The sequence below is a fragment of the Finegoldia sp. P1-F-LS genome (assembly GCF_052932205.1).
In genome coordinates, this window is the sequence record NZ_JBRFJH010000002.1 from 173,015 (window position 1) to 230,685 (window position 57,671).

A 57,671-nucleotide genomic window follows, 5' to 3' on the forward strand; every position below is an offset into this window, starting at 1 on the left:
AAAATCATATATCGACAAGGCAAAAATCAAAAACGTAACAATCGTTGGTGGAGAAAATTCAGTTTCCAAAACTCAATACCAAAAATTAACTGGCGAATACAAACCAGAAACAAAACCTGCTGATCAAGCTAAACCAGAAAAGAAGCCAGAAAAGCAAGAAAAGAAACCTACAGAACAATCAAAAAGAGTAAAAGATACCGACCTTTCTAACTTCGACATTAATACACCTCTTTCAGTAAGAGAAGAAGAATTAGCAAAATTGGTAAACGAATACCGTCAATCAAAAGGTTTGAAACCACTAAAAATTTCTAAATCATTGACATTCGTTGCAAGAACTCACAACAACGACCAAAACAAATACTACGACGATAGTTGGAAGGATGACAGAGGAATCGAAGCTAATCTTCATAGCTGGTCAAAAAATGGAAAATGGTCACCTGTAATGTATACAGAAGATCACAAACACCAAGAAGGTATGTGGAACAAACCAAAAGAATTGACAAACTTCAAGGTAGATGGATATGAAATTTCTGCATGGAGTGATTTCACAAGAGAAGATGGAGCTTCAAGAGCTCTTAATATTTGGAAGAGATCTTCAGGCCACAATGCTGTTATTACAGGACTAAAACATTGGAACACAATTAGCGTAATGGGAGTTTCAATCAACGGCAATTATGCTGATATTTGGTTTGCAGATGAAACAACAGATCCAGCAGGATTTTTCACTTTAAATTAATTTAAAAAAATTGTAATTCAAAATTAAAATTTTCAAAATGAGAGGCGGTTGCCTCTCTTTTTTTGCGGGAAAATTTTCCTGATTTTCTTTATACAGTGAATTTGATGTGATATAATTGTTACGGAAATTACTTAGGGGGTTTTTATGGGAGAATATAATATATTTGATATTTTGGGACCTGTAATGATTGGACCTTCTAGCTCTCACACTGCAGGCGCATGTAGAATTGCAAAGACTGCTCTTATGATTGCTGGAAATAAGTTCAAAAAAGTTGAGTTTGATCTTCACGGATCATTTGCAAAAACTTACAAGGGTCACGGTACTGATAGAGCTTTGTTGGCTGGTGTGTTGGGAATTGAACCAGATGATATTAGACTTAGAGATTCGTTTGCAATCGCTAAACAACGTGGCATTGACTATGTTTTCAGAGAAGCTGACTTGGGGGATGTGCATCCAAACACTGCGAAGATTACATTTACATACGAAGACGGAACAACAATGTACATCATAGGATCGTCAATCGGTGGAGGAAACATCGAGATTATTGACATCAATGGAATCGCTGTTCAATTTACAGGAAGCTATCCTACAATTTTATTGAAATACGTGGATGTAAGAGGAATTATTGCGGATATTTCATCTAATTTAGCTAGACATGGTTACAACATCGAAGGAATGAAGACATTGAAACACGACGGAATCGTAACTTTGATTGTTGAATTGGATAAAAATATCGGCGAAGATTTGACAGAAAATTTGTTAAAAGACAAGAGATTTCTTTTTACAAAATATATTCAACGAAATTAAGGAGAGTTTATGTTTGATACATCACTAGAAATAATAAATACCGTTAAAAAGGACAACAGACCTTTTTACGAATACGTTATAGAAATAGAAAATGAGAGAACTGGCAAATCAGAAGAATTCATCAGAAATGAATTGTCACACATGCTAGATGTTATGGAAAAATCTGCGACAGATTTCTTGGAAACACCTTCAGTGACTAACCAACATATGATCGACGGATTCGCAAATAAAATGCACGTTTACGCAAATGAAAATGAACCAATAGTTGGAAAATTTAATGCAGAAGCAATGGCGATGGCTTTTTCAACATTGGAAATCAGTGCGGCAATGGGCAAAATCGTAGCATCACCTACAGCAGGTTCAGCAGGAATATTGCCAGCAGCTCTTATGAGTTTTAAACAAAGGTACAACTGCACACACGAACAACTTATCGATGCAATGTTAGTCGCAATCGGTGTTGGACAATTATTGGGAAAATACGCAACATTTTCCGGAGCTGACGGTGGTTGCCAAGCAGAAACAGGTTCTGCAGCAGCAATGGCAGCAGGAGCGATGATATTTTTGAGAGGAGGCTCCATTGAACAAGTATTCCACGGAGCATCATTTGCAATCCTACACGTATTGGGACTTGTATGCGACCCAATCGCAGGACTTGTAGAATATCCTTGCACATTTAGAAATGCAATGGGTGTTACAAATGCAATGATCAGTGCAGACATGGCATTAGCAGGAATTACAAGTATCGTTCCTTTCGAAGAAGTGTGCCAAGCAATGAGAAAAGTTGGAAAAACTCTTCCACCATCATTGAGAGAAACAGGAATGGGCGGAGTTGCAGGAACAAAAACTGGACAAGACATCAGAAGAAAATTTTTGGGATCATGCAACATCAGTGACGATTACGAAGATTAAAACAAAAAAATTATCCACAAGATTTTATGGATTTATCATAAATTCTTGTGGATTTTTTAATTGAATTATTTGTGTTTGTTTACACTTTTTGCAATCAAAATTGCCAACACAAACGATAAAACAATTTCGAAAGGCATATTCGTAGCGACAAGTCCTCCGAGAAAATATTGTGCCTTAATATGCATAACAGCTTCGATTTGTTTTGCATGACAAATAAACGCCATTCCCAAAACACCAACAGTGTTCATTATACTTCCGCAAATCGCAGGAATTCCGTAGCGAATCACATCGTTTTTGTCTTTTAATTTCTTGTAAACTTGATAAGTCACAACGGCTATCAAAACTCTTGGTAAAACAGAAACCAATGGATTATAAAACATAAATGAAAGAATTGTCGGTGCAATAATATTATTTACCAATGAAAACAAACCGAACAACAATCCCACGAACAAACTAACCCAAGGACCTGCAACCAATGCCGCAACAATAGTTGGAATATGTAGTGTAGTAACCCTAACAGGTCCAATCGGAATCATACCCAAAGGAGTAAGCCCAAGGACAATCGTCAAAGCGCCAAACACACCGATTTTTGTCAAATCTTTTGTAGTTAATTTCATTTTTCCCTCCTAGAAATCATTTATACAATTATACCACTTTTTATATGATAACTATATATTGAAGCAAAAAAATTCTTTTGTAAAAAATTTGCAAAAATCGCTAAAAATTAGTCAACGATAAATGGATATGATATAATATTTTATATATAAATAAGAAAAACGAATGACTGATGGAGGTTATTTTGGAAGTTATACAAGTAAAAAAAAGTTTAAATTTAAAGGGCGAGGTCAAGATTGACGGCGCCAAAAACTCAGCGCTTCCTATTATAGCAGCATCTCTTTTAGGAACTGAGCCTATAATTTTAGAAGATGTTCCAAAGTTAAAGGATGTTTCAATTATATTGAAAGTTTTAGAAGAATTGGGATCAAAAGTAACTTATTTGGACAAAAATAAGGTTGAGATAGATAGTAGCAATGTCAATAATTCTGTGACTCCACACGAATTGATGAACAAGATGAGGGCATCATTTTTGGTGATGGGACCTTTGTTGACTAGACTTGGTCAAACAAAAACATATTTGCCAGGCGGATGTGCGATTGGTTCGAGACCTGTGGATTTGCATTTAAAAGGATTCAAGGCATTGGGTGCTGAGATTGAATCGACAGATGAAAAGATTGAAGCTATCGCAAAAGATGGTTTGATTGGTGGGGAAATTTATTTGGATTTTCCTAGCGTCGGTGCGACTCAAAATATTATGATGGCAGCGACGATGGCAAAAGGCGAAACTGTTATCGAGAATGCTGCGAAGGAACCAGAAATCGTTGATTTGGCAAGTTTCTTGAACAAATTGGGAGCGAAGGTTCGTGGCGCTGGTACTTCTACAATTAGAATTGTCGGCGTTGACAAATTACACGGTGCAAGACACACGATTATTCCAGATAGAATCGAGGCTGCAACTTTCATGGTGGCAAGTGCGATTACTCGTGGTGATGTTACTGTGAAAAATTGTATTTCATCTCATATTATGCCGATTATCGCAAAGCTTCGTGAAGTTGGTTGTGAGGTTATTGAAAACGAGGATGAAGATTCTATCAGAGTTATCGCAACTGGAAGATTAAAAGGAACAAAGATTAAAACTTTGCCATATCCTGGTTTTCCTACAGATGTGCAAGCGCAATTTATGGCGTTGATGACTGTGTGCAAGGGACAAAGCAGTGTAGAAGAAACTGTTTTTGAAAATAGATTTATGCACGTGGAACAACTTCAAAAAATGGGCGCTGCTATTGCGACTGAAGGAAATGAAGCGAGCATTGCAGGAGTCGATTCTCTTCAAGGTGCTACTGTAAAATCCACTGATTTAAGAGCCGGAGCGGCTTTGATTTTGGCAGGCCTTGTAGCAGATGGCACTACAAATGTTACAGATATTTATCACATTGACAGAGGATACGACGATATTGTTTCCAAATTCAAAAAGTTGGGCGCAAATATCGAAAGAATTGAAATCGAAGATTAATAAATTATATAAACAGAGGGATTGTTATTTGAATGAACAACCCTCTTTTTTGTAGGTGAGTGTATGAAATTTACAGCAACTGTCAAAAATATAATATTCGAAAACGAGTCCAATGGTTTTAGGATTTTTTCCGTAGATAAGGACGGGGAAGAGAGAATTATCAAGGGAAATAGTTTCAAAATTATGCCAGGAGATTTCTTGGATATTGAGGCAAACAAAGTTCAAGATCCAAAATACGGCGAGCAATACAACATAATTTCCGTTGAAAGATCCAATAAGCCAAGCATGTACAATATCATCAATTATCTTCAAAGCGGTTTGATTAAAGGAATCGGAGAAACTACTGCGAGAAGAATCGTCGAAGAATTTGGCGAAGATACGATGGAGATTTTAAAAAATTCTCCATCCAAATTATTGCAAGTAAAAGGAATTGGCAAGAAAAATTACAAGAAAATCAAAGAATCTCTCGATGAGAAAAAAGAATACGCAGAGATTTTCTTGTATTTGCAATCATTGGGGCTAAGTCTTCATCAAGCGAATATTATTTCTGATTTTTACAAGGAAGACACCAAGAAAATTATCATGCAAAATCCATACACTTTGATAGACGATATTAGAGGAATTGGATTCAGGACGGCGGACATTATTGCGCAGAGAATTGACATCGAGCCGGATTCTCCATTTAGAATCAAAGCTGCGTTCAAATATTTTATGGAGAAGGAAGCAAATTCCAACGGAAATTGCTACGTATTGGAAGATGATTTGATAGAAGGTGTCGAAAAACTTCTCGACATTGAAATTAAAAACAAACAAGAAACGTTGGAGTCTTTGATTGTCAGTGGAATTATCGCCATTGATGATACAGATGATGAAAACAGAGTCTACCTTCCACAAATAGAAAAATCCGAGATGAGATGTGCGATGAATATTGCGAATATTTTGAAAACAGAAATCGAAGACGAATTTGATGTGGAGTACGAGCTTTCGAAGCTTGAATCAGAACACTTGGATGATTTGCAAATCGAAGCCATCAAAAAATCTATGACCGAAAAAATTCTGATAATTACGGGCGGTCCTGGTACGGGAAAGACTACGATTATCAACAATATTACTAAAATTTTCAAAAATAATGACAAGGAAATAATTCTCGCGGCGCCAACTGGACGTGCGGCAAAAAGATTGTCGGAAAGTTGCAATGAAGAAGCGAAGACTATTCACAGAATTTTGGGATACATTCCAGTTGAGGACGGTACGATTTTCGATCACGACGAGGACAATCCAATTGATTGCGATTTGATAATTATAGATGAAGCGAGTATGATGGATATTTTCATCGCGGACAGTTTGCTGAGAGCATTGGATTCTAATACTAGGGTTGTTTTTGTTGGAGACTGCGACCAGCTTCCTAGTGTGCAAGCGGGAAATGTGCTAAATGATTTGATAGAATGTGGAGAAATCACCACGATAAAATTGACGAAAATTTTCCGACAAGCGCAAAACTCCAACATAATTGTGAATGCGCACAGGATTAACAACGGGGAGTTTCCTATTTTGAACGAAAAGGGCAAGGATTTTTTCTTTATTGAGGAAAATGATCCGGAACGCGCCAAGCAGACGATTCTCGATTTGTGCGCCAAAAGACTTCCCAATTTCTACAAAAAAGATGAGTTTGACGATATAATTGTGCTAACTCCAATGAAAAAATCTAGCTGCGGAACGAAGGAATTGAACACAGCTTTGCAAGAAGTTTTGAATCCAAAAACGCCAATGACTGAAGAAATCGAGCAACGAGACAGGATTTTCAGGCTCAATGACAAAGTTATGCAAATCAAAAATGATTATACGAAAGAATTCATCGACGATGATGCAATGGGCGTTTTCAACGGAGATATCGGAAGAGTTACATACGTCGATCCGATTGATGAGACGGTTGATGTGTTGTTTGACGATAAAACTGCGAGTTTCACGAAAAAAGAATGCGACGGGTTGACGCTATCTTATGCGATTACGATTCATAAATCGCAAGGAAGTGAGTTTCCGATTGTTGTAATTCCAGTCACACAGGCTCCATTTATGTTGTTGACGAGAAATTTGCTCTACACTGCAATCACAAGAGCGAGGGAAATTGTCGTTTTGGTTGGAAGCTTGAAGATTTTACGACAAATGATATCCAACAATAAAATAATGAAGAGAAATTCGGGCTTGGATAGAAGAATCAAACAGTACATGGATTTTGATATCGACGATGACGAACAGGAAATGATGAAAGAGATGTTCGAAGATGAGGGATTTTAGTTTTTTATTTCAAAAACGTTGCATAATTTGTCATGAGAAAAAAAGACACAAATATTTGTTATGCGAAGATTGCTTGGACAAGTTGGTTTTCGTTGATGGTTACAGGGATATCGACGGTACGGATTGCTATTTTCCGTTACTTTATCAAGGACTGACGAAAAAACTCATCTACGATTACAAGCTTGGCCGCAAAGAAGTTGTGAGATATTTCTTGGCAGATGTCGTATCAGATAAAATCAAACAAAAAAATTTACAAGATTACACACTGCTCAAAGTTCCTTCGACAAAATCCAAGATAAACAAACGTGGCTTCGATCACATTCACGAGATTGCAAAGGAAGTGGAAAAGATTCTGGGCATGGAGTATTTGCCGGATGCGATTGTAAAAGTGAAGGAAACTAAAATTCAACACAATTTATCGCAGCTTCAAAGAATTGAAAATTTGAAAGGTGCGTTTGCATTGAACGCTGATTTGTCGGACAAGAAAATTCTCGTCTTGGATGATATCGTGACGACCAAGAACACTTTACGAGAAATGAAAAACACGTTGAATGGAAATTATACTGATTTGAAATTTGTGGCAGTGTCCAGCAAGTCTAATGAAAAATATTAAAATTGGGTATAAATATTAAAATGGGAAATTACTACAATTTGGAGGCAAGAAATGAAATGGCAAGGTAGACAAGGAAGTTCAAATGTAAGCAGAGGATCATCCGGTGGTGGACCGGTTAAAATCGGTGGAGTGGGATTGTTGTTGCTTGTGATTGTGTATTCGTTGTTTGGAGGAAATCCACGAGATATTATAAGCGAACAAACAAGAACCAGACAAGAACAACAAGTCAACAATTCTGAAAAAGCGAGCAGCAGAGAAGTTGAACAAGCAGAAAAGATGCTTAGTGTTGTGTTGAAGGACACAGAAGATGTGTGGCACGAAAAATTTTCTGAAATAAATAGAACATACAATGAACCGAAACTTCATTTCTTTGAAGGAGCGGTGTCAACTGGATGTGGAAATGCAGATAAAAACGTCGGACCGTTTTATTGTTCGCTGGATCAGACAATCTACATGGATGTAACTTTCTACAATATGTTGACTAAAAAACTTGGAGCTGACGGTGGAGACTATGCGATGGCTTACGTATTGGCGCACGAAGTTGGCCACCACGTTCAAAAAGAGCTTGGGATTTTGGATAGAGTTCACAACATTCAACGTAGATTGAACGAAAAAGACGCCAACAAATATTCCGTAGCATTGGAAACACAAGCGGATTATTTTGCAGGAGTGTTCAGCTATTACATCAAAGAAAAAGGCTACTTGGAAGAAGGAGACATCGAAGAAGCTATCAGCGCTGTCCAAAGTGTCGGCGACGATCACATTCAAAAAATGGGTCAAGGATACGTTCAACCAGAAAAATTCACACACGGTTCATCCAGACTTAGAAACGAATGGTTCCAACGTGGATTCAAATACCACGATTTTGACCACGCAGACACATTCTCTGAAATGGGACTTAGAATAAGATAAAACGAAACGCCAGAATTAATTTTCTGGCGTTTTTTGGGCTTCGTTGTATTCTTTTTCGTGCTTGTCAATATCATTCAAAAGCATTTTGAAAATCTGATCGAAAGATTGGTTGTATTTTTGTAAAGTTGATTTTTGCAAAACTTCGCGCGCTTTTTGGAATTGGTGATCTTCCACATAAGCAATCGCCAAGTTGAAATAATACAAGCTTTTTGCATAATCTGTTTTTGGCTTGTCCTTAATCTTTTTGAAGTTTTGGAATAATTTGTCCAAATTTCCATTTTGTTCGTAATCCAGCATGTATTTTCTGATTTCGCCGGCGATTTTCCTGTCCATTATCATATTGTGAAGCACTTGAATCAAGATGAAACTTAAAATAAGTGCGATTGTTGTGATTAATGTAAATGAAATTATAATGAAAATTCTATTAATTCCTGTGAGATTTTGCGTCGCAAATACTGCGATTGTTTCTATCACAAATGTTAGAATTGCTAGAATTATTAGTTTTGCGTTAGATATTTTTATTTTCATAAAACCCTCCATTATTAAAATATATCCTATTTTTTACTTATTTACAAGCAATATTGAAAGATTGTAAGAATTCTATGATAAAAATTATCAAAGAGTGATTATAATCACAGTATTTAAAACTTTTTTAACATATACTTAATGTAGCGTTAAGAATAAGAAAAGGAGATATGTATGAGCAATTTATTCGATAATGAACAATTTAAAAAAGCTTGGGAAGGTTTCAATGATGGAGACTGGGCAGATGAAATCAATGTCAGAGATTTTATTCAACAAAACTACACTCCATACGAAGGGGATGATTCTTTCCTAGTAGGTCCAACACAAAAAACTAAAACTTTATGGAACGAAGTAAACGATATGATCGTCGAAGAAGTAAAATCGAAGAAAATCAAGGTTGACCTTGAAAGATTCAGTGGAATTAATAATTTCGATGCAGGATATATCGACAAGGACAACGAAGTTATTTTTGGATTACAAACAGACGAACCTATGAAAAGGATTATGAATCCATATGGTGGTTTTAGAATGATTGAAAATTCTTTGAAAGCTTATGGTTTGGAAATGGATCCAGTTATCAAAGAAAAATTCAATGAATACAGAAAAACACACAACCAAGGAACATTTGACGCTTACACAAAAGAAATGAGAACTTTTAGATCAGTTGGTTTGTTGACAGGACTTCCTGATGCTTATGGAAGAGGAAGAATTATCGGCGATTACAGAAGAATTGCTTTATATGGTATAGATTATTTGAAAGCTATGAGAATTAGAGACAAGGAAAATTTGACAGGAGATGCTACTGAAGAAATCATTCGTAGACGTGAAGAATTTTCTGAACAAATCAGAGCTTTTGACGAAATAAAAGACATGGCGATGAGTTATGGATTTGATATTTCAAGACCAGCAATGAATGCGACTGAAGCTGTTCAATGGTTGTATTTTGGATATTTGGCAGCAGTAAAAGAAAACAACGGAGCTGCTATGTCAATCGGAAGAAACACAGCGTTCTTAGATATTTATATCAAAAGAGATATGGACAAGGGGATTTTGGATGAAGACCACGCACAAGAATTGGTGGATCAATTAGTTATCAAACTTAGAATGGTTAGACATCTTCGTACTCCTGAATACGATGAATTATTCGCTGGAGATCCTACTTGGGTTACAGAATCAATCGGTGGAATGGGCGTTGATGGAAGAACTTTGGTTACGAAAACTTCATTTAGATTTTTGCACACTTTAATCAACATCGATACATCACCAGAACCAAACATGACAGTTTTGTGGTCAGATAATTTACCACGCGCTTTCAAGGATTTCTGTTCAATGATGAGTATCAAAACAGCTTCCATTCAATACGAAAACGACGATGTAATGCGTGATGTTTACGGTGACGATTACGCAATAGCATGTTGTGTATCTGCAATGCAAGTTGGAAAACAAATGCAATATTTCGGAGCGAGAGCAAATCTTGCAAAAGCACTTTTGTATTCAATCAACGGTGGTGTAGACGAAGTTTACAGAGACAAGAAAACAGGCGAGATTGTAACTGTAATAGATGGAATTGAAAAAGACGATTCAGAAATTTTGGATTACGATAAAGTCGTTGCGAACTACAAAAAAGTAATCGATAAACTTGCGAAAGTTTACGTGAATGCTATGAACACAATTCACTACATGCACGATAAATACGCTTACGAAAAAGGACAAATGGCTCTTCACGACCCAGAAGTACACAGATTCATAGCTTTTGGTATCGCGGGAATTGCCATTGCAGCAGATTCATTGTCAGCAATAAAATATGCAAAAGTAAAACCAATCAGAGATGAAAACGGATTGGCTGTGGATTTTGAAGTTGAAGGAGATTTCCCAAGATACGGAAATGACGATGACAGGGCAGATGATTTGGCTATTGCTATAAGCAAGTATTTCATAGAATCTTTAAGAAAAACAAAAGCTTACAGAAACGCAGAACACACTTTGAGTTTGTTGACAATAACTTCAAATGTAACTTACGGTAAGAAAACTGGTAGCACACCAGATGGACGTAAAAAAGGCGAACCATTTGCACCAGGAGCAAACCCAATGAATGGCGCCGACACATCAGGAGCGCTTGCTTCGTTAAACTCTGTTGCAAAAATGCCTTACAAGAACGTAAATCAAGATGGAATTTCAAATACTTTCTCAATAATTCCAAATGCACTTGGCAAAAACGAAGAAGAAAGAATAACAAACTTGACAAATATCATGAATGGATATTTCAACCAAGACGCATTCCATTTGAATGTTAACGTAATGGATCGTGAATTGTTGGAAGACGCGATGGAAAATCCAGAAAAATATCCTAACCTAACTATAAGAGTTTCAGGATACGCTGTAAGATTTAACCAATTAGACCGCGAACATCAACTAGATGTAATCAACAGAACATTCCATGAGTTTGTATAAATAAATTTTATTAAGGGCATATTTGTATGCCCTTTTTGACGATGGGAGAAAATTATGGACAATGAAATAAAAGGTTATGTGCATTCTATCGAAACTATGGGACTTGTCGATGGACCCGGAAACAGAACTATATTTTTCTTGCAAGGTTGTCCATTGAAATGCGTTTACTGCCACAATCCAGATTCTCAAAACATACATGGTGGAAAAGAATACACTGTAGATGAAATTATAAAAATAGCGAAAAGATACAAGCCATATCACGGACAAGAAGGTGGGGTCACGATTTCTGGAGGAGAACCTCTGTTACAAGGAGAATTCTTAAAAGAATTGGTGAAAAGACTCAAACAAGAAGGATTCAACACTTGCTTGGATACATCTGGTGTTGGCGATAAAAAATACTACTCAGAAATTCTTCCATATATAGATACAATGCTACTTGATTTCAAAGCTTTCGACTCCAAATTGTACAAGCAAATTACATTTGTGGAAGACAAGAATTTCCTAGAATTTGTAAATGATTTAGAATCTAATGGATTTTGCGGAAATATTTGGGCGAGACATGTCATGGTTCCAGGATTTACTGATAACTACGAAGAAATGGATAAGTTTGTAGAATCTTTAGATAAAATAAAAAATATGGTTGAAAGAATTGAAATTTTACCATATCATTTAGGTGGAGTATACAAATACAAAAATTTGGGTAGAAAATACTTCCTTGAAAATGTCGAAGCGATGGATAAAAAAGTTGCAGAAAAATTTGAAAAATACGTTAATGCACAATTTGCGAAGACCTTAAGCGACAGCAGACGCGATGAGGCTTTGAATTTTCAAGCTAGGAAAATAACAGAGGAGCAATTTGATATGGAAGATAATAAAAAATACTTGTTGGAAGCTATAAAAGACGTGGAGCTTTTTAAAGGAATTGACAATGTCGATTACGATGAAGCAATTGAAAAAATGAAGTTTCTTAAATTAAAAGCAGAAGACTACCTCTTTAAGCCTGGAGATTCTGCCGAAAACATGTATGTAATCCACAAAGGAACGATAAAAGTTTTTCACAATACAATTGATGGAAGAGAACAAATTCTGTATTTGTATCACGAAAATGATTTTGTGGGTGGTCATAATATTTTGGAAGATGTAAAATACATCTACATGGGTCAAGCATTGACAGACTGTGAAGTTATAATGATTCCTAGGGATATTTTCAATAAATATTTGATAAATTCACCACTTGCTCTTACTAAAATTTTGAAAAAAAGTTTCGAAAGAATTAGACTTGCAGAAGATTTGGTGCAAAGATTATCCACTAGCAATGCTACTATGAAAACTGCGGCGCTTTTATTACGATTAAAAGATACAATGGGCGTGGAAACTAAGGACGGAATAAGGCTAGACCTTGCGATGAACAGAGAAGAACTTGGAAATTATTCTGGACTTACAAGAGAAACTATTACTAGAAAATTAGGAGAATTCAAAAAGCTTGGATACATCGATTTGATTGGAACCAAGGTTATTGTGATTAAAAATGTCAAAATACTAGAAGAATTGGTGTTGTAGTTTATTGTAAAATATTTTTCGTTGTGGTATATTATTATCAGAAATTTTGAAATATATGGAGGATTTTTATTATGGATTTACCCGGTGAGCCGAGCTCATTAATTATTTTTTCGGTAATTGCAATTGTTGCAGTGGGATACTTTATGTATATGAATGGAATTGGATATTTTAGGAGCATGTCTGCCTTGTGGTTTTATCAAACACAAGGAATTTTGGAAGACAATATCCACGCAAGTTTGAAAAAAACTAGCGGAAAAGCTACGAAAGTATTCAAAGTCAAGAAAAGTGGATTTTACGATTTTAATTTGGACAATGAATTGGAAAGCGGCAATGTTACAGTAAGTCTCATTGATTCATTGGGAAACAAAGTGTTCGAATTGAACAAGATGAATGGATTTTCTTCTGATTATTTGAACGAATCCGAGAAATACCGCTTGGTTTTCAACTACAACAAAGCATGTGGTAAGTTTGAACTTTCATGGAAATAGATTTGGGGAATGAAGTGCTCCCTTGTTAGTAACTAAAACGCAAAAATTTTGCTGATGACTTCTGTTTGTACAGATATCATCAGCTTTTTTATTATATAAAGGAGAAATTTTATGTTAAAAAGCATAGCTTTTATAATTATTTTATCGTTGATTTTGGGAAAAATTTTCAAAAAAATAAAATTGCCACCGATATTGGCATTTTTAATCGTGGGAATAACTCTCGGACCGTTCGCAATGAATTTGATTGACAAGAAAATTCTTGACATTTCATCTGAACTGAGAACTATTGCGCTGGTAATAATCTTGACTCGTGCGGGATTGTCACTTGACATCGACGATTTGAAAAAAATCGGACGACCAGCGGTGTTAATGTGTTTCGTGCCGGCAGTTTTTGAAATGTGCGCTGTGGGAATCTTCGCACCGATATTTTTGAAGGTGGATGTGTTGGATGCGTTTATAATCGGATCGATCATCGCAGCGGTGTCTCCAGCAGTTGTCGTTCCACGAATGATACGACTAATTGAAGAAGGCTACGGAGATGAACACAAAATCCCACAACTTATCTTGGCAGGAAGTAGCTGCGACGATGTTTTCTGCATTGTTGTGTTCACATCGCTGACATCTCTCGCACAAACAGGAGATATCAATATGTTCAAATTCATCGCCATTCCTTTTTCTATTTTGATAGGAAGTGTCGTAGGAGCTGGAATAGGATTTGTGTTGGTGAAATTTTTCAAGAGATTTCACATGCGTGACACAGTAAAAGTCTTGATTATATTGAGCATTTCGTTCTTGCTTTTAGAATTGGAAAAAATAACACCGATTCCATTTTCGGGACTAATTGCAATAATGACATTGTCCATGGTTATGAAGAAGATTTACGAAGATTTGGCGGAAAGATTATCAGAAAAATACAATAAATTGTGGGTAGGCGCAGAAATATTCTTGTTCGTATTAGTAGGAGCGACTGTAAATGTAAAATACGCGATAAATTCTGGAATCATGGTGGTCGTTTTGGTGATTTGTGCCTTGATTATTAGAATGGTGGGCGTGTATGCATCTGTCTTGAAGACAAAATTAACACCAAAAGAAAGATTATTCTGCATGATAGCCTACACTCCAAAAGCAACTGTACAAGCAGCAATCGGTGCAATTCCTCTATCGATGGGATTGAAAGTGGGGGATATGGCATTGACTGTAGCGGTTATTTCTATTTTGATCACTGCACCATTTGGAGCGATAATGGTGGATAATTTGTATAAGAAATTGTTAACAAGATAAAAATTAAAAAACTAGAATAATTGGCGTTTGTAGCCAATTTATTCTAGTTTTTGTTTAACAATTCGATTTGTTTTACTTTCAAAAATTCATTATTGTTCTTTAGTTCTTTTTCATCTACATTTATTTTAATCCTGTCAGATTGTTTTAAATCATCAAATTTTATAATATTTGGTTCGTTTGAAGAATTAAATTTTACTATTTTGCCATCTTTTTCTAAATGTTTGCAGTCAATTTTTGACTCTTGTTGGATAATTTTCCTGCCACTATCAGCGCCTATAATTGTAAGTGTTTTGTCGGATCTATTAACGTCTGTTATCTCACATTCTACTCCCAACTGTACTATATTTTCTTCTTTTTTAGTTGCATGAAATAAATAAAAGAAATATATTAATAGGCAAATTATCAATGCAAATATTATTATTTTTTTCATTAAAACACCTCCGATATATAATTAATTAACCAATTTATTTATTTGATTAAATCATATCAAAATAAAAAATAATGTCAACATAAAAATATTAAGATTTGTCAAATGAGATTTATTTGAAAAAAATTAGTGGTATAATTGAAATGAACAAACGGGGTGAATTATGAAAAAGAAACTTGAGACAGTAGGCATTACTCTGTTGGTTGTCGTTGGGTTGTGTCTCATTTTCAAAATTGCAAACGAGAATAAATTTGACAAGCTTAGCTTTAATGCAGATTGTATTTACGTTTACTCAATCGATGATGAGAAGGAAATTTTCTCCAAAAATCCAGACAAGAAAGTGTATCCTGCTTCTTTGACCAAGATGATGACGGTGTATACAGCTTTAGGAAAAATTGAAGATTTTGATAAAAAAGCTCCCATAGATAAGAAAAGCTACCAAAAACTTGTAAAACAAAACGCTTCAATGGCAGGCTTTTATGGTAATGAGCCCACTACTTTTGAGGATTTATTGTATGGAACAATGCTTGCCTCTGCTGGAGAATGTGCAGACAGCTTGGCTATTAATGTAAGTGGATCAAAGGAAAAATTTGTGGATTTGATGAACGAAAACGCAAAGAACATGGGATTGAATAATACGAATTTCAAAAATTCTGAGGGAATGGATGAGGATGATCATTATTCGAGTGCAAAAGACATGGCGTTTTTGTTGAAAAATTCATTGAAAAATGAAAAATTCTACAAGATTTTCACGACCGATAAGTACACTTCCACTAAAACTTTGGATCATCCAAAAGGAATTGAAATCGAAAGTACGGTTCTTTCTAGATTGAAAGATTACGAGCAAGATGGCTTCAAAATCTTGGGTGGCAAAAGTGGTACTACTGAAAAAGCAGGGCTTTGTTGGGCAACTTTGTCCGAAAAAAATGGCAAAAAATACATCATTGTTGTAATGGGTGTTGATTTTGACGATATTAAAAATCCTGGAGATGGACAAATCCAAGATACAATTAAGATTTTGAAGAATTTATAAGATTTATAAGGAGATTACAATGGCTATTTTAGAATTAACATTAGTTCCAGTTGGAACACAAACTACGAGTTTATCACAATACGTTGCGAAGGCTTACGATAATGTGAGAAATAAAGAAAATATTAAAGTTGAATTAAATCCAATGGGAACTGTGATGCAAGGAGACATCGACGAATTGTTGAAGGCTGTTCGTGATATGCAAGAAGCAGTGTTTAACGAAGGAGTAGACAGAGTGTATTCTGTGATTAAAATTGATGACAGAAGAGACAAGGATGCTTCATTTGAGCAAAAGTTGGATTCTGTGAATAAAAGGTTAAAATAATGAAAAAGAAATCCGTAAAACTGTATAATTTGATATTTCCAGTCTGGGTTGTGTGGCTTTTTCCAATAACTTGGGTTGCGATTGTACCAGCAAATATTTTGGTGGATTTCTTGGTAACTTTGTTGGCTTTGAAATTAATTAAAATAGAAAAACCAATGGAGGTTATCAAAAAATCGCTCGCAAAGACTGTAGCACTAGGATTTGTAGCGGATATAATCGCTACGGCTGTTTTGATGATTTTATCATTCGGGATTAATGGAACAAGAAATAATATTGCAAAATGGTTCTACGATAATATTTCAATTCCGATATTGAACGATTATTACGAAACACCTTGGGGCATTTTGGTCATGGTTTTAGCGGTGGTGTTCGCAGGATATTTGGTGTATATATTCAACCGCAAATTTTCATTCAGATACACTGATTTGTCAGAATCTCAAATCAAAAAAGTATCCTTGACATTGGCAATACTTACAGCTCCGTATCTGTTCTTAATACCGACAAATGTGTTTTATAATTTGTTCAGCTGATAATTTAATTTCAATAAAAAAGCTGTGTGAATGTGACTTCACACAGCTTTGTTTTTATAGATTATTTTTGTGATCCCTTTTCTACAGGAGTTGTTGCAGTTGGTTTGTCAGTAGAATTATTTTTAACTTTTTCTACGATAATTGTACCACCGTCAATGATTTTTTCTCCGTTTTCACCTACAGTATAATAAGAGTTTTCCAAATCTTTGAATACTTTTGATCCGATAGCGTTAACTCCACCAAATACTTTGATGTTTGATAATTCTTTGTTGTCTCTCAAATATGAAATGATAGAAGCTTCAACTGAATTTCTTGATGCAAGTAAGATTGGAGCGTCCAATTTTTGGCTAACTGGTGCAGCTACCAATGCGTCTGCGAAGTTTTCACCACTAGCTACTAATGCAGTTTTAAGCTTGTCTCCGTAAACTTCCTTTGCTACTTTCAAAGAACCTTCATATCTGTTTGATCCAGCGATTCTATCTACAACAGCTATTTCTGATAATTCTTTTTCTAATTTAGGAGTGATAGTTTTTTCTCCACCGATGATTGTAATTCTAGTTACGTTCATTGATTTTAAAACCTTCAAAGTTTCAGCTGGAATGTTGTTCTTTTGAACTAACATAACTGGTGCGTTAACCTTGTTTGCATAGCTTACTCCGTATAATGCGTCAACATAGATTTCGCCACTTGCGATTACAACTTCTGAAGTTTGTTTTACGTTGTCTTTGATTGTTTGAGCGTTTGTCTTGTATCTGTCAGCTCCGTTAATTCTAACAACCTTTGCGTTAGTAGCTGATTTTACAGAATTTACAACTGCGTTTGATACAGATTTTTCTCCACCTAAAACATATACATTTTCAACGCCCATTGATTTTAATTGGTTCAATGTATCAGCGCTGATGTTGTTTGATTCAGAGAATAATACTGGCATAGTACCTTTACTCAAAACAGTTGCACTCAAAGCGTCAGGGAATGCTAATTGGTTAACCAAAATAGCTGATTTAGCTGATGCAAATTGGTCCTTACTAACGTTAACTGCAGTTTCAACACGGCTACTTCCTGAGTATCTTTGAACGTTTAATTTTGATGCCATAGATACTGTAGGGAAAACCATAGCTGTAGCAAGAGCTGCTACTAATAATTTCTTTTTTAAATTCATAACAAATCTCCTTTTTTTATTCTATATTTCAATTATATCACACTTTTATTTTTTGATAACACGTATTGATAAATTGTAGAAATTTAAATTTGCAATAAAAAAAACGCATATATTATGCGTTATTTTTTTATAGATTGTTCAATTTTTTCTATTATTTCATCTACATTGCTGTCATTGTAGCCGTAATATATCGCGGAAATATTTTTATTTTCGAATAATTTTTCCAATTCTTCCATGAAGATTCCCTTGTCATCTGTCATTTCTACGGAATTTACGCAATGAGCAATGTCTTTTATCGCAGAGACTTCTCCTTTTAATTCATTCGACTTACAAGTAAGCCCGATTCCGCAACTTGGAGAGCCGTCTATTCCAATAACTCCCAAGAAATTCACACCGTCTTTGATGTAATCGTCGATTTCCTCAACAATCGGGCTTAACAATTCGCGAGAATTTTTTCTGTAGAAATTATTGTCAAATTGTTCGTACACATTTTCCTGACGATTGGGCCCGTACATTCTATTTTCAGGACAAGGAAGTTGGAAAATTCCTACGTTCATTTTCATTAAATTTTTTATTAAAGTCAAATTATCTTTTCTGCCAGCATCGTTTTTTACAACAGCAAGTTCGTTCAATAAACAATGTGACACCAAAATTATATTTTTATATTCTTGCATACGCACCTCTGTAAAATAATTATAGCATATTTTAACAATACACCAAATGTATGGTATAATTAATACAATAGTAAACAGGAGGATAAAATGAAATTAGTAATCAAAAATTTGACTAAAAAATACGACGACAAATTGGTACTCGACGAAGTAAATTACGAATTCAAAGAAGGAGTCATCACTTCTGTTTTGGGTAGAAATGGAGCCGGAAAAACAACTCTGTTCAACGTCTTATACGATGAGATAGATTTTGATTCGGGAGAATTTTATTTGGAAAATGCAGGCGGCACTGAACAACTTAAAAAAGAAGACATAGGAATGCTTTTTTCTGAAAATTTCTTGCCAGAATTTCTTACAGGATACGAATACATCAAATTCTATCGCGACATCAATTCTCCAAACGATATAAAAACGGTTGAAGATTACATGGAAATGATGGAATTTTCCAAGAAAGATCAAAACAGACTCATCAAAGATTATTCGCACGGAATGAAAAGCAAAATTTCTTTGATTACGTTGTTCATTTCCAGACCGAAAGTTTTGCTATTGGACGAACCATTGACAAGCTTGGATGTTGTAATCAGCACGCAAATTAAAAAATTACTTATGGAATTGAAATCGCAAGGAAGAATTATTGTACTATCTACACACATGTTAGATTTGGCAAAACAATTGAGCGAAGAAATCGTGCTACTACACCACAAAAAATTACAAAAATTGGATTTGGACAAGAACGATGAGAAATTCGATGCAGAACTTTACGACATTTTAAAGGATGAGTCCGATGAGTAATTATCTTAGCACTTATTTGAAACTTGTCATGAAGATGAAGCTCAATCAGACAATGTATCAACTTCGCGAACTCTCAATTTTCAAGAAGATTATTCCTGCGGATATTTACGGAAATGACGTGTTGAGCTTTGGCTATTCTGCAATTTTCTACATTTCATACGTAATCAAAACATTGTTTCTCAAAATCTTGTACTGTGCGGTAATCTACGGAGTTGCAGTATTTGGAGCTGCGAGGATTTTCAAAGGAACGATCCAAGAAAATATATTATTGTCCTTGTTTTACATCTCGGCTGTAATTGGAAGCATGATTTCAGAATTTACGTACGTAAGTTTCGATAACGAGGATTCGATTTGTGTCAAAGCCTTGAAACTTGACGCCAAGAAATATACGATTTTGCAGGATTATTTGTCAGACATTAGCTTTGCAATCTCTGGAATAATATTCGCGGTATTTTTCGCTATATTCGATATCAACCCAATGAATGCAATGAGTATCACTGTATTCTGCCTTGGATTTAGAAAATTAATCAAATACATCAACATTTTAGCCTATTCCACAAAAAGCAAAAAACATTTAACCGAAAACTACTTCTGCATGTGGGCGATTTTGCTATTGGGAATGGGACTTTTGGTATTGTACAGCACGAAATCCAAAATATTTGTAGAAATATTCTACTCAACTTATGCACTAATTTTCGGGATTGTTGCATACATTGTGGGTGCTGTTTTGATTTCAAAAACCGACAAAATCAGACACATCGCTAGAATTGAAATCACCAATAAATCCATAATCGACCATGACAACACATTCAAAGACATCAACACAATCGCATACCAAATCGACGACGAAAAAATCACGCAAGAAAACGTGAAAATTTACGATAATTACAACGGAATAGAATACATCAACAAATTATTCCGCTACAGATTCAAACACAAATACAAAAAAATGATACTAATTCGTTCGGGGATAATCTTGGCTGTTGGTGTAATTGGGTTTATCGTGCTAAGAGGACTCACAATCAATCCGAAACCAAGTGATTTGAAAATATTAGTGTCAGTATTTCCGATAATCTTGTTGTATTTCGGAATACAAATAGCAATTCCAGAATCGTTCAACAAATTTATTTTCTTGAATATGGATAGATATTTGATGAAACAAATGATTTACGCCAATAAACAAAACATAAAAGACACGTTAAATTTTAGAATAAAACAAAATTTAAAAGACAACGCACCTACATTTGGATTGGTGTTATTATTGATAATAAGTTGGATATTCGCCGCAAAATTAAACACAACAGATTTGATAATAAAAGCCGCAGTCGCAGTCATCATAATCTACTTGTATCAATCAGTAAAACAACTCTACATGTACATGCTACTTCAACCATTCACAGTAGGACTCAAAAGCAAAAACATCGTCTACTCAATATTAAACGCTTTTGAATCATTATTGTTCTGGGCGATAATATTCTTGCAAATAAAATTGAATTTCAACATAGGATTAGTAGCATTGGCAATCTGCATGATTTATACAGTTGTGGGATATTTCTTGGTGTTGGCAAAAGGAAATAGGACATTTAATTTGAGGAAAAGTTAGGAATGAAAAAGGCTATGAGCTCACGCTCACAGCCTTATTTTTCGTGTTGTTTGATTATATTTTCTAATCTATTGTATTCTTTTTTAAATCTCGGGTTTGTGGATTTGCTTTTCAAATCGTTTAAGTTTTTTCTTGCTGACACAAAATCATCATCGAATATGTTTTTCATTATATACAATTGTTTGATGTTTTCGCCGTAATTTGGGCTGTTTTCAAATTGTTTTAAAAGCTTTTCGTGTGTTGTGAATAGCTCATTAAACTTATTTTGCTCGTTCAATTTGAAGTGGGCGATCATTGTATTGAGCCAATATATCAATTGAAGGTCTTGGTTTTTTAACTGGTCTGCTTCAATTGTTTCATAAGTTGACAATGTTTTATTTGGTTCATTAAGTTCCAAATATCCCGCTCCCAAATTCATTTTCATTACTGCTTGAATGTGTTTGTTTTTGATTTTGGGAATTTTAGGTTCTAATTCATTGACGAAATCTTTGTATTTCATTTCTTCGAACAGTTTCATTGAATGTTTCAATTCGTTTGTTTTGTAGAAGAAATAAATTGTGTTCACTATTAAAATGACTGCCAAGACAATACCACCGATTATCCAATAATATTTAAGCATGACTTTGTCGTCGATTTTGAATATTAGTTTTATGATGAGCATAGCTATTCCTATTGCAAATGCTATGCCAAATAATTTTAGATATTTTTTCATGCGTACCTCGTTTATGCTATTTGAAAATATCAAATATACTTTTTGTAGTTTTGTTATAAATCTTGTTGTAAAGTGCTTTTTTGGGGTTTTTAAACCAGCCAATGCCTTTTTTGCCGTAAGTTGGGTCAATTGCAGACTTTAGTTGTCTCTTGTACTTTGAAGTTGTTCTTGCTTTTAATGATTTTTTCAAGCTAGCTGTTCTAAATCCTATTTTCATAAATGCCTACCTTAATATATATTATTTCTCTTATCTTTTAAACTATTTTTTGAATTTTTTAATTTATAATTATATTACATAGTTTTAAAGTTAGTTTGTCAAGTCTTTTTGCTATTTTTTAACTGGATGTAGCTGAGCGTCTGATTTTTTATCCACTTGTTTTTTTACTCCCTTTATAGTATAATTTTTATAAGTTAAAGCGAGTTAGGACTATAATAGTCCCAACTCAAGCAATTTTTGAACAAGCTTCAAAATTACGATAATTAAATTAATAACTGCTATTATTAATTTAATATTTAACTCGTGTTTTAAGCTTGTTTTTTATTGTTTTTTTATTCTTTTCTCTTTGTTTCTGATATTTTGTAATTTTTTACACTTGTTTTTTAACCATTTTTATAATATAATTTATCTATGAAATCTTTAACCTTATTCATGAGTCCACCTCCTAACTATTTTTGAATTTGTCGGGTGGCTCTGGATTATGGTTTTTTAGCTTACACTTATACTATGCACTTGTATAATTGTGTTATCAATACTTTTTTTATTGTCCTGATTATGATTTTTCAGTGTTTATGCCGTTGGTTCGGCTTTATTTTTTGCTTCCAAAAAGATATTCGAATTACTTTAGCTTTTACATTTAATTGATAATCGTTATTATATATTTATTATAATTCATTGGTGCGGATTTTCAATTGGGTTTTGTATTTGAAAATTTTGTGAGATAATAAAAATGGTGATATTATGTTGGAGTTTATGAGTTTGAATGATAAAAACATGATAGCTGTTCAAGGTGCTGGCGGGAAAACTTCGAGCGTTTTTTTGCTTGCAAATGAGTTCAAATCGATGAATGAAGCATCTCTTGTGAGTACGACGACGAAAATGGGGATTGTGAGTGAGGATAGATTTGATTATTTGTACACATTCAATGAGAATGCGAAAATTGTAGATGGGAAAATATATTTCGCATCGAAATCACGTACCGACACAAAAGAAATCGGATTTGAACCTGAATTTTTCGACAAAATTTTTGGTGAGGGTTTGTTTTCCAATATAATTTTGGAAACGGATGGGGCAAAGACAAGACCTATCAAAGCTCCTCGAGAAGATGAACCTGTAAATCCTGTAAATATCACTCATTGTGTTGGTGTGATGGGGCTTGATAGCGTGAACAAGCCTTTTGACGAGAGATTTTGCCACAGAGTTGATTTTATGGAGAAAATTATCGGAAATCCCAAGATTTTGACAACAAAAAGCTACGCTGAAATCATCAATTCCAATAGTGGTCTGTTTAAAAATTCATATCATGCGAAAAAGTTTTTGATTTTGAATAAGGCAGACACACAACAAGATATTGAAAATGCGATGGATATTATTGAGAGAATTGATGTGGACGTGAAGATTTTTGTGATGAGTTTTGGGAAGATTATAAAAATATACTAGGAGAATTTTATGAATTTACTTGAAGATTTGAATTTTGATGAGAATCATATTATTAAGGATACAATTGTTAGAAATGAAAAGTTTGACATTCACAGGATCCAATCGAAAAACGAAACATCAGGGCCGTACAATCAGGATTTTGACGAATTTGTTGTCGTGATTAAGGGGGAAGCGATGTTGAATGTCGAAGGAAAAGATGTAAGACTCAAAGAAATGGACACGTATTTTATTCCGAAAAATGTAGTTCACGAAGTAAAAAGCACAAGTGATGAATGTGTGTGGCTGTGTTTTGCGATAAAATAGTTGACAATTGATTAAAGAGAGTATATAATAATTTGGTATGTAAAAGGAGTCATTTCCTTTTATGCAATACAGAAAGTCGCCGATGGCCGGGTGTGCGACGTGTCTAAATTCCCGGTGAGAAAACAATCGCTTTTTGGCAGCGATGTCCAAGTAGCCAAATATTGTAAATAAAGGAAAGGATGAATTGAATGAAAACTTATATACCTAAGAAAGATGACATCCAAAGAAAATGGTATGTAGTAGACGCAACAGATGTTGTTTTAGGTAGATTATCTACTGAAGTTGCTTCTATTTTAAGAGGAAAAAACAAACCAATGTTTACTCCTAATGCGGATGTTGGAGATTACGTAATCGTAATTAATGCAGAAAAAGTTAAATTAACAGGTAAAAAATTAGAACAAAAAGAATTAAGACATTACACAGGATACGCTGGTGGTCTTAAATCAATTACCTACAAAGACTTAATGCAAAAAGACCCAGAAAGAGCTGTAACTCATGCTATCGTTGGCATGCTTCCTCACAACTCTTTAGGACGTCAAATGGCTAAAAAATTAAGAGTTTACAGAGGCGCTGATCACGATCACATCGCTCAAAACCCTGAAGTTTTGGAAATTAAGTAGGAGGTAATTAAATGGCTAATAATAGATATCAAGGAACTGGTAGAAGAAAAACTTCTGTTGCTAGAGTTACTTTAGTACCAGGAAGTGGAAAATTCACAATTAACAAAAAAGATATAAGTGAATACTTTAACTTCGATACATTAAGAGTTATAGCTAAAGAAGCTTTGGAATTAACAAATAACGCTGAAAGCTATGATGTTACTGTTAATGTAAAAGGTGGCGGATACACTGGTCAAGCAGGTGCTATTAGACATGGTGTTGCTCGTGCTTTATTAGAAGTTGACCCAGACTACAGAGCTGAATTAAAAAGAGCAGGTTTCTTAACTAGAGACCCTCGTAAAAAGGAAAGAAAGAAATACGGCTTGAAAAAAGCGCGTAAATCTCCACAATTCAGTAAGAGATAGTTTTATCGAAATCAATCCCACAGATTTATGTCTGTGGGTTTTTTATTTGTGCAAAAATTATTAGAAATATATTGACGTATCACGTATTAGTACGTATAATAAAAGTGTCAGGAGGTAAAGTGCACATGCCGATGACACAAAAAGAAATGGTCAAACTTCTGAAACAACATGGATTCGTTGAGGTAAAAAGTGAGGGCAAAGGCTCACATATCAAAATGAAAAAACCAGGAGTAAGATCAATTCCTGTTCCTAAAGGTGAATTGAAAAAAGGAACGGAAAGACAAATATTGAAGCAAACATGGCTATTATAGCCTGCTACTTCAATATCTAATGGAGGTGTTTTATGTTAGTAAGTTATCCAGCATTGTTTTACAAAGAACCAGAAGGCGGATATTTTATTAATTTCCCTGATTTTGAGTATTCAGGAACGCAGGGCGAAGATATTTCGGATGCTTTATTCATGGCTAGTGATTGGTTAGGAATTACTGTAGCGGAATGCTTGGAAGAAGGAATAGATTTGCCTAAAGTTAGCAATATTAATGATTTGTCGCTAGATGGAAACAATCCTTTCAAAGATGATCCTGAAATTAATCTGGAATACGTTGAGAATGAATCATTTATTTCTATGATTTGTGTAGATGTAGAGAAATATTTTGAAAACACTAAATTAGTAAAGAAGACTTTATCCATACCAAAATGGGCGAATGATTTGGGTAACAGATTGAATTTGAATTTTTCAAAAGTTTTAACTGTTGCTATTGAAAATGAAGCTATAAAATAAATATTTTCAAAGGACTATTCTTTTTGATAGTCCTTTATTTTTTATTTGCGTAAAAAATTATTATTTCAAACTCCCAATCAATATATGATATACTTATTAAGTAAAAAGGTTGTGATTATTTTGAATATCGATATAATTTCGGTGGGTAAGGTTAAGGAAAAATACATAAAGCTAGGTATTGCAGAATTTTCGAAGAGATTATCTGCACACTGCAAGCTAAATATTATCGAGGTTGATGATTTGAGTGCTGCAGAGAATTTGTCCGACAGTGAAAAGGAAATTGTAAAGGACAAGGAAGCGGAGAAAATCATCTCTAAAATCAAGGATAGTCATTATGTGATTACTTTGGAAATTTTGGGAAATCAACTTACTAGCGAAAAATTAGCCGCAAAGATTGAAAACTTAACTGTTCAAGGCCATTCCAATATTTGTTTCGTGATCGGTGGATCGTTGGGACTGGGAAAAAGTGTACTTGATAGGAGCGATTATGCGCTTTCTTTTTCCAAATTTACATTTCCACATCAACTAATGAGACTGATTTTGTTGGAACAAATTTATCGTAGTTTCAGAATAATTAATAATTTACCATATCATAAGTGAGGATAAAATGAAGGGAAAAAAGACGACTGTTGCATTGGCTTTTCTTATCGTTATTTTATTGGGAGTGATTGGGTTTAAATACTCACAAATGTCTGGACAATCTCCAATTCAAGCATCACACAAAAATTCCCAAGTAAAAAATGCTGCACAATCAAATTCTCAATCAAAAGAAAAAGCTGATGACAAATCAGAAAAACCAAAAGAGAATAAAAATCTGGAAAAGAAAGAGATAACCATAACATGTTGGGGTGATTATATGAATCACATCACGCAAATTCGCCAAGCAAAGGCTACAAATTATGATTTTACGGATTCTTTTGCGGCTATTAAAGATATTGTGGGTAAGAGTGATTTGTCCGTAGTCAATTTGGAGACGACGATTGCGAAGGATACTTCAGATATGAGCGGTTATCCAGAATTTGCAACGCACGAAAACGTAATAAAAGCGTTAAAAGATACGGGTTTTGATGTTGTTAGCACTGCAAACAATCACGCATATGACAGAAGATTGAAGGGGATTGACCGCACGATAGAAATAATTGAAAAGTACGGTTTGAAAAGGACTGGTACGTTCAAGGAAAATGAATCGACCAATCCACTTATCGTAGATGTCAAAGGAATAAAGGTTGGATTTTTCTCTTATTCACAAATGCTCAATGGCTACGAAAAATTGATGCTAAATTCTGGAAGAGACACTGCTGTAAATTTGATTGATATGGACAAAATCAAAAAAGATGTTGATTATTTGAAGAAAAATCACGCCGATGTGATAATGTGCTACATGCATTGGGGAGAGGAATATTCTGATTATCCCAACTCTTATCAGAAAAACACATTCAAGAAACTTTCTGACATGGGAGTGGACTTGGTGATAGGATCTCATCCACACACAATACAAAAATCTGAAGTGATTGAAAACAACGGCAAGAAATCTTACTGTGTATATTCTCTGGGAAATCTAGTTTCAGATCAAAGAGAATCTTACGGACAATATTACGGAGTAGAAATCGGAGTGTACTCGGACATTAAAATCGAGAAAATTGGGGACAAGACAACTGTAAAAAGTTTCGAAAACAAGCCATATTATGTGGACAAATACACAGATAGTGTGACTACAAGATATGTCGTAGTTCCAGTTAAACAAGTCCTCAATTCAGAAATAAATTATCCGAGAAAAGATAAAATAATATCCAAATTAAACAGAGCAAATCAACATTACGAGAAAATATTTAACAAGGAGTAAAAATGGGAAATATAATACTTACTGGTGACAGACCAACAGGAAAACTACATTTGGGTCATTACGTAGGCTCATTAAAAAACAGAGTTATCATGCAAAACAAAGGCGATTTCGACAAGATGTATGTCATGATTGCCGATGCACAAGCATTGACAGACAACTTCAACAATCCAGACAAAGTTCGTGAGAATATCATTGAAGTTGCGCTTGATTATTTAAGTTGCGGAATCGATCCTAATAAAGTTACGATTTTTGTGCAATCACACGTTGAACAACTAACAGAATTGATGTTTTATTATATGAACTTGGTTACACTTTCAAGACTCGAAAGAAATCCTACAGTTAAAGCTGAAATCAAACAAAAGGAATTTGGAGCGAGCCTTCCTGTAGGTTTCTTGACTTATCCAATCAGCCAAGCAGCAGATATCACGCTTTTCAATGCAAATATAGTTCCAGTTGGAGAAGATCAGCTTCCAATGCTGGAACAAACACGTGAAATTGTCCGAACATTCAACAACTATTACTCAGAAGTTCTGGTTGAACCAAAAGCTGTAATTCCTGACAACAAAATCTGTTCCAGACTTCCAGGACTAGATGGCAAGGCGAAAATGAGCAAATCGTTGGGTAACTGTATTTATTTGTCAGATTCAGAAAAAGATGTCAAATCAAAAGTAATGAGCATGTTCACAGACCCTAACCACATTCAAATATCAGATCCTGGAAAGGTTGAAGGAAACACAGTGTTCACTTATTTGGATGCATTCTGTGTAGATGATGATTTCTCAGAATTTCTTCCAGAATATAAAAATTTGGACGAATTAAAAGATCACTACAGACGTGGTGGACTTGGCGATGTCAAAATCAAAAAATTCTTGAACAATATTTTGCAAAAAGAATTATCGCCAATCAGAGAAAAAAGAAAACACTACGAACAAAACATTCCAGAAATTTTCGACATGTTATTAAAAGGATCAGAAGATGCCAGAAAAGTTGGAGCAGAAACTTTGAAGAAAGTAAAAGCTGCAATGGGAATCAACTACTTCGAAGATGTGGAATTGATTAACAAACAACAACAAAAATACAAATAAATGTAGAATCAATCACTTCGGTGGTTGATTTTTTATTGCAATAAAGTATATTGAAATATAAGCAAAAATATAAACACGATTATAAATGTTAAAAATATATTGCAATTAATCGTGATTAGTGTTACAATGAATTCAACAAGATAAAGAATCTTGAAAATCAGTGCACAGATTAAAAAATGAAAAGGTGGTTAGATTATGAAATTTGAAATTGGTAATTTCAATGTCAAGGATGTAGTTTTCGGTGATAAGACAAAATTCGAGAACAACATTTTGACGATTAACAAACAAGAGGCAATCGAATTCATAAAAAGAGATGAGCATATTACAGAATGTGATATTGAGATTGCAAAACCAGGCGATGAAGTTCGTATAGTTCCTATTAAAGAAGCTGTTGAACCTAGAATTAGACCAGATAAGAGAGCAGTATTTCCATCTATCACTGGAGAATTAGTTCCAACTGGTGAAGGTAGAGTTCATGCTTTGAAGGGAGTAAGCGTTTTAGGCGTTGGAATGCATTGGGGAAGTTTTGGCGATGGACTTTTGGATATGTCAGGTGAAGGTGCCAACTATTCATACTTTTCACAATTAATAAACGTTTGCTTAGTTATTGACACAGACGAAGAATTTGAAAGACACGAACAACAAAAGAAAAATCATGCAATAAGATGGGCTTGCCACTTATTTGCTGAATACTTAGGAGAAACTGTTATAGATCAACAACCAGAAGAAATCGAAAAATATGAATTTACTCCTGTTACAAAAAGAAGTGACGAGGTAAACAAACTTCCTTCAGTTGTTTTGGTTATGCAACCACAATCACAAATGGAAGAATTAGGATATAATGATTTGATTTATGGTTGGGATATGAACAAATACCTTCCAACATTTATGAGTCCAACAGAAGTTTTGGATGGTTGTATTATTGGCGGAAGCTTCATGCCATGCTCTTCGAAATGGGCAACATATGATTTTCAAAACTTCCCAATAATAAAAGAATTGTTCAAAGAACATGGAAAATCTATTAACTTCTTGGGAGTTATAATGTCCAACTTAAACGTTTCTTTGGAACAAAAAGAAAGAGCGGCTATTTTTGTATCAAATATGGCAAAATCATTGGGAGCAGATGGTGCTATTGTTACTGAAGAAGGATATGGTAACCCTGATGCAGACTATGTAAGATGCATTTGCGCATTGGAAGATGTTGGAGTAAAAGTTGTCGGTATCAGCAACGAATGTACAGGACGTGACGGTAAATCACAACCATTAGTAGTTATGAACGAAAAAACTGATGCATTAGTATCTACAGGAAATGTTTCTCAATTGATTAGATTAAAACCAATGAAGAAAGTAATTGGTGAATTGGAAGCATTGGCAAGAGACGGATTGTCTGGCGGATGGGCAGGCGATGAAATATTAGGACCATCTGTAAAAGAAGACGGATCTGTAATTATGGAAAACAATGCTATGTTCTGTGGAGATCAAATAGCAGGTTGGTCAAGAAAAACTATGAAAGAATATTAGGAGTGAAGCTATGAAAAAAGCTATTGTATATATAAATCAATTCTTCGCTGGTATTGGTGGAGAAGATAAGGCAGATTATAAGCCAGAAATAAGAAATGAATTAGTAGGTCCAGCATCAGCGTTCAATTCAATGCTTGATGCAGAAGTTACACATACAATTATTTGTGGGGATAACTACATTGGTTCTAACCCAGAAGAAGCAACAGAAGAAATATTGGGATTTTTAGCAGGATTAGACTTTGATTTGTTCGTAGCAGGTCCTGCATTCCAAGCTGGTCGTTACGGTGTTGCTTGCGGTAGAATTTGTAAGGCTGTTAAAGAAAAATTCGGCGCAAAAGTAATTACATCAATGCATCCAGAAAATCCAGGCGTTGAAATGTATAGAAAAGACATGGTTATTTTCAAAGGTGGTAAGTCTGCCAGAGAAATGAAAGAAGATGTAAAAGCTATTTCAAACTATGCAAATAAATATTTGAATGGAGAAGAACTAGGATCTGCAGCTGAGGAAGGATATTTCTCTCAAGGAATCAGAAACCAATACTTCAATCCTGAAATGAAACCAGCAGCTCAAAGAGGCGTTGAGATGCTTATTAAAAAATTAAACGGAGAAGAATTTGTTACTGAGCTTCCAATTCCTGTTAAAGATGTAATAGAACCAGCAGAACCTATCAAAGATTTGAAGCATGCGAAAATAGCTTTGATGACAACAGGTGGAATTGTTCCTGTAGATAACCCAGATAGAATTCAATCTGCATCTGCTACTAGATGGGGAAAATACGATGTAACAGGAATGGACAGGTTAAAATCAGGCGAATTTAAAACAATTCACGCAGGATTTGATCCGGCTGCAGCAAATGCCGATCCTAACGTAATTATGCCAATCGATGTTTTGAGAGATATGGAAGGTAAAGTTTACGGAGAGCTTCACAAATATTTCTATTCAACAGTTGGAACTGGAACTACTCAAGCAGAAGCTGAAAGAATGTCATCTGAAATTCTAAAAGAATTGCAAGAAGCCAATGTTGACGGGGTTATAATGACTAGTACCTGAGGTACATGTACTCGCTGCGGTGCAGCGATGGTAAATGTGATTGAAAAAGCTGGTATTCCAATTGTTCAAATGTGTAACTTGGTTCCAGTAGCTCAATCAGTTGGTGTTAATAAAATTGTACCAACAATTTCAATTCCTTATCCATTAGGAGACCCAGCTACAGGTAAAGATGTTCAATGGAATTTGAGACATCACAGAGTAGAAGTAGCATTAAATGCTTTGACAGAAAAAATAGAAGAACCAAAAGTTTATACGGTTTAAGAAATGAAGGGGGATTAAATTCCCCCTCCTATATAATGGAGAATTGATATGAATAATAAAAAAAGAAATACTGTTTATATAATTTCCATGTTAATTAGTGTTGCAATAGCTGCATGGGGAATTTTGGGATCAAAAAGTTTCGAAAATGCTGCAAACGCTTTGATGAAAGCAGTAACAGTTAATATGGGATGGCTATATTTAATAGCAATGCTTACATTTGTAGTTTTTGCATTAATAGTAGCATTTTCAAAATACGGTAATATAAAATTGGGAGCTGATGATTCAAAACCAGAATATTCTACGCTTTCTTGGTTTGGAATGTTGTTTGGTGCTGGTATGGGAATAGGACTTGTATTTTATGGAGTTGCAGAGCCAATGGCACACTTCGTTGCTCCGATTGAATCGATAAAAGCAGGAAGCGCGGAAGCGGCGAATTTCGCAATGAGAGCATCATTCATGCACTGGGGAATTCATCCATGGGCCAACTATTCGATAATAGGGCTTGGACTTGCATATTTCCAATTTAGAAAAAACAAACCAGGTTTGATTTCTACACTTTTCATCCCATTACTTGGAGAAGAAAAAGTTAATGGACCTATTGGAAAAACAATAGATATATTTGCAGTTATCGCAACTATTGCGGGAGTTGCAACATCTCTAGGAATGGGAACTTTACAAATCAATTCAGGATTGACTCATTTATTCAACATTCCAAATAATCAAATGACTTGGTTAATCATTATAATAATAATTGCAGTTATATATATTTGGACTGCTGTATCAGGAATAGACAAAGGAATTAACTTGATTTCGAACATAAATCTAATACTTGCAGGAACTGTTCTTTTGGTATCATTTATTGTAGGACCTAAAATTTTGATGCTAAATTCATTTACAAGTGGTATTGGAGCTTATCTGAACAATTTCTTCACAGATTCACTTGCTATTAATCCATTTGGTAAAAATGATTGGCTTCTAGGATGGAGAATATTCTACTGGGCATGGTGGCTTGCATGGGCTCCATTTGTTGGTACTTTTATTGCGAGAATTTCCAAAGGAAGGACTGTTCGTGAGTTCATACTTGGAGTTTCAGTTGCGCCGGCGTTTGCATCTATAGTATGGTTTTCAGTTTTTGGACCATTGGGATTGAACCTAGCGCAAAAGATGCCATTTGATAAGGTAAAAGAATTGGCTGCAAATTCAGAATTAGCTTTGTTTAAAGTATTTGCAGAATATCCAATGGGAACCTTCCTTTCAATTGTAACGGTAGTTTTGTTGTGTACATTCTTTATTACATCAGCAAACTCAGCAACTTTCGTATTGAGTATGCTTAGTCAAGATGGCGATTTGAATCCAGCAAGCAGCAAAAAATTAGTATGGGGAGTTTTGCAAGCAGTTATTGCATACGCACTACTACTTTCAGGTGGACTTAAAGCATTACAAACAGCGTCTGTTGCAGCAGCTTTCCCATTTATATTTATAATGCTTTTGATTTGCGTTGCGATTATAAAAGCATTCAAGACAGAAAAATTATAGTTATAAATTTCGAAAAGAGCTTGTCGTATTGGCAAGCTCTTTTGTTTGACACTTAATAAACAACTACATAAATGATATAATTATATTTATAAAATATTGGGAGGATACTGATGCTCGATACGAAGAAAAAATTAACGAAACACAAAAAAAATATGATAAATGGATTCATGAATTGCACGAAAAAAATTATTCGTGAACAAGGAATAGACGCTGTTACTATACGAAAAGTAGCTGAGTGCAGTATGATGAATAGCGCTACAATTTATAATTATTTCGAAAATTTGGATCATCTTATTATATTTTCGATAATGGATCAATTAGAAGATTACATTAAAGCTTTGCCAGATGCTATCAAAGATTGTGATAATTCATTAGATAAGTTCTACGCTATATGGGATTGCTTTGTAAAATATTCTTTTAATAGTTCCGATGCGTATATGAGATTGTTTTTTTCGAATTTAGAAAATCAAATAGAGTATTACATTGAGCAATACTACAAGATTTTTCCAATGGAATTGAATACTGAAGATTATCCAGATGATGTTATTGATATGTTGAATTCTAGTGCTATTTTCACAAGAAACATATATATCATGAAAGATTTTGTTGCTGAAGGCATAATTGACGAGAAAGATTTGTACGATATTAACAATATTATGATTTTTACTTACGAAGGATTACTTAGAAGAGTTAATTCTGGAGTTTTGGACATCGACAAAGGGATTTCGATGTTTAATAATTATATTAGAAAGATAATAAATTTATTCAAAAAATAAGTTTATATCAAATAGAATTTAAATCGAATCACTTGCTTAAAAATATTATTTAAGGGTATAAATAAATAATGAAAGGAAGATTTTTATGTTAAGAACAAAAGTAGGATCTAGATTATATAATGTAAATGAAGCTATTAAGCTTGGAGAAATTGCGATAGCTAGCTTGAATGAGGTGCAATCTTATTTGGGTACAGCTTCAGGATGGGGAATTTTCGATATTTTCAAGGGTAAGACTATTACTACTATGATTAAACGCTCGAATTTGAAAAAGGCGAAGAATCAAGCTAAGAAGGCTGATTTGGCGATTAGAAAGTTCAACAATATTATGATTGATTTGGATAAGAAACCAAGTGTTGGTTTCAGATATAAAAAGACATTTTTCTTGGCGGATTATTTTGATAACAAATTTTTCGATTCTGTTATTCAAATGCAAATTTTATCTAACAAGAAAAATTGTGAAAACGCCATCAAACAATTGAAAAAAGAAGTGTATAATTTACAAAAGGAAAAAATGAATTTGATGAACGAATAACTTTTATGTTTTTACAGGGGGTATTATGTTAAAAGAATTTAAGAAATTCATTACTGAAGGTAATGTAATGGATTTGGCAGTTGCCGTTATCATGGGTGCTGCTGTTAAGGAAATGGTGGATGGACTTATCAATGGTCTTATCGCGCCTTTGATTGGGGCAGCAACAGCAGGTGTCAACATGAAGGAAATGGCTGTTACAATTGCTGGAGTTAAGTTGCAATACGGTTTGTTCTTGGATGCTTTGGTTAAATTTATTATTATTGCATTCGTAGTTTTCATTATGGTTAAAGCTATTAACAAGGGTCGTGATTCTTTGCATAAAGAACCGGCGCCAGAACCAACAACAAAAACTTGCCCATATTGCAAGAGTGAAATAGACATTACTGCTACTAGATGTCCACACTGTACATCTGAATTAACAGAATAATAATTCAAAAGAGGATAATTGTATCCTCTTTTTTGTTGTTTTTGTGTTATACTGAAGACATAATAATTTATAATAAGGAGATAGAAATGAAATACGATTTTGAAACTATTAGTGACAGAAACGAAATGGGTTCTAGAAAATGGGAAATTAGAAGCGAACAATTTCCAAATTTGAAAAAAGATGTTGTTCCATTTAGTTCAGCTGATATGGAATTTAAAAATGCACCGGAAATTATCGATGGTTTGAAAAAACGCTTAGATAATTTGGTTTTGGGATATTGTGCTCCTACAGAAAGATTTTTCAACAGTATTATCAATTGGGACAAGAAACACCACAATGCAGATATAAAAAAAGAATGGATTGTTGAAGTACCAACTGTTGTTAATGGATTTTTCGCTGCAGTAAGTGCCTTTACTAAAAAAGGTGATTCTGTAATGATTATGAGACCAGTGTATGGTCCATTCAGATTAGCTATTGAAATGAACGATAGGGTAATGACAGATGTTGCCTTGATTTCTGATGAACGCAATAATTACTCAATTGATTTTGAAAAATTTGAATCAGAATGTAAAAAAGATGAAAACAAGATGGTTATTCTTTGCAATCCTCACAACCCAGGAGGAATTTTGTGGAGCAAGGATGATTTGGAAAAAGTAATCAAGATTGCAAACGAAAATGATGTGGTTGTAGTTGTTGATGAGATTTGGCAAGATATTGTTATGCCTGGAAACACTCACACATCTGTGCTTTCATTGGATAGAAAATTAATCGAAAAAGCTGTAGTGTGTCAATCTGCTACGAAATCTTTTAACCTGGCTGGACTTTGCTGCGGTTACACAATTATCTCCGATCCTGAAATGATGGAACAATACAAGAAGACTTTGGATGTTATGAGAAGTAACGCTGTCAATGTTATGGGACTTGAAGCTACACAATTGGCTTTTGATAATGCAGAAGATTGGCTAAATGAAATGATCAAAGTCATCGATACTAACCAAAAAATCGTCTACGATTTCTTCAAAGAAAAATATCCTAAAATTATCGTAAATCATCTTCAAGCAACTTATGTTATGTGGATGGATTTCAGATGTTTGGGATTAAGTGGCGATAAGTTGATGCAAACTTTGGTAGACAAGGCTGATTTGGTGTTTACTGACGGAAGATTCTTCGGTGAATGCGACGGATTTGTGAGATTTAACGTTGCAGCGCCAACACATTTGATCAAAGATGCACTAGCTCGTTTGGACAATTTACTACAAGAAATATACAAATAAAAAAATTTCCCGAAACTCGTTTGAATTTCGGGATTTTTTTTATTTTCGATTATTTTATGTTCAAAAATTGTTGCATAAATTCGAAAGGACCATTATCCACTTGTACTTTTGGATTGTTGATGGATGTGTCTTCTTTTGAATTTAATGAAATGTTCATTTTTTCAGCATCCTTTGATTTAGGAGTGGACTTCAAATGGACATCGTATGATTTATCTTTGAATTCGAATGACAAATTGAACATATCTTCTTTGTTAGTTGTTTTCAAAGTGTTGATTTTGTCTTCGAATTCTTTTTGAGATTGTTCTGATTTAAGATTGTTTTCAATTTCTTGAAGTTTTTGTTGTTCTTGGTCTGTAAGCTCGCTTCCCTTGGCAAGTTTGGCGTATTCTTTGAAGTTTTTCAATAAAGTTTTTCTTGAATACTCCATAACTTTTGCCCATTGTTCACCAGTCAAATTCACAGAATATTTGTGGTTACCATCATCAGTAACTTTCAATTCTTTGTTGTCAATCACGAAATCTTTTGCGATTTTGATTTGGAATTGTGTATTAGATGATAAAAGTGGCATGAAAATTGTGAAGTCTCTTACAGTTGTAGCTTGAAAGTTTTGTTGTGTTAATTTTTGCAAAATTTCTGTAACATTGAAGTACAAATTCTTTTTAATCAAGGCTTCCTTCATTTTTCCTGGAAGATTGTTAGCGAATGCATCGTAATTCAAATACGCTTTTCCATCTTGGATTGCGAAGTGAAGTTCTCCCAAATTATTGCCTTGGCCAGCTAATTGTGCGACATCACTTGTAACAGTTGCCATTGCAACTCCTGTTTTCTTGTCTTGTGTTGCAGTGACTTTTATTTCTTTTAGCTTGGAAGTTTCGTTCTTAAATTCATAAGATTGGTTCTTCCATTCAGTTGTTTTTCTAAAATCGTTTAATAAGCTCACTTTTTCTTTTGTTTGAGAGCAAGCACTTAAAGTTATTACCATAAGTAGTGATAATAACACTAATGTAAATTTCTTTTTCATAAATTCCCCCTGACTATATTATTATAACAGATTTGGGCAAATGTTTTTAAACATTTCACAATTGTAGACTTATTGTAATAAAATGTTGAATTTTGAAGTATAAAATGACAAATAAATAGTTGAAATATAGAAATGTTGGATTATAATTAAATTGAGATAATAAATTTGAAAAATATTAGGGGGTTCATATGGTAGTAGGTAAATTAAAAAAAACAATAACACTTGTTATTATGATGTTGTTACTTTTATCGTCTTGCCAAAAAAATGAAATTAAAAACGATGAGAAAAAAGCAAATCAAAACGAGACAGTAAAAGTAGATATTGACGAAAAGGATAAAGCTAATATAAACAAAATTGTAAAAACCTTCATAGTTGAAAAATACCACAAGACGGAAAAAGATACGAATAAAATTAGATTGAGTGAAAGCCTTGAAAAATTTTTAGCTAAAAAACCTGATAATAAGTATTATGAATTATCCAAACTGGAAACATTGGATTTTTATAAAAATAAGGATAAAATTATGGTCTTAGTGAAGACCTGGATTTCTACTAAGGACCAAAAATCTGGAGAAGGCGCGATAATGAGGATTTTAATATCTGAAAACAAGGATGGGTATGTCGTAGAAAAAGAAGTGGATGAAGATAATATAGAATCGAGAAATTATCAAACAAAACTATCCCCAAAAGATATCAAACATTATCTTAAAAAATCATTGATAATGAATGGGGAAAACATATCGGATTCAGAGATAGATAAAAAGATAAAAGATATTGATGTGTTAGATTTTTACTCATATATTGGAATGTTTGAAGTTCAAAAAAGTAAAGAAACTAATGACGATTTAATCCATGTTTTAGAAAATCATGAATACAAATAATTAAAAAAGGAAAGTTCATCAAAAAGAACTTTCCTTAATTTTTTGTTATTTTAATTTTTCTAATAATTTTAATGTGTAATCGTACATTCTTTGAGTAGATTCAATTCCCAAATGTTCCAATGGAGTGTGAGCTCCGAAAATATCTGGACCGAAACTAATCATATCGCAATCAGGAAGAACGCCTTTCAACAAACCACATTCCAAACCTGCGTGGATTGCAGTTACATTAGCTTTCTTGCCAGTCATTTCTTCGTACAATGCTGGAGCAACCTTTGCCAATTCTCCATCAGTGTTGAATTCCCATGCTGGATATTCTTTTTCGATAACAGTAGTTCCGTGAGTCAAATAAGCTAATGATTTGATCTTGTCGAACATATTGTGAAGTTCGCTTTCTACAGAACTTCTTACACAACAAGTAACCTTGATTTGTTCGTCGTCTGCTTCAACAACACCAACGTTTGAACTTGTTTGAACCAAACCTTCGATGTCTTGTGAAGTTGAAATAACATCGTTGATTAACAAATACAAGAATTTAACGATAGATTGAGAAGTTTCTTTTGAATAAGAAAATTCTGTTTTTTCTGTTTCTTTAATATCCAAAACCAAGTTAGGATCTGTTTTTCTACCTTCGTGACGAACGTATTCTCCAATTTCGTTTAAAATATTCATTGCTTTGTCCAAATCATCAACAGTGATGATAGCGTGAGCATTCTTTGCGATGGCATTGTGTTTTGATCCACCGGAGATTTCTTGCAATCTAAAATCCATTTCCAAAGCAACTTTGTTCAAAAGTCTTGCCATTACTTTGATGGCGTTTTTGTTTTGTTTTTGAATTTCAAGACCAGAGTGACCACCATTCAAACCAGAAAGAGAAATTTCAATAGCTTTTGACAAGCCTTCTGATTTTTCGCTCTTGAAAGTCGTGATAGCATTTGCTCCACCAGAACAGCTTACAATGAAGTCTCCTTCAGTTTCAGTGTCGATGTTTAACAAACGAGTTCCGCTCAAATGTTCAGCAGTCACACCGTTTGCTCCGTCCATTCCACGTTCTTCATCAATTGTTACGAGAACTTCCAATTTTGGATGAGCAACATCATCAGAATCCAAAATAGCTAAGCAAAAAGCAACAGCGATTCCATCATCTGCTCCTAAAGTTGTGTTATCTGCATAAACATATCCGTCTTTAACGTGCATTGAGATAGGATCTTTTAAGAAATCGTGGTCTGAATCATCAGTCTTTTCGCAAACCATGTCCATGTGTCCTTGCAAAATAACAGGTTCTGAATTTTCGTAACCTTTTGTAGCGTCTTTTTTGATAATTACATTGTTAAGATGATCTTGGTATACTTCAAGTCCTCTTTCCTTTGCAAAACTAACCAAAAAATCTGAAACGCCTTTTTCATTTCCCGAACCACGAGGAATATCGTTTAATTGTTTGAACCAATGAAACACATTCTTTGGTTGTAAATCTTCATATCTTTGCATGAGTAACCTCCTATTTATATTCTTCCTTTATTATAACTCTTTTACATTATTTTGTAATCTAATTGACAAGATTATTTACAATATTTACGATAATATCCATACCATTAGAGATATCATCATAGCTCATCTTCGCAAATCCAATCAAAAACACATTAGTGTTCATGTTTTTATCCAAATAAAAATCATCGATAGGAATGACATACACAGAATTTTCTTTCAAAGTTTTCAACAAAACATCACTGTCAATCCTCTTATCGACCTTGATTACGACAGATGTGCCACAATCAGTTTTCTCAAAATTAATGAATTTGCAGCCGTTAATTTTCGAAAAAATAATTTCGTATTTTTTTGCGTACACCTTCTTCATTTGATTGACCTGCTTTTCAAAATCTCCGCTGTCGATAAACTTGGACAACGCAGATTGAACGAAAATCGACACAGGACATCTCTCAGATTTTAATACAGAATAAAATTTCTTAATCAGATTTTTAGGCAAAACCATAAAACTCACACGCATTGCAGGAGTTACCGTACGTGAAAAATTCCCAATGTAAATCACCTTATCATTCACATCCAAAGTTTTTAATGGGGAGATAGGACGAAGCTTGTATTTGAATTCTGCATCGTAGTCATCCTCAATTATGTAGCGATTATTTTTTTCGTAAGCCCAATTCAACAAATCAATTCTTTTATTAATAGGCATAATCGCAGAAGTAGGAAACTGATGAGAAGGAGTCACGCTTACAACATTTGCATTTGTTTGTTTGAGAAAATCTATGTCAATCCCATCTTCATTCACATTAATCGGCGTGCTGTCGAAATTATTGTAGAAACCAATTCCGTGATATGCATATCCAGGATTTTCGAAACCAAAAACGGGATTGTTAAGAAGATTTTTAATCAAAATCAACAACTCGTTGCTGCCGGAACTCACGACAATTTGATTGGGATTCACGATAATTTCTCTGAAATCTTTCAAATAATTTGAAATAGAACGCCTTAACGAAAATAATCCCAAACCATCGACTTTTCCCAAAATAGCATCATCATCTTCATTAATTGAATCCCTGAAAGCTTTTCTTATCTGCTTGTATTTAAAACACGATTTATCCACACCTGAAAATGAAAAATCATACTTGAAAGTATTCTTCTCCTCAACAATCATATCCTCTTCATCAAAGCTTGTATCGTTTTGCAAAATATGACCAGATTTTTCTACAAAAAACCCACTTCTCTCACTGGAACGAATGTAGCCTTCCTTTTCCAATTGATAATAGGCATTGGACACAGTGTTTATCGAAATATTCAGCTCATTCGATAATTTTCTAATAGAAGGAAGCTTGTCATTAGTCTTCAATTGTTTCGTGTTAATCTTTTCTTTTATAGAATCGTAAATTTGATTATACAAATAATCCTTGTCGTTTAAATTTATGAACATAAAATCCTCCGTTGGATTAAGTATAACACATCTGTACCCATAAAATTATTTTATTTTGCTACTATAATTAGATGCAATTTGCATGTATTATAAAGGCGAGGTGATTTTAATGGATATAAATGAAAAATTAAAGGGCGGAGTAATAATGGATGTAATCAATGCTGAACAAGCGAGGATTGCAGAAGCAGCAGGAGCGGTAAGTGTAATGGCACTTGAAAGAGTTCCTGCAGATATTAGAGCTGCTGGAGGAGTTAGCAGAATGAGCGATCCTAAAATGATTGAGGAAATTATGAAAGCTGTCAAAATTCCTGTGATGGCAAAAGTTAGAATTGGTCATTTTGTTGAAGCGCAAATTTTGGAATCGTTGGGAATTGATTACATTGACGAATCAGAAGTTTTGTCTCCGGCAGATGACAAATATCATATCGACAAATCAAAATTTAATACTCCTTTTGTTTGTGGAGCGAGAAATTTATCGGAAGCTTTACGAAGAATCAAAGAAGGCGCCAAGATGATTAGAACAAAAGGTGAAGCTGGAACAGGAGATGTTGTCCAAGCGGTTACACATATGAGACAAATCATGGGCGAAATTTCATTGGTGAAGTCTTTGAAGGAAGATGAATTGTACGACAAAGCAAAAGAAATGGGAGTTTGTTTTGAATTATTGAAATACGTTCACGAAAACGGAAAATTACCTGTACTTAATTTTTCTGCAGGTGGAGTTGCAACTCCTGCTGATGCGGCGTTGATGAGACAATTGGGAGCTGAAGGTGTGTTTGTTGGTAGTGGAATTTTCAAAAGTGGAAATCCTGAAAAACGTGCCAAAGCTATCGTAAAGGCTGTGGAAAATTACAATAATCCTGATGTATTGCTTGAGGTGAGCAAAGATTTGGGAGAAGCAATGGTGGGAATTAATCCAGATGAGATAAAAGTAATTATGGCTAATAGATAAAACGAAATAAACTAAACAAAGGCTACCTGAAAATTGGTAGCCATTTTTGGTTTATTACAAGTCTAAACTTTTCCATAATTCAGAAATTGGTTTGCTATTTTTTTCATCATTTAGGTAATCTTCATAAGCTTTTTCAGCTAAGATTATGTCGTATTCATCTTCAATTTTTTCGAATAAAGCATTTTTAAAAGCGTCTTCCAAAGTAATAGAATGATTTTTCGCATAATTTTTCGCGAGAATCATTTCTTCTTGAGTTAATTGAATATTAATTTTCATAATGCTACACTCCTTTATACATATTTTACTTCAATATCTAAATTTATGATATCATTTTCTTTAAATTTATTGTAATAGCTAGAAGTATTTACTATAATTATTAATGAAAGGGGTAGAAAATGAAAAAACTAACTACATCAAAATTTTTATTAGATAATAAATCTAAATTACAAGAAATTATAAAAAATTTGGAAACTGATTTCAAATACGTTTCTATTTTGGGTTGCGATGTTGATGGGGCAAGTTATTCTGTGACTACATCAGCAATTTCATTAAATCCATCTCCTGATTATCAAAGAGGATTTGTAATCAGAGTGTACACTGATTTGGGATTTAGTGAGTATTCATTTAACGAAGTGAATGTAGATGAAGTATGCGAAAATGTCCGCAAAATCGCACTTGAAGATCGTAAAAAAATCGTCGAAGGCTTGGACAGAGTAACTTACGACAGACTTCCAAATGACGACGAAATCGTAAAAGAAAAAATCACTGAAGTTGAAAACTTACCAGAACAAGATAATCCTGAAAAAATTATCACTACGTTACAAAAAATTCACGACGAAGTTAAATCAAAATACGAAAAAATCGTTCAACTTTCTTTGAGATTGAATATTACGCAAGTTAACAAAATTTTCTTATCCAAGAATAAAGATTTGTACCAATCTTACGCTTATTCAACAGGATTTGCAATGGCAGCAGCAACTGATGGAAAGAATACTAAATTAGATTTTATTTCTAGTTCTGGATTGTGTGGAAGTGAATTGATTTCTGAATTCGAAAAAGCAGCGGATGATGCTTGTAGAAGAACTGAAGAATTACTTACAGCAGACAGAGTTGTTCCTGGAGAATACGACATAATTTGCGATCCTGATTTTACAGGACTTATCGCTCACGAAGCTTTCGGCCACGGAGCTGAAATGGATATGTATGTAAAAGAACGTGCAAAAGGAAAAGAATACCAAGATAAGAGAGTTGCAAGTGACAAGATAATCATGCACGACGGTGCGACTGCTTTCGACGAAGTGTCAAGCTATTTATTCGATGACGAAGGAAACTTGGGAAGAGATACTGTGATTATTGACAAGGGAATTTTGCGTCACGGAATGTGCGATGAATTGTCTGCGATTTTGTTGGGACAAGAATCCACAGGAAATGGCAAGAGAGAATCTTTCAAGAGAAAAGTATACACTCGTATGACTAATACTTTCTTTGAAGCGGGCGAAGATTCTGTTGAGGATATGATTAAATCTGTTGACAAAGGATATTTGTTGGAAGGTTTCTCATCAGGAATGGAAGATCCGAAAAACTGGGGAATTCAATGCGTTGCAATGAAAGGCCGTGAAATTATAGATGGCAAATTAACAGGCAAAATCGTAAGCCCAGTTTATTTGACAGGATATGTTCCAGATTTATTGCAATCAATCACACAAGTTTCCAATGGACTTGTACTTTCTGGTGGAGGATATTGTGGAAAAGGCTGGAAAGAATGGGTTAAGACATCGACTGGTGGATCATACATTAAGGCAAAGGGGATTTTAAGTTAATGGAAAGATTAATTAATATATTAAAACAAAATGAAAAAATTACCGACTGGATAGTTGTCAACACTGTGTCCAAATCTAACGAAGTTTTTTTGATAAAAGACAAGGTGGACATGAATAGAAGTTGCGTGACTAACGAAACATCTGTGAGGGTGTTCGTTGATTTTGAAGAAAACGGAGACAAATTCAAAGGTGACAGCACAGTTGTGTTGAACTTAAATGACAGTGAAGACGAAATCAAAGAAAAAATCGACAGAACTGCTTTTGCAGCGAAATTTGTCAAGAACAAATACTACGAACTTCCAGAAAAAGAAGAAGGATATGCTACATTAAAAGACATCAAAGTGTGTGAAGATTTGACAGATAATTTCAAAAAAGTTCACGATGTTATCTACAAAGATTACGGCTACCAATCAAAAGTAAATTCCTGCGAAATTTTCGCCTACGAAAATCACAAGCATGTCGTTACATCAAAGGGTGTGGATGTAGAATATCCATCTAACAAGTTTACGTTTGAAATCGTAACTGATTGTAACATTGGTGATGAACCTGTCGAAATATTCAACGGATATGATTTGACAAGTATTGATTATTCGAAAATCGAAGAAATTGTCGACAAACAACTTTTGGAAACTGAAAAAAGATCAAGCGCCGTTAGAAATGAAAAAATGGAAAATATGAGAGTACTTTTATCAAACGAAGCTGTCGAAGAATTCTTGTATTACTATTACGACCAAGCGAGAGATGCCATGATTTATCAACAAATCAGCTCGGCAAAATTAGGCGAGAGATTTTTCGGAGAAAATCCAAAAGTAAATTTCAACATGAAAATCAATCCGATTTTAGAGACATCAATCAACAAAAGACCTGTCGATTCAGAAGGTAAAAAACTTGTGGAGTATGATTTGTACAAAAATGGTGTCGTTGAAAATTTAGTTACTAATGCAAAGTTCAGTTACTATTTGAATGTTAAAAACATGGGACAATCGCCAGTTTTCGAGGTGTGTGGTGGAGATATTTCTGTGGAAGAATTAAAATCACAAGATTACATTGAAGTGTTGGCGTTCTCATCATTTTTGATGGACAGCGCTACAGGAGATTTCGGTGGAGAATTCAGACTTGCAAGACTTGTAAAAGATGGTGTGGAATCATTCATAACAGGTGGATCAATTTCATTAAATGTAAAAGACATACAAGATTCTATGATTTTCTCAAAAGAATTGAAATCTCGAAAGAACAGCTTAGCTCCAGCAGTTATTGCATTCGATAATGTAACAGTTGCAGGAAAATAAGGAGGTAAAATTGAAACAAAAAGATAGATTTGGAGTGTTGGAATTATATGCGTATTGTATTGGATATATTTTGTTAATAACAATTTACAGATTTTTCAAGACAAATGAGTTTGATGCTGTAGGATTTTTGAAAATAGCAGCTACAATTTTTGTAGTAGCATCGGCTACGTTTGCAATTTTCAATAAAGGATCATTCAAGAAAACATCTTCTGATTACAAATTACCTATGATAATGATAACGGCTGTAGTGTCTATTCTAGTTTCGGTATTTATATTCTAAAAAAATAAAGGTTTGAACATTGGAAACCCAATATTCAAACCTTTTTTAAATTCCGAGAACAAATTCGTCGTCGTTGTGAATTGTTTTAACCAAAAATCCTGATTTAGCCAAGAAATAAGTCGTAGTTAATGTGGATAAAACATCAGACACTGGCATCGCTGACCACACGCCTGTAAGTCCGAAAAGTTTTGGGAAAATCAACATCAACGGCAACAAATAAATAAGTTGTCTTGTCATTGTCAATATGAAACCAATTTTTGGTTTGCCGATTGCTTGGAACAATGACGATCCAATTATGGAATATCCAAGCATGAAAATCATCGAATTGTAAATTCTAAGTCCAGGAATTGCGATGTCCTTGATGACTGCATAATCTTCAGGTCTTGAAATAAAAATCTTCACCAATAAATCTGGCCTAATCATTGTGAATGCCCAATTCAAAACCATGTACACAGTTCCTGCAACAACTGCAATTCTTAGAGTGTGCTGAACACGTCTGTATTTGTGCGCTCCGAAATTAAATCCTAAAATTGGTTGGATACCTTGGTTAATACCGAAAATCGGCATGAATGCAATTTGTGAGACACTGTAGATAACACTCATAGATGATGTCGCCAAATCTCCACCGTAAATTTTAAGGGAATTGTTGAAAATAATATTAATACCACTAGCTACAAGTTGCATCGCAAATGGTGACACTCCTAGTGCGAAAATTTGCTTGCAAAAATGAAAATCGAGTCTGAAAGTTTCCTTAGTCAAACGCAATAACGCACGATCTGAAAGGAAATATCTCACAACCCAAATACTAGATAAAACTTGACCGATAATTGTCGCCCAAGCAGCACCTTTAACTCCCATTTGCATTGGGAAGATGAATATATAATCCAAAATAATATTGGAAATCGCACCGATAAACATCGTTACCATCGCAGCTCTAGGATTGCCTTCTCCACGAATGAAATTGTTCATCGCAAAACCAACCATTTGAAAAGGCGCACCATACAAAATAATTTTTCCATAATCGTAAGCGTAAGGCATCAAAGTGTCACTTGCACCGAAAATCTTCAAAAACCATTTTAAATTTAAAAGAAAAATCCCTGATATCAAAACCCCAAAAATAATAGATAAAACCATAGACGTGCCGAGGATTATTTCTGATTCTGTTTTCTTGCCTTCACCGAATTTAATTGAAGAAAGTGAATTGCCACCCACACCAATCAACATTCCGAATGCCATCAAAAATAAAAAAATCGGGAAAATCAAATAAACGCCACCAATGGACATTTGATTTACACCGGCACCAAGGAAAATTCTATCTACAACATTGTACAAAGCTTGAACCAACATTCCAACAGTCGCTGGAACTGAAAATTTCCAGATTAATTTTGGAATGGATTCATTGCCGAGAAGTTTTGATCGTTGTTCGTTTAAATTTTCTATAATAATCGCCCCCTAATCAAAATAATACATGCTATTATACATTAAACAACAAACATAATCAATGATTTATAAAAACTTTCAATAAATAACTAAAGCAATTAAAATGCCATTATGATAATATAGATGTAGAATAATAATAAAAAGGATGATCACATGAAAATACTACACGTAATCGCACAACTTCCGAAGCAAACTGGAAGTGGCGTTTATTTTACAAATGTAATTCAATTTATGCAACAAAACCATGAAAATGCTGCTGTTTTTGGAATACAAGATGATATAAAATTAAACTTGGATGAATCAATTAAAACTTATCCTGTGGAATTTAAAAGCGAAAAATTAAACTTTCCAATAGTTGGAATGAGCGATGAAATGCCTTATGATTCAACGAAATACAGCGACATGACACACGATATGATTGAAGATTGGACAAATGAATTCACGAAACAATTGAAAAAAGCAAAACAAGAATTCAAGCCAGATGTCATCGTATCTCATCATTGTTGGATGTTAAGCAGTCTCGTGTTAGATATTTTCGATGAAACTCCTGTTTTATTACTAAATCACGGAACAGACATCAGACAAACCAACCTCAACCCAGAATTGTTCATGACATGTGTGAATAATCTGAACCGTGCAAAAAAAGTTCTCGCATTAAGCAAAAAAGACGTAGAACCAATTTCTGATATATTTGAAATCGACAAAGAAAAAATCGTCGTAATGGGTGGTGGTTACAACAGCAATATTTTCTACAGAAGAAAAGAAGACCCACACAACGAAAGAATTACACTATTGTTTGCAGGGAAATTATCGCACGCAAAAGGAGTGTACGAACTTTGCAAAGCATTCAAAAAGCTAGAAGAAAAATACGATAATTTGGAATTGACATTAGTCGGAGATGTCGACATAGAAACAAAAATTGAGTTGTGGGACCAAACGGCAAACTCGCTTCACTTCGATTTGCACAACACATCTTGTCAGAAAAACCTCTCCAACAAAATGAGAGCATCGGACATATATGTGCTTCCAAGCTACTACGAAGGATTGGGACTCATTGCAATCGAAGCATTGGGTTGTGGAATGAGAGTCGTTGTAACAGAAATAGAAGGACTCATCCAAACACTAGATGACGAAATAAATAACAGTACAGCCATCGAATTTGTCAAAATGCCACGACTCAAAACAATCGACAGGCCTTACGAATCAGAAATCGAACCATTCGTCGACAGATTGGCACAAGCTATTGAAAAACAAATAATCAGAGTTCAAAACCAAGAACCAATACCAGAAAAAATCCACGAATTAGTATTGAATCATTCTTGGGATCATATTATGCTTGAAATCGAGAATGAGTTGATGGAAATAGTGGAGAAATAATTTAAGAAAATTTTACTGAATGCAGCTTTTAATTTATTAAGAGCTGTTTTTTTATTGGAAAATAGAAGAAATAACGAACTTTATTTTAGCTATTTCAAGATAATTTAATTAAAAAAAATGAAGCACAGGAAATTCTTGTAAGAATTAATTTGATAATAAATATCATTGAATAGAATGTGAAATTATAGTAAAATGAAAAAGTTCTTTAGATGATAAAGAATATCATTAATAATTTAATAGGAGGTTCTTATGAACAAAAAGAAGATTATTTTTTCTTTGGTTTTTGTATTTGCTTTGATTTTTGGATTAAATGTTAATTCGAAAGCAGCGGATGACAAATATACAGCGGATGATTTTGTGATTGTGGGAGATACTGTATACGGTTTTTCAAAAAGCGGAGTACAAAAGCTAAAAAGAAATCAAAATGTTGTGCTACCAACAAAAAGCAAAAAAAATGTAGATTTGAAAAAAATAGCAAGTTTTGCTTTTGTGCACGATAAGAGTAGTGAGATTGACGAGTATACTCAAAGAGCAGGCGAAAATGGAGAGGTTAACAACTTAGATGTTGATGGAAACGAAATTAAAAAGCTTGGAGAAGATTTCGGGCAATTAGACATAGAATCTGTAGAGATTCCTAAAGGATATACTTATATTGGACAGGATGCTTTTCGAGGAAATAGTAATATTAAAAGCGTTAATTTACCAAATACCATCACTAAAATTAGTGATTATGCATTTGCACATCTAAGGTTAAAAACTATAAAATTACCGGATAATTTGGAATTTTTGGGAGAACAAGTATTTTTTGATAATCAAATAGAAGGCAAACTTATTTTACCTAAAAATTTAACAAATTTAGGAGAAAGATCTTTTAAATCTAATCAAATTACAGAATTAGAATTTAATTGTGAAAAATTGGAAATTATAAAAGAACAAGCTTTTGAAGATAATAAAATAAAGCAAGCGAAACTTCCAGATAGTGTGAAAAAAATTGAGATTGGTGCATTTAATGGAAACCTTGGTGATGAAAACTACGCAATGAAAGTTGTGCTTTTCTCAAGTGGAAATGTGGACAACAAAGATTCTTCTTCCATTGTTAATCCGACAGAAGAAGACAAGACAACTTCAGTAGATGTGGATAGTTCAAAATGGGATGAAAAAGATTTTGTATTTGATAAGGGCAAGGTTCTTGGATTTTCTGGTATCGGGAAATTAAAAGTTCGTAAGAATAAGGATCTTGTAATTCCTGAAAAGAATGGGAAATATCCTATTGATGAAATAGGAGATGATGCATTTAGAAATGTGGATTTTGAAGGTAGTAGTTTAAACAAATACGATTTGAAAAGCATTAAACTTCCAAAAACTGTGAAAAAAATAGGAAAGTTTGCATTCCAGTCTAATTATTTGACTGAATTTGAAGCTCCAGAAGCTCTTAAAATAATTGGAGACGGAGCATTCATGAATAACAAGATAGAAACGCTTGAATTAAGCGAAAAGACTGAAATAATTGGAAGTAGTGCGTTTCATATTAATAAATTATTTGCAATAGTGATTTATCCAAATGTTAGGGAAATTGGAATTTCAGCTTTTAGAAATAACGATGCACAAAATGTAATGTTTATGGGCGATAAAGTTGAAAAAATAGGAGAAATGGCTTTTTGTAACAATAAAATAGATGAATTGGATTTGAGTTTATTAACAAAATTAAAAGAAATCCCTGTTCAAGCTTTTTACAAAAATAGCATTACAAAGGTTACAATGCCCGAAAATTTGGAAAGTGTAAAAGAAGAAGCATTCAGACACAATAATTTAAAAGAGATTGATTTTTCGAATAAAATCAAAGAAATAAAATTTAACGCATTTGACGATAACAAAGTTGAGGATAACTACAAAAAAGTTTTAGTTAAAATAAAAGGAAAAACATTAGCTGATGGAAACAATTTTGTTGTTAATCCTGAAGAAACTACGAAAAACAAAGATGATTTGAAAAAAATTTTGGATGAATTAAATAAGTTAGATTTAACACAACTTAGAGATGATACTCAAAAGCAATTTGAAGATATGAAGGCTGAAGGTGAAAAACTGTTAAAACAAGATAAATTATCTGAGGGTGCTAAGTTAAAGTACATCCATGATACTCAGTTTTTTATAAATCGCTATAAGTTAGACTCATTAATTAAAAAAGGAGAACTAACTATTAAAAATTATCCACAGAATTCTGAGATTTTGAAAGATAAACTTGAATATGCTAAAAAATCTTATAACAATTCAGCTGTTGTGGATAATAAATTAACTCGTTTAACAAAAGAATTACAAAATCTTATTAATATTGTTGAAAACAAAGGGAATATGGCAGATTCAATAATGAAACAAGGCCAATTTGAACTTAAAACTCCACTTCCAATTCCGTCCTATTATATTGGAATGAATGTGTATTTTGACAAAAACGGCAAAATATTGTATGTGTTAGATATGTCTTATACTATTGGAAAGGGACAAAAAGACGAGTACGGAAATGAGATTTTGAATGTTGATGAAGATAATGAAGGTTATCATATGTTAGCCTTGGAGACTTTGGATGATTATGAAGGGCTAAATTACTCAGATATTTTGAAATCAAATGTAGATAGTCTTGGAAAAATCAGAAAAGTTGATGATAGAGCAAAATATCATAGGGAAGGAATTTTTGAAGCAATAAAAGATGCTTGCAAAGATTTTGAAAAGGAAAATATAACAAAACCAGGCAAGGAAAACCCAGCAAAACCAGAACAACCAGGCAAGGAAAACCCAACAAAACCAGAACAACCTGGTAAGGAAAACCCAGCTAACCCAGGAACAACAACACCAAGTAACCCAGGAACAACAACACCAAGTAACCCTGGAACAACAATACCAAGTGTACCTGGAACAACAACACCAGAAACACCAGCTCAAACACCAAAAGCAACAACAAGAGTTGCAGGAGCTGACAGAATCAACACAGCAGTAGAAGTATCCAAAAAATACTACAAATCTGCTGAAACAGTAATCATAGCAAACTACGAAAAATTCGCAGACAGCTTATCAGCATCAGCATTATCAAAAGCATTAAAAGCACCAATCTTGCTAGTACAAAAAGATCAATTAGACTCAGTAGTAGCACAAGAAATCAAAAGACTTGGAGCTAAAAATGTAGTTGTAATAGGTGGAGACCACTCAGTAGATAAAGCTAAAAACAGCCTATCAAAATACAACGTACAAACAATAGCTGGATCTGACAGATACGAAACAAGCGCTAAGATTGCACAAGAAATAATCAAACGTACAGGAACAACACAAGCAGTCATCGCAAGCGGAGAAACATTCGCAGACGCATTGACAGTAGCACCACTAGCAAACAAAAACAACATGCCAATACTACTTGTACAACCAAACAACATACCAAAAGCAACACAAGAAGTATTGAAACAAATCAAAAACACAATAATTGTAGGTGGAGAAAAGACAATCTCTAACCAAGTAGCAAACAAACTACCAAACGCTACAAGAATTGCCGGAGCAAACCGTTACGAAACAGCAAAGAAAATTTACGAATACGGCTTCAAAGATAGAACAGAAGTTAACATCGCAAATGGAACAAACTTTGCAGACAGCTTAGTAATAGGCTCCATTGATTGCCCAATATTATTAGCAGAATCAAACGAAGTACCAGAAAGCACAAAACAAGCTATCAAAGACTCAAAATTTGAAAAAGTTAATGTATTTGGTGGAGAAAACTCAATAGATGAATCAGTTGTAAAAGAATTGATTAAATAAAGTTAAAACGCAGCACATAAAAATATTGTGCTGCGTTTTAACAAAAAAATTAATCTCTACTAATTTGAACATAATTAGTACACATTCATAGTTTATTATATAGGTATAAACAAAGTAAGTTTAATCTCAAGAAACAATCTCCTCCCTTAATATTGTTTTAACCTTAGATTAAACTGGAGACCATTTAGATGGTCTCTTTTTTATATTAAAATTTTAACCTAAAAAAAAGCTAACTCGTTTGAGTTAGCTTTTCTACTATAATTTATTGTTCAAATGGTTTCGATAAGAATTTGAATCTTTTTTCTATTACTTTGATGTTTGATGGTGTTTTTTGGTACAATTCTCCGTCTGTATCTGCGATTAATCCTTCAGGTGAGATGAACTTTATTTCTTTTGCTTTGAATGTCTGAACGCCTTCGTTTTGTTCGTTAAAATCAAGGCTGTTTGATTGTCCAAACATTGCTTTGAATGCGGCGATGTTGGATTCTTCAACTACAAATACGTTCAATATTCCATCGCTTGGGCTGATGTCAGATATTGGAATTTCAACTCCACCGGAATACAACCCATTAACGACAAACACCATAACGGCATTTCCTTTTAAAGTTTTGCCGTCGATTTCCATTTCGTAATCAAATGAATTGTCTTGTGTTAATGTTTCAAAAATTTTCGGAATATATGTCAAGACACCAAAAGTTGATTTGTCGGCATCTTGCATTTTTTGTGCGTTTTCTGATGCCATTCCTACTGTCCAGAAATTCAGAGCTATTTTGTCGTCATTTAAAATGCAGTCGTATTCTTTGACTTCTGCATCCAACAAATTTTCACTTGCTTCTATTGGATTTGCTCCAATATTCACAGTTCGTGAGAAATCGTTGAATGATCCTCCAGGAATAATTCCTATGACAGGGTTCATGTCGTAATCATATAATCCATTGATGACTTCGTTTATTGTTCCATCGCCTCCGACTACGATTACCAAATCAAAATCTTTTAATTCTTCACATTTTTTGTAGAAATCACCTTGTTCTTCGCTTTGGAAAAACACTGTTTCATTTGATAATTTTAGTATATTAGGACTACATTTGCCTAATACTTCAAATATGTCTTGTTGTCCTGAATTATCGTGATACATTACGATTGATTTTTTGAATTTATTCATTGAGTCCTCCTAAAAATTTTACGATTTGTACAATTATCATTATGATAGGTTGGTGAATTAAATAAATCATCAAACTTTTTTTCCCCATTTTTGATAATACATTTTCTCTTACATTTAATTTTATATCTAAAAAATCGTGTGCGCAATAACCAACTAGATACATGAAATACCAAGGTATTAATGGGAAATAATCGCCGCTGTAGAATTTGTCGTTGTAAAATCCAACGAAACTAAACAGATTGCTACTTATATTCACAGGATGAGCACTTATTTTGTAAGTTAAAATAAACAACACAAAAGATAGGGCACATAATATTTTTTTGTTAAGGGTTAATTTGTCGACAAATATTGTCAAGAAAGATGCTGCACACAATAGATGAATTATCCCAAAAACTATGAAAAACTCATTTGCGAAAAAATACGTCGTAACACTCAAAATCATTGACACGATTAAGAGTGTGATTGTGTGTTTCTTGTGATTGTGGGACAAATTGAAGCAATAGCCCGATATTAAAATGAAGCTAATGCAGATGAATCTCTCCCAAATCATTCCAGGCGTATTTACAAACCATTCGATTTTGAAATTTTCCATGTAAACAAGATCGAACAGCAAATGATAAATCACCATGTTTACAATCGCAAATCCCCTTAATGTATCGATTAAATTATTTCTTTTCATCATATCATTGGTGAGAATACTTTTAGTATTACGGATATAATTTTTCTAAACACGCTTTGGCTTTCCAATTGTCTGGAGAAAATTTCTCGTGATTCAGATTGCATTTCCAAGAAATCTTCCTTTAAATCGGAAATAATGTGTGAATCGTAGTACATTGCTCCGTTTTCAAAGTGTAGATACAATGATCTAAAATCGAGATTGATAGAGCCAATGACACAGTATTTGTCATCACTAATACAACTTTTTGCGTGCAAAAATCCTGGTGAGTATTCGAAAATTCTAACGCCCGCTTCTAAAAGTGGCTTGTAGTAAGTTCTTGTAACCATATACACCAATTTTTTGTCGGGAATTCCAGGGGTCATGATTCTGACATCGACACCGCTTAACGCCGCATCTCTTAGGGAATCTATCATGTCATCTGATGGAATCAAATACGGAGTTGTAATGTAGAAATATTTTCTGGAACGAGACACCAATTGCATGTACGCACCCTTTCCAACAGGAACATCGTCTAATGGAGAATCCGTATAAGGTTGGCAATAACCTTCGTTTTCAGAAACATCTGGGACAGTTTTTTCGAAATAATAATCGTAGTCGAGCTCATTGTCATCATACAATTCCCAAATTGACAAGAACATTATCGTAAATGACCACACACCATCACCTGTAACTCTGATTCCTGTGTCCTTCCAATATCCAAATTTTTGGATTTTGTTCATGTATTCATCTGCCAAATTAAATCCGCCAGTGTAAGCGACTTTTCCGTCGATAACGATGATTTTTCTGTGATCTCTGTTGTTGTGACGAGGCATTGGTAGAACTCGAATCGGATTGAAAACTTGAACTTTGATGCCTTTTGCTTTTAGTTTGTTGTAATATCTACGCGAAAGTTTCGTCATGCAACCGAAATCGTCGTACAAAATCCTGACATCGACACCTTCTTTAACTTTTTGTTCCAAAACTTCCAAAATATTATTGAACATGTAGCCTTCTTCGATTATAAAAAACTCTAAGAAAATATAATCCTTTGCGTTTTTCAAATCTTCCATCAAATACTCGAAGAAAACTTCACCGTTTTTTAAATATTTCGAACTCGTTTTTGAAAAAACTGGAGCGTGAGCTGTTGTGTTTATGTAAGTTGCGATTGACTTGGAGTCTCCTTCAAGCTCGTCAATTACATTACCATTTGACAAGATATGGTTGTTAAACGTTGAACTTATCGTGTCCATTCGTCTTTGTTGTGCACGGACGAATCTGTTTCTTCTGAAAAACAAATAGAACACCGCTCCAAACAACGGAAATATCCATATAGGAATAAGCCATCCTAGTTTGAAACTCGGGTTTACATCGGTGTTGACCACCATTATCGTAAAAGCGAAGGATATTATAATGTTTAGTGTGTACACATACACAAAGTTTCTTTGAAAACTTAAAATCAAATAAACTAATAGAGAAATTTGAATGATAAACACAATTGCCAGAAGCATTATTCTACTAGTTAAAAATTTGAATAATTTTTTCATTTGCACCTCCACAAATATTTTTAAATTTACTTAATTATAACACAAAACCCCGGCCGACTTTGAAAATCAATTCAAAATCGCCAGGTTTTCTTCTTTTATATTATTATATTATACTAATTTTACTCTGTGATATACTTTCTTACCCTTTTTGATGATAAGTTCATCGTCGTTAAAATCGTGAATTGTGATAACTCTTTTTGGATCAGCTTCCTTGTTGTCATTAACAGAAATTCCGTTTTGAGTTACAAGTCTACGCGCTTCGCTGTTTGATTGAGTAAGGCCTGTCATTGTCAACAAATTCAACAAACCAATTCCATTTTCAAAATCCAAAGCTTTCATTTCAGTTGTTGGCATATTTTCATCAACAACATTTGAATTGAACAACGCATTTGCTGTTTGACGAGCTTCTTCTGCTTTTTCTTCGCCGTGAACTAATTTGCACACCTCAAATGCCAAAACTTCCTTAGCTTTGTTGATTTCGCTTCCTTCTAAGCTACCAAGTCTCTTGCATTCATCAGTTGGCAAGAATGTCAACATCAACAAGAATTTTTTCACATCTCTGTCGTCAACATTTCTCATGTATTGGAATAAATCGTAAGGAGTTGTTTTGTTTTCGTCCAACCATACAGCGCCTTTTTGTGATTTACCCATTTTAACTCCGTCAGCAGTAGTTAAAAGCTTGAAAGTCATCGCGTAAACCTTGTCATTTTCCAATTTTCTTACCAAATCGTATCCGCCTAAAATATTTGACCATTGATCAGAGCCGCCCATTTGTAATTTACAACCATATTTTCTGTATAATACCAAATAATCGTATGATTGCATCAACATATAACTAAATTCGAAAAATGTTAGACCTTGTTTCATTCTGTTCTTGTAACTTTCCAAAGTCAACATTTGATTTACAGAAAAATGAACGCCGATTTCTCTCATGAAATCCAAGAAATTCAAATTCAACAACCAATCCTTGTTGTTTTCAATGTAAGCCTTGTCTTCACCAAAATCGATGAATCTTGTCATTTGGGAATAAAATCTTCTGGCGTTTTCGTCGATAACTTCCTTAGTCATGATACTTCTCATATCGTTACGACCGGAAGGATCACCAATCATTGTTGTTCCACCACCCAAAAGACAAATAGGAATGTGACCGTGAGCTTGCATTCTCATCATAACCATAAGTTGAATAAAATGGCCAATAGTCAAACTATCTGCAGTCGCATCGAATCCGATATAAAATGGAACTCGTTCTTTTCCAAGTAAATCTCTCAATTCATCCTCATAAGTAGCTTGTTCAAAATATCCACGCGCTACCAATTCGTCGAACACATTTTCATGTTCAAATTTGTAATTAATCATAAACTCCTCCTATAAAATAAAAAAAACTCTTGACACGAAAGGGCGAATCTACGCGGTACCACCTTTCTCATCAAAAGCTCATGTTCCATGCAAAGTATGAAACTACCTTGAAAACTCATGTGTTGTAATTCCCGAATAATCGGTACTGGTCACAATCATAATTTTCTATTAAGTTATAAAGATTGTATACTAGAATTAAATTCTAGTCAATAGCAAAATGATTTTTTTATAATTTCGTAGCCAAATGATTGATAAGCACCTCAATCGCAACCTTATTCTTGCCACCTTTTGGCACAATCAAATCGGCAAATTTCTTGCTAGGTTCGACGAAAAGTTCATGCATTGGCTTTACAGTTTCCATATATTGAGTCAAAATCGATTCAATAGTTCTGTCACGTTCCACAACATCTCTTGTAATTCTTCTTTTGAGTCTGACATCTCCGTCACAGTCAACGAAAACTTTCATATCCATCAAATTTCGAAGTTCTTCGTTTTCCAAGACCAAAATTCCTTCGACAATCACAATTGGTTTGGGAACTTTTTTCAAAGTATCAGAGCTTCTAGTGTGAATTGTAAAATCGTAAGTTGGAATGTTGATTTCTTCATTATTAATAATTTTTTTAACGTGTTCAATCAATAAATCCGTTTCAAAAGATTGCGGATGATCGTAATTCAAACTCGCGCGTTCTTCCATTGTCAAATCATCATGAGCGAAGTAATAATTGTCGTGTTCAATAATTTCTATTTTATCTTCAAAATGTTTTTTCAAAGTCTTCACGATTTCAGTCTTACCCGAAGCACTTCCACCTGCGACTCCCACAATATACGGTTTCATAATAGCCTCCTAGTTATTAGTTAATTTTAATATAAATTTTACAAATTTTCAAGAAAAAGCGAAGACAACATTTCAAAAGGACTTTTCAAAAATGAAAAAAATATGGTAAAATAATAATAAACTATCACAAATTGTGATTGGTAAAATTATTTGGAAAATGTTTTTACAAAAGGAGATTTGAAATGTCAAAAAACACTAAACTTATTATTTACTCGTTGATTTACATATTGTTCATGATAATCATCAGATACACATTGTCTCATGCGCATGGATTTTTGATTGATCATTGCTTGATGATATTCTTGGCAATCGCAGCGTTACTTGGATATTTTCATGGATTTATTTTCAAATTCAATTTTACGATTGTATTCGT

At 34.0% G+C, this 57,671-nt stretch carries 57 protein-coding genes and 1 riboswitch (2 of these 58 running past the window's edge); of the genes, 40 read left to right on the plus strand and 17 right to left on the minus strand.

Going from position 1 to position 57,671, the window contains the following annotated elements; translation table 11 throughout:
- The 3 genes from ACU68Y_RS02920 to sdaAA all read left to right on the plus strand — a co-directional run.
- Nucleotides 1-736: the 3' portion of a cell wall-binding repeat-containing protein gene (locus ACU68Y_RS02920; RefSeq protein ID WP_446755489.1), read on the plus strand. Its footprint begins 821 nt before the window's first position; 736 of the gene's 1,557 nt are visible here — the last part of the coding sequence; its start codon lies off the left edge, out of view; it ends in the stop codon at nt 734-736.
- Nucleotides 737-880: 144 nt separating this feature from the next.
- Nucleotides 881-1,543, plus strand: coding sequence for an L-serine ammonia-lyase, iron-sulfur-dependent subunit beta (gene sdaAB / locus ACU68Y_RS02925; RefSeq protein WP_002838071.1), 663 nt, complete (start codon nt 881-883; stop codon nt 1,541-1,543).
- Nucleotides 1,544-1,552: 9 nt separating this feature from the next.
- Nucleotides 1,553-2,452, plus strand: a complete 900-nt coding sequence (gene sdaAA, locus ACU68Y_RS02930) for an L-serine ammonia-lyase, iron-sulfur-dependent, subunit alpha (protein WP_446755490.1) — start codon at nt 1,553-1,555, stop codon at nt 2,450-2,452.
- Between the two features lie 65 nt (nt 2,453-2,517).
- On the opposite strand, the gene ACU68Y_RS02935 is transcribed toward sdaAA, so the two are convergent.
- Nucleotides 2,518-3,069: an ECF transporter S component gene (locus ACU68Y_RS02935; protein WP_002838044.1), complete on the minus strand. Its 552-nt coding sequence runs from the start codon at nt 3,067-3,069 to the stop codon at nt 2,518-2,520.
- Between the two features lie 170 nt (nt 3,070-3,239).
- On the opposite strand from ACU68Y_RS02935, the gene murA reads away from it, so the two are divergent.
- The 4 genes from murA (at nt 3,240) to ypfJ (ending at nt 8,343) form a co-directional block, all read left to right on the plus strand.
- On the plus strand, nt 3,240-4,523 hold the full coding sequence (gene murA, locus ACU68Y_RS02940; protein WP_035110465.1) for a UDP-N-acetylglucosamine 1-carboxyvinyltransferase: 1,284 nt from the start codon (nt 3,240-3,242) through the stop codon (nt 4,521-4,523).
- A 63-nt stretch (nt 4,524-4,586) separates the two neighbouring features.
- The gene (gene recD2 / locus ACU68Y_RS02945) at nt 4,587-6,818 is read left to right on the plus strand and encodes an SF1B family DNA helicase RecD2 (protein WP_446755491.1); all 2,232 of its coding nucleotides are present in this window, start codon (nt 4,587-4,589) and stop codon (nt 6,816-6,818) included.
- Nucleotides 6,805-7,431, plus strand: coding sequence for a ComF family protein (locus ACU68Y_RS02950; protein ID WP_446755492.1), 627 nt, complete (start codon nt 6,805-6,807; stop codon nt 7,429-7,431). The genes recD2 and ACU68Y_RS02950 overlap by 14 nt, the downstream gene beginning before the upstream one ends.
- Nucleotides 7,432-7,482: 51 nt before the next feature.
- Nucleotides 7,483-8,343: a KPN_02809 family neutral zinc metallopeptidase gene (gene ypfJ, locus ACU68Y_RS02955; RefSeq protein ID WP_412943907.1), complete on the plus strand. Its 861-nt coding sequence runs from the start codon at nt 7,483-7,485 to the stop codon at nt 8,341-8,343.
- Between the two features lie 15 nt (nt 8,344-8,358).
- Here ypfJ and ACU68Y_RS02960 read toward each other — a convergent pair whose 3' ends face one another.
- On the minus strand, nt 8,359-8,871 hold the full coding sequence (locus ACU68Y_RS02960) for a hypothetical protein (protein WP_002837999.1): 513 nt from the start codon (nt 8,869-8,871) through the stop codon (nt 8,359-8,361).
- A 171-nt stretch (nt 8,872-9,042) separates the two neighbouring features.
- Between ACU68Y_RS02960 and pflB the strand changes: the two genes are divergently transcribed.
- The 4 genes from pflB (at nt 9,043) to ACU68Y_RS02980 (ending at nt 14,648) form a co-directional block, all read left to right on the plus strand.
- Nucleotides 9,043-11,319, plus strand: coding sequence for a formate C-acetyltransferase (gene pflB / locus ACU68Y_RS02965; protein ID WP_446755493.1), 2,277 nt, complete (start codon nt 9,043-9,045; stop codon nt 11,317-11,319).
- Between the two features lie 54 nt (nt 11,320-11,373).
- Nucleotides 11,374-12,879, plus strand: coding sequence for a pyruvate formate-lyase-activating protein (gene pflA, locus ACU68Y_RS02970; protein ID WP_446755494.1), 1,506 nt, complete (start codon nt 11,374-11,376; stop codon nt 12,877-12,879).
- A gap of 71 nt (nt 12,880-12,950) precedes the next feature.
- Nucleotides 12,951-13,367: a hypothetical protein gene (locus tag ACU68Y_RS02975; RefSeq protein WP_002838053.1), complete on the plus strand. Its 417-nt coding sequence runs from the start codon at nt 12,951-12,953 to the stop codon at nt 13,365-13,367.
- Nucleotides 13,364-13,438: riboswitch (Fluoride riboswitch) on the plus strand. (Overlaps the previous gene by 4 nt.)
- A 40-nt stretch (nt 13,439-13,478) precedes the next feature.
- Nucleotides 13,479-14,648: a cation:proton antiporter gene (locus ACU68Y_RS02980; RefSeq protein WP_446755495.1), complete on the plus strand. Its 1,170-nt coding sequence runs from the start codon at nt 13,479-13,481 to the stop codon at nt 14,646-14,648.
- Nucleotides 14,649-14,691: 43 nt separating this feature from the next.
- Here ACU68Y_RS02980 and ACU68Y_RS02985 read toward each other — a convergent pair whose 3' ends face one another.
- A complete protein-coding gene (locus ACU68Y_RS02985) occupies nt 14,692-15,078 on the minus strand; it encodes a hypothetical protein (protein ID WP_446755496.1) in 387 nt (128 codons plus the stop codon).
- Nucleotides 15,079-15,238: 160 nt separating this feature from the next.
- On the opposite strand from ACU68Y_RS02985, the gene ACU68Y_RS02990 reads away from it, so the two are divergent.
- From ACU68Y_RS02990 to ACU68Y_RS03000, 3 genes are read left to right on the plus strand one after another with little or no spacing between them, the layout of a single operon-like run.
- Nucleotides 15,239-16,108, plus strand: a complete 870-nt coding sequence (locus ACU68Y_RS02990; protein ID WP_446755497.1) for a D-alanyl-D-alanine carboxypeptidase family protein — start codon at nt 15,239-15,241, stop codon at nt 16,106-16,108.
- A 19-nt stretch (nt 16,109-16,127) separates the two neighbouring features.
- Entirely contained in the window at nt 16,128-16,430 is a 303-nt protein-coding gene (locus tag ACU68Y_RS02995) for an MTH1187 family thiamine-binding protein (RefSeq protein ID WP_446755498.1), read from the plus strand.
- Nucleotides 16,430-16,960, plus strand: coding sequence for a hypothetical protein (locus tag ACU68Y_RS03000; RefSeq protein WP_002841034.1), 531 nt, complete (start codon nt 16,430-16,432; stop codon nt 16,958-16,960). Before ACU68Y_RS02995 ends, ACU68Y_RS03000 begins: the two co-directional genes overlap by 1 nt.
- A 61-nt stretch (nt 16,961-17,021) precedes the next feature.
- On the opposite strand, the gene ACU68Y_RS03005 is transcribed toward ACU68Y_RS03000, so the two are convergent.
- Together ACU68Y_RS03005 and ACU68Y_RS03010 are read right to left on the minus strand one after the other, a co-directional pair.
- On the minus strand, nt 17,022-18,119 hold the full coding sequence (locus tag ACU68Y_RS03005; RefSeq protein WP_002840724.1) for a cell wall-binding repeat-containing protein: 1,098 nt from the start codon (nt 18,117-18,119) through the stop codon (nt 17,022-17,024).
- A 119-nt stretch (nt 18,120-18,238) separates the two neighbouring features.
- Nucleotides 18,239-18,793 carry a CD3072 family TudS-related putative desulfidase gene (locus ACU68Y_RS03010; protein ID WP_004167005.1) on the minus strand — a complete coding sequence of 185 codons (555 nt, stop codon included), beginning with the start codon at nt 18,791-18,793 and terminating at the stop codon, nt 18,239-18,241.
- An 87-nt stretch (nt 18,794-18,880) separates the two neighbouring features.
- On the opposite strand from ACU68Y_RS03010, the gene ACU68Y_RS03015 reads away from it, so the two are divergent.
- Together ACU68Y_RS03015 and ACU68Y_RS03020 are read left to right on the plus strand one after the other, a co-directional pair.
- Nucleotides 18,881-19,582, plus strand: a complete 702-nt coding sequence (locus tag ACU68Y_RS03015; RefSeq protein ID WP_446755499.1) for an ABC transporter ATP-binding protein — start codon at nt 18,881-18,883, stop codon at nt 19,580-19,582.
- Complete coding sequence (locus tag ACU68Y_RS03020) at nt 19,575-21,185, plus strand: hypothetical protein (RefSeq protein ID WP_446755500.1); 1,611 nt, start codon at nt 19,575-19,577, stop codon at nt 21,183-21,185. The genes ACU68Y_RS03015 and ACU68Y_RS03020 overlap by 8 nt, the downstream gene beginning before the upstream one ends.
- A gap of 34 nt (nt 21,186-21,219) precedes the next feature.
- Here ACU68Y_RS03020 and ACU68Y_RS03025 read toward each other — a convergent pair whose 3' ends face one another.
- Nucleotides 21,220-21,897, minus strand: a complete 678-nt coding sequence (locus tag ACU68Y_RS03025; protein WP_446755501.1) for a hypothetical protein — start codon at nt 21,895-21,897, stop codon at nt 21,220-21,222.
- Nucleotides 21,898-21,913: 16 nt separating this feature from the next.
- Entirely contained in the window at nt 21,914-22,114 is a 201-nt protein-coding gene (locus tag ACU68Y_RS03030) for a hypothetical protein (RefSeq protein WP_446755502.1), read from the minus strand.
- A gap of 741 nt (nt 22,115-22,855) precedes the next feature.
- Between ACU68Y_RS03030 and yqeC the strand changes: the two genes are divergently transcribed.
- The 16 genes from yqeC (at nt 22,856) to ACU68Y_RS03110 (ending at nt 35,968) form a co-directional block, all read left to right on the plus strand.
- Nucleotides 22,856-23,554, plus strand: a complete 699-nt coding sequence (gene yqeC / locus ACU68Y_RS03035; RefSeq protein WP_446755503.1) for a selenium cofactor biosynthesis protein YqeC — start codon at nt 22,856-22,858, stop codon at nt 23,552-23,554.
- A gap of 9 nt (nt 23,555-23,563) precedes the next feature.
- Nucleotides 23,564-23,857: a cupin domain-containing protein gene (locus tag ACU68Y_RS03040; RefSeq protein ID WP_002838986.1), complete on the plus strand. Its 294-nt coding sequence runs from the start codon at nt 23,564-23,566 to the stop codon at nt 23,855-23,857.
- Nucleotides 23,858-24,045: 188 nt separating this feature from the next.
- Nucleotides 24,046-24,477 carry a 50S ribosomal protein L13 gene (gene rplM, locus ACU68Y_RS03045; protein WP_002838046.1) on the plus strand — a complete coding sequence of 144 codons (432 nt, stop codon included), beginning with the start codon at nt 24,046-24,048 and terminating at the stop codon, nt 24,475-24,477.
- A gap of 11 nt (nt 24,478-24,488) precedes the next feature.
- On the plus strand, nt 24,489-24,881 hold the full coding sequence (gene rpsI / locus ACU68Y_RS03050; protein WP_002838975.1) for a 30S ribosomal protein S9: 393 nt from the start codon (nt 24,489-24,491) through the stop codon (nt 24,879-24,881).
- Nucleotides 24,882-25,012: 131 nt separating this feature from the next.
- Nucleotides 25,013-25,192 (plus strand): type II toxin-antitoxin system HicA family toxin, encoded by a 180-nt coding sequence (locus tag ACU68Y_RS03055; RefSeq protein ID WP_446755504.1) that lies wholly within the window; start codon nt 25,013-25,015, stop codon nt 25,190-25,192.
- Between the two features lie 32 nt (nt 25,193-25,224).
- Nucleotides 25,225-25,662, plus strand: a complete 438-nt coding sequence (locus tag ACU68Y_RS03060; protein WP_446755505.1) for a type II toxin-antitoxin system HicB family antitoxin — start codon at nt 25,225-25,227, stop codon at nt 25,660-25,662.
- A 120-nt stretch (nt 25,663-25,782) separates the two neighbouring features.
- Nucleotides 25,783-26,262 carry a 23S rRNA (pseudouridine(1915)-N(3))-methyltransferase RlmH gene (gene rlmH, locus ACU68Y_RS03065; protein WP_446755560.1) on the plus strand — a complete coding sequence of 160 codons (480 nt, stop codon included), beginning with the start codon at nt 25,783-25,785 and terminating at the stop codon, nt 26,260-26,262.
- A 7-nt stretch (nt 26,263-26,269) separates the two neighbouring features.
- On the plus strand, nt 26,270-27,505 hold the full coding sequence (locus ACU68Y_RS03070; protein ID WP_446755506.1) for a CapA family protein: 1,236 nt from the start codon (nt 26,270-26,272) through the stop codon (nt 27,503-27,505).
- 2 nt (nt 27,506-27,507) lie between these two features.
- On the plus strand, nt 27,508-28,590 hold the full coding sequence (trpS, locus tag ACU68Y_RS03075) for a tryptophan--tRNA ligase (RefSeq protein ID WP_060790434.1): 1,083 nt from the start codon (nt 27,508-27,510) through the stop codon (nt 28,588-28,590).
- A 195-nt stretch (nt 28,591-28,785) separates the two neighbouring features.
- Nucleotides 28,786-30,111 (plus strand): glycine/sarcosine/betaine reductase component B subunit, encoded by a 1,326-nt coding sequence (locus ACU68Y_RS03080; RefSeq protein WP_311433230.1) that lies wholly within the window; start codon nt 28,786-28,788, stop codon nt 30,109-30,111.
- Between the two features lie 10 nt (nt 30,112-30,121).
- Entirely contained in the window at nt 30,122-31,423 is a 1,302-nt protein-coding gene (locus ACU68Y_RS03085) for a glycine/betaine/sarcosine/D-proline family reductase selenoprotein B (protein WP_080503397.1), read from the plus strand.
- A 48-nt stretch (nt 31,424-31,471) separates the two neighbouring features.
- Nucleotides 31,472-32,959 (plus strand): glycine betaine uptake BCCT transporter, encoded by a 1,488-nt coding sequence (locus tag ACU68Y_RS03090; RefSeq protein ID WP_316517586.1) that lies wholly within the window; start codon nt 31,472-31,474, stop codon nt 32,957-32,959.
- 110 nt (nt 32,960-33,069) lie between these two features.
- On the plus strand, nt 33,070-33,735 hold the full coding sequence (locus ACU68Y_RS03095; protein WP_002840758.1) for a TetR/AcrR family transcriptional regulator: 666 nt from the start codon (nt 33,070-33,072) through the stop codon (nt 33,733-33,735).
- 85 nt (nt 33,736-33,820) lie between these two features.
- Nucleotides 33,821-34,267: a hypothetical protein gene (locus tag ACU68Y_RS03100; protein WP_035112273.1), complete on the plus strand. Its 447-nt coding sequence runs from the start codon at nt 33,821-33,823 to the stop codon at nt 34,265-34,267.
- Nucleotides 34,268-34,292: 25 nt separating this feature from the next.
- Nucleotides 34,293-34,694, plus strand: coding sequence for a large conductance mechanosensitive channel protein MscL (gene mscL / locus ACU68Y_RS03105; RefSeq protein WP_035112275.1), 402 nt, complete (start codon nt 34,293-34,295; stop codon nt 34,692-34,694).
- A gap of 86 nt (nt 34,695-34,780) precedes the next feature.
- The gene (locus tag ACU68Y_RS03110) at nt 34,781-35,968 is read left to right on the plus strand and encodes a MalY/PatB family protein (protein WP_446755507.1); all 1,188 of its coding nucleotides are present in this window, start codon (nt 34,781-34,783) and stop codon (nt 35,966-35,968) included.
- 49 nt (nt 35,969-36,017) lie between these two features.
- Here the strand turns inward: ACU68Y_RS03110 and ACU68Y_RS03115 are convergent, their stop codons facing one another.
- On the minus strand, nt 36,018-36,989 hold the full coding sequence (locus ACU68Y_RS03115) for a hypothetical protein (RefSeq protein WP_002839003.1): 972 nt from the start codon (nt 36,987-36,989) through the stop codon (nt 36,018-36,020).
- Between the two features lie 188 nt (nt 36,990-37,177).
- Between ACU68Y_RS03115 and ACU68Y_RS03120 the strand changes: the two genes are divergently transcribed.
- Nucleotides 37,178-37,867, plus strand: a complete 690-nt coding sequence (locus tag ACU68Y_RS03120) for a hypothetical protein (RefSeq protein ID WP_446755508.1) — start codon at nt 37,178-37,180, stop codon at nt 37,865-37,867.
- Between the two features lie 45 nt (nt 37,868-37,912).
- Here the strand turns inward: ACU68Y_RS03120 and ACU68Y_RS03125 are convergent, their stop codons facing one another.
- Together ACU68Y_RS03125 and pdxR are read right to left on the minus strand one after the other, a co-directional pair.
- Nucleotides 37,913-39,352: an aminoacyl-histidine dipeptidase gene (locus tag ACU68Y_RS03125; protein WP_002839002.1), complete on the minus strand. Its 1,440-nt coding sequence runs from the start codon at nt 39,350-39,352 to the stop codon at nt 37,913-37,915.
- Nucleotides 39,353-39,410: 58 nt separating this feature from the next.
- Nucleotides 39,411-40,790 carry a MocR-like pyridoxine biosynthesis transcription factor PdxR gene (gene pdxR / locus ACU68Y_RS03130; protein ID WP_446755509.1) on the minus strand — a complete coding sequence of 460 codons (1,380 nt, stop codon included), beginning with the start codon at nt 40,788-40,790 and terminating at the stop codon, nt 39,411-39,413.
- 109 nt (nt 40,791-40,899) lie between these two features.
- Between pdxR and pdxS the strand changes: the two genes are divergently transcribed.
- Complete coding sequence (gene pdxS, locus ACU68Y_RS03135; RefSeq protein ID WP_002840912.1) at nt 40,900-41,742, plus strand: pyridoxal 5'-phosphate synthase lyase subunit PdxS; 843 nt, start codon at nt 40,900-40,902, stop codon at nt 41,740-41,742.
- Nucleotides 41,743-41,796: 54 nt separating this feature from the next.
- On the opposite strand, the gene relB is transcribed toward pdxS, so the two are convergent.
- Nucleotides 41,797-42,018, minus strand: coding sequence for a type II toxin-antitoxin system RelB family antitoxin (relB, locus tag ACU68Y_RS03140; protein WP_304152029.1), 222 nt, complete (start codon nt 42,016-42,018; stop codon nt 41,797-41,799).
- 119 nt (nt 42,019-42,137) lie between these two features.
- Here relB and ACU68Y_RS03145 point away from each other — a divergent pair, with 119 nt between their 5' ends.
- The 3 genes from ACU68Y_RS03145 to ACU68Y_RS03155 are packed head-to-tail and all read left to right on the plus strand — an operon-like array spanning nt 42,138 to nt 45,131.
- Nucleotides 42,138-43,562: a TldD/PmbA family protein gene (locus tag ACU68Y_RS03145; protein WP_002838984.1), complete on the plus strand. Its 1,425-nt coding sequence runs from the start codon at nt 42,138-42,140 to the stop codon at nt 43,560-43,562.
- On the plus strand, nt 43,562-44,851 hold the full coding sequence (locus ACU68Y_RS03150) for a metallopeptidase TldD-related protein (protein WP_094202982.1): 1,290 nt from the start codon (nt 43,562-43,564) through the stop codon (nt 44,849-44,851). Before ACU68Y_RS03145 ends, ACU68Y_RS03150 begins: the two co-directional genes overlap by 1 nt.
- Nucleotides 44,852-44,861: 10 nt before the next feature.
- Entirely contained in the window at nt 44,862-45,131 is a 270-nt protein-coding gene (locus tag ACU68Y_RS03155; protein WP_446755510.1) for a hypothetical protein, read from the plus strand.
- 45 nt (nt 45,132-45,176) lie between these two features.
- Here the strand turns inward: ACU68Y_RS03155 and ACU68Y_RS03160 are convergent, their stop codons facing one another.
- A complete protein-coding gene (locus ACU68Y_RS03160; protein ID WP_446755561.1) occupies nt 45,177-46,577 on the minus strand; it encodes an MATE family efflux transporter in 1,401 nt (466 codons plus the stop codon).
- Between the two features lie 147 nt (nt 46,578-46,724).
- Here ACU68Y_RS03160 and ACU68Y_RS03165 point away from each other — a divergent pair, with 147 nt between their 5' ends.
- Together ACU68Y_RS03165 and ACU68Y_RS03170 are read left to right on the plus strand one after the other, a co-directional pair.
- On the plus strand, nt 46,725-47,948 hold the full coding sequence (locus ACU68Y_RS03165) for a glycosyltransferase family 4 protein (protein WP_316530404.1): 1,224 nt from the start codon (nt 46,725-46,727) through the stop codon (nt 47,946-47,948).
- A 249-nt stretch (nt 47,949-48,197) separates the two neighbouring features.
- Nucleotides 48,198-51,743 (plus strand): leucine-rich repeat protein, encoded by a 3,546-nt coding sequence (locus ACU68Y_RS03170; RefSeq protein WP_446755511.1) that lies wholly within the window; start codon nt 48,198-48,200, stop codon nt 51,741-51,743.
- A 262-nt stretch (nt 51,744-52,005) separates the two neighbouring features.
- Here ACU68Y_RS03170 and ACU68Y_RS03175 read toward each other — a convergent pair whose 3' ends face one another.
- The 5 genes from ACU68Y_RS03175 to udk all read right to left on the minus strand — a co-directional run bounded on the left by ACU68Y_RS03175 (nt 52,006) and on the right by udk (nt 57,298).
- The gene (locus tag ACU68Y_RS03175; RefSeq protein WP_002836968.1) at nt 52,006-52,905 is read right to left on the minus strand and encodes a diacylglycerol/lipid kinase family protein; all 900 of its coding nucleotides are present in this window, start codon (nt 52,903-52,905) and stop codon (nt 52,006-52,008) included.
- A complete protein-coding gene (locus ACU68Y_RS03180) occupies nt 52,898-53,584 on the minus strand; it encodes a heparan-alpha-glucosaminide N-acetyltransferase (RefSeq protein WP_446755512.1) in 687 nt (228 codons plus the stop codon). The genes ACU68Y_RS03175 and ACU68Y_RS03180 overlap by 8 nt, the downstream gene beginning before the upstream one ends.
- Nucleotides 53,584-55,107, minus strand: coding sequence for a cardiolipin synthase (gene cls / locus ACU68Y_RS03185; RefSeq protein WP_002837035.1), 1,524 nt, complete (start codon nt 55,105-55,107; stop codon nt 53,584-53,586). Before cls ends, ACU68Y_RS03180 begins: the two co-directional genes overlap by 1 nt.
- A 108-nt stretch (nt 55,108-55,215) precedes the next feature.
- Complete coding sequence (gene tyrS / locus ACU68Y_RS03190) at nt 55,216-56,463, minus strand: tyrosine--tRNA ligase (protein ID WP_316530665.1); 1,248 nt, start codon at nt 56,461-56,463, stop codon at nt 55,216-55,218.
- Between the two features lie 226 nt (nt 56,464-56,689).
- Entirely contained in the window at nt 56,690-57,298 is a 609-nt protein-coding gene (gene udk / locus ACU68Y_RS03195; RefSeq protein ID WP_002836878.1) for a uridine kinase, read from the minus strand.
- 182 nt (nt 57,299-57,480) lie between these two features.
- Here udk and ACU68Y_RS03200 point away from each other — a divergent pair, with 182 nt between their 5' ends.
- A protein-coding gene (locus ACU68Y_RS03200) for a hypothetical protein (protein ID WP_060790877.1) crosses the window boundary here: on the plus strand, nt 57,481-57,671 show its start. Its footprint extends 217 nt past the window's final position; 191 of the gene's 408 nt are visible here — the first part of the coding sequence; its start codon is at nt 57,481-57,483; its stop codon lies beyond the right edge, outside the window.

What these genes read in the sequence shown, in the direction of transcription:
- sdaAB (WP_002838071.1), top strand. Translation starts at nt 881, where the DNA reads ATGGGAGAATATAATATATTTGATATTTTGGGACCTGTAATGATTGGA.
- sdaAA (WP_446755490.1), top strand. Translation starts at nt 1,553, where the DNA reads ATGTTTGATACATCACTAGAAATAATAAATACCGTTAAAAAGGACAAC.
- ACU68Y_RS02935 (WP_002838044.1), bottom strand. Translation starts at nt 3,069, where the DNA reads ATGAAATTAACTACAAAAGATTTGACAAAAATCGGTGTGTTTGGCGCT.
- murA (WP_035110465.1), top strand. Translation starts at nt 3,240, where the DNA reads ATGGAGGTTATTTTGGAAGTTATACAAGTAAAAAAAAGTTTAAATTTA.
- recD2 (WP_446755491.1), top strand. Translation starts at nt 4,587, where the DNA reads ATGAAATTTACAGCAACTGTCAAAAATATAATATTCGAAAACGAGTCC.
- ACU68Y_RS02950 (WP_446755492.1), top strand. Translation starts at nt 6,805, where the DNA reads ATGAGGGATTTTAGTTTTTTATTTCAAAAACGTTGCATAATTTGTCAT.
- ypfJ (WP_412943907.1), top strand. Translation starts at nt 7,483, where the DNA reads ATGAAATGGCAAGGTAGACAAGGAAGTTCAAATGTAAGCAGAGGATCA.
- ACU68Y_RS02960 (WP_002837999.1), bottom strand. Translation starts at nt 8,871, where the DNA reads ATGAAAATAAAAATATCTAACGCAAAACTAATAATTCTAGCAATTCTA.
- pflB (WP_446755493.1), top strand. Translation starts at nt 9,043, where the DNA reads ATGAGCAATTTATTCGATAATGAACAATTTAAAAAAGCTTGGGAAGGT.
- pflA (WP_446755494.1), top strand. Translation starts at nt 11,374, where the DNA reads ATGGACAATGAAATAAAAGGTTATGTGCATTCTATCGAAACTATGGGA.
- ACU68Y_RS02975 (WP_002838053.1), top strand. Translation starts at nt 12,951, where the DNA reads ATGGATTTACCCGGTGAGCCGAGCTCATTAATTATTTTTTCGGTAATT.
- ACU68Y_RS02980 (WP_446755495.1), top strand. Translation starts at nt 13,479, where the DNA reads ATGTTAAAAAGCATAGCTTTTATAATTATTTTATCGTTGATTTTGGGA.
- ACU68Y_RS02985 (WP_446755496.1), bottom strand. Translation starts at nt 15,078, where the DNA reads ATGAAAAAAATAATAATATTTGCATTGATAATTTGCCTATTAATATAT.
- ACU68Y_RS02990 (WP_446755497.1), top strand. Translation starts at nt 15,239, where the DNA reads ATGAAAAAGAAACTTGAGACAGTAGGCATTACTCTGTTGGTTGTCGTT.
- ACU68Y_RS02995 (WP_446755498.1), top strand. Translation starts at nt 16,128, where the DNA reads ATGGCTATTTTAGAATTAACATTAGTTCCAGTTGGAACACAAACTACG.
- ACU68Y_RS03000 (WP_002841034.1), top strand. Translation starts at nt 16,430, where the DNA reads ATGAAAAAGAAATCCGTAAAACTGTATAATTTGATATTTCCAGTCTGG.
- ACU68Y_RS03005 (WP_002840724.1), bottom strand. Translation starts at nt 18,119, where the DNA reads ATGAATTTAAAAAAGAAATTATTAGTAGCAGCTCTTGCTACAGCTATG.
- ACU68Y_RS03010 (WP_004167005.1), bottom strand. Translation starts at nt 18,793, where the DNA reads ATGCAAGAATATAAAAATATAATTTTGGTGTCACATTGTTTATTGAAC.
- ACU68Y_RS03015 (WP_446755499.1), top strand. Translation starts at nt 18,881, where the DNA reads ATGAAATTAGTAATCAAAAATTTGACTAAAAAATACGACGACAAATTG.
- ACU68Y_RS03020 (WP_446755500.1), top strand. Translation starts at nt 19,575, where the DNA reads ATGAGTAATTATCTTAGCACTTATTTGAAACTTGTCATGAAGATGAAG.
- ACU68Y_RS03025 (WP_446755501.1), bottom strand. Translation starts at nt 21,897, where the DNA reads ATGAAAAAATATCTAAAATTATTTGGCATAGCATTTGCAATAGGAATA.
- ACU68Y_RS03030 (WP_446755502.1), bottom strand. Translation starts at nt 22,114, where the DNA reads ATGAAAATAGGATTTAGAACAGCTAGCTTGAAAAAATCATTAAAAGCA.
- yqeC (WP_446755503.1), top strand. Translation starts at nt 22,856, where the DNA reads ATGTTGGAGTTTATGAGTTTGAATGATAAAAACATGATAGCTGTTCAA.
- ACU68Y_RS03040 (WP_002838986.1), top strand. Translation starts at nt 23,564, where the DNA reads ATGAATTTACTTGAAGATTTGAATTTTGATGAGAATCATATTATTAAG.
- rplM (WP_002838046.1), top strand. Translation starts at nt 24,046, where the DNA reads ATGAAAACTTATATACCTAAGAAAGATGACATCCAAAGAAAATGGTAT.
- rpsI (WP_002838975.1), top strand. Translation starts at nt 24,489, where the DNA reads ATGGCTAATAATAGATATCAAGGAACTGGTAGAAGAAAAACTTCTGTT.
- ACU68Y_RS03055 (WP_446755504.1), top strand. Translation starts at nt 25,013, where the DNA reads ATGACACAAAAAGAAATGGTCAAACTTCTGAAACAACATGGATTCGTT.
- ACU68Y_RS03060 (WP_446755505.1), top strand. Translation starts at nt 25,225, where the DNA reads ATGTTAGTAAGTTATCCAGCATTGTTTTACAAAGAACCAGAAGGCGGA.
- ACU68Y_RS03070 (WP_446755506.1), top strand. Translation starts at nt 26,270, where the DNA reads ATGAAGGGAAAAAAGACGACTGTTGCATTGGCTTTTCTTATCGTTATT.
- trpS (WP_060790434.1), top strand. Translation starts at nt 27,508, where the DNA reads ATGGGAAATATAATACTTACTGGTGACAGACCAACAGGAAAACTACAT.
- ACU68Y_RS03080 (WP_311433230.1), top strand. Translation starts at nt 28,786, where the DNA reads ATGAAATTTGAAATTGGTAATTTCAATGTCAAGGATGTAGTTTTCGGT.
- ACU68Y_RS03090 (WP_316517586.1), top strand. Translation starts at nt 31,472, where the DNA reads ATGAATAATAAAAAAAGAAATACTGTTTATATAATTTCCATGTTAATT.
- ACU68Y_RS03095 (WP_002840758.1), top strand. Translation starts at nt 33,070, where the DNA reads ATGCTCGATACGAAGAAAAAATTAACGAAACACAAAAAAAATATGATA.
- ACU68Y_RS03100 (WP_035112273.1), top strand. Translation starts at nt 33,821, where the DNA reads ATGTTAAGAACAAAAGTAGGATCTAGATTATATAATGTAAATGAAGCT.
- mscL (WP_035112275.1), top strand. Translation starts at nt 34,293, where the DNA reads ATGTTAAAAGAATTTAAGAAATTCATTACTGAAGGTAATGTAATGGAT.
- ACU68Y_RS03110 (WP_446755507.1), top strand. Translation starts at nt 34,781, where the DNA reads ATGAAATACGATTTTGAAACTATTAGTGACAGAAACGAAATGGGTTCT.
- ACU68Y_RS03115 (WP_002839003.1), bottom strand. Translation starts at nt 36,989, where the DNA reads ATGAAAAAGAAATTTACATTAGTGTTATTATCACTACTTATGGTAATA.
- ACU68Y_RS03120 (WP_446755508.1), top strand. Translation starts at nt 37,178, where the DNA reads ATGGTAGTAGGTAAATTAAAAAAAACAATAACACTTGTTATTATGATG.
- ACU68Y_RS03125 (WP_002839002.1), bottom strand. Translation starts at nt 39,352, where the DNA reads ATGCAAAGATATGAAGATTTACAACCAAAGAATGTGTTTCATTGGTTC.
- pdxR (WP_446755509.1), bottom strand. Translation starts at nt 40,790, where the DNA reads ATGTTCATAAATTTAAACGACAAGGATTATTTGTATAATCAAATTTAC.
- pdxS (WP_002840912.1), top strand. Translation starts at nt 40,900, where the DNA reads ATGGATATAAATGAAAAATTAAAGGGCGGAGTAATAATGGATGTAATC.
- relB (WP_304152029.1), bottom strand. Translation starts at nt 42,018, where the DNA reads ATGAAAATTAATATTCAATTAACTCAAGAAGAAATGATTCTCGCGAAA.
- ACU68Y_RS03145 (WP_002838984.1), top strand. Translation starts at nt 42,138, where the DNA reads ATGAAAAAACTAACTACATCAAAATTTTTATTAGATAATAAATCTAAA.
- ACU68Y_RS03150 (WP_094202982.1), top strand. Translation starts at nt 43,562, where the DNA reads ATGGAAAGATTAATTAATATATTAAAACAAAATGAAAAAATTACCGAC.
- ACU68Y_RS03165 (WP_316530404.1), top strand. Translation starts at nt 46,725, where the DNA reads ATGAAAATACTACACGTAATCGCACAACTTCCGAAGCAAACTGGAAGT.
- ACU68Y_RS03170 (WP_446755511.1), top strand. Translation starts at nt 48,198, where the DNA reads ATGAACAAAAAGAAGATTATTTTTTCTTTGGTTTTTGTATTTGCTTTG.
- ACU68Y_RS03175 (WP_002836968.1), bottom strand. Translation starts at nt 52,905, where the DNA reads ATGAATAAATTCAAAAAATCAATCGTAATGTATCACGATAATTCAGGA.
- ACU68Y_RS03180 (WP_446755512.1), bottom strand. Translation starts at nt 53,584, where the DNA reads ATGAAAAGAAATAATTTAATCGATACATTAAGGGGATTTGCGATTGTA.
- cls (WP_002837035.1), bottom strand. Translation starts at nt 55,107, where the DNA reads ATGAAAAAATTATTCAAATTTTTAACTAGTAGAATAATGCTTCTGGCA.
- tyrS (WP_316530665.1), bottom strand. Translation starts at nt 56,463, where the DNA reads ATGATTAATTACAAATTTGAACATGAAAATGTGTTCGACGAATTGGTA.
- udk (WP_002836878.1), bottom strand. Translation starts at nt 57,298, where the DNA reads ATGAAACCGTATATTGTGGGAGTCGCAGGTGGAAGTGCTTCGGGTAAG.